This window comes from Arthrobacter zhaoguopingii, assembly GCF_009828595.1.
In the GTDB taxonomy this organism is placed as follows: Bacteria; Actinomycetota; Actinomycetes; order Actinomycetales; family Micrococcaceae; genus Arthrobacter_D; species Arthrobacter_D zhaoguopingii.
This window is the reverse complement of sequence record NZ_WPNY01000006.1, coordinates 168,852-224,503: the sequence shown is the minus strand read 5'-3', so window position 1 is coordinate 224,503 and position 55,652 is coordinate 168,852. Positions and strand designations below refer to the sequence as shown.

The window sequence follows — 55,652 nt, the reverse complement described above, 5'->3', positions numbered from 1 at the left end:
TCACCGCCGGAGACGGCAGAAAGCACTCGGCAGACTCACGCCGATCGAGTTTGAGACAATCAACAACATGGCGCTGGTCGCCTAGAAACTATCAACCCCACGAGTCAACCAAACCGTCGGCAGTCCCGAGTCCCTCTACGCGAGAGAGGCCGATCTTCAACAGATCCTCGCCGAGCACCCGAGTCTCATTCCCGGGGTCGGCGATGACGGGGTCGCATGCCGGGAGTTCCAATCCGGTGTAGGCTCCGCCGACCTGATCGTGGTTGATCAGGCGGGCGGTCTCACTATCGTCGAATGCAAACTCGCGTCGAACCGGCAGGTGCGGAGGGAGATCATCGGGCAGATGTTCGACTATGCATCCGCCTTTTGGCGGATGTCGATGGACGAATTCGAGGAACGCTGGTTCAAACGAACCGGTAAGAGCCTCACCGACAGCATGGTGTCGGTGGAACCAGGTTTCGCCACTGCGGTCGCGGCGAATCTTTCAGAGGGACGGTTCAATATCGTCTTGGCGGTCGACGCTATCAATACGGATCTGAAGCGGATCGTCGAGTACCTCAACGCGACTTCTGGGCCGGCAACCTCTGTTATTGCCGTTGAGTACAAGCGGATGATCAGCGAGCACACCGAGATCCTCTTGCCGACGACCTACGGCGAGGAGCTGGCCAGCGCGAAAGCAGCCGATTCTGAGCGGGCCCAGGGGCGTTGGACGGAGGTCGAGTGCCGGTCGTGGATTGCTGCGAACGATCCGGCAAATCTGGTGAAGTTCGACTTCCTGCTTGAGGAGGCCCGACGCCATGACATACCGTTCGTGGGCTCGGCTAAACGGGCGAAGAGCATCCCAGCCGGGTCGCTTCAGATCACATTGGATGACACCGGCAGGACGGGGGCAGTGTACCTCTACCATTACGCAGCGGGCTCGACCTCCATCGAACTGAGCCTCACACGTGTGCCGAAAGTGGCAGCGTCGGAGCCCAACGTCAAACGGTTCAATCACTTCCTGCAGCGCTTGTCGGGAATCGAAGAGTTTCGGACCGCGGCGGCGACCTTGAGGGAGTCTCAGTGGAAGCGTCGACCGAATGTTCCGCTTGCCGACATATCCGCCGATTCAGTGCAGGAGGTCGTCTCGGTCCTCGCCGAGCTGAGGTCCGCCTAGGAGATCGTTTGTGCGCGGAGTCCTGGGACTCAATCGCCCGGCGGCGAGGGCTATAGCGAGCGCTCGCCGGTTGGGGGTGATCGACTCATCGTTACTGGCTACGGCACCATCGGCTTCCACTGTTGTGCGCTCGACAACACCCGCGCAAGTTCTGGACCGCCGGCTTCCCTCAACAGAGCTGAGTCTCCAACGACGACGAGCAAGCTCCGTGCGCGTGAAAGCCCGACGTACAGCTGCTCGGGGGCCCGGTCCAGTTCCTTAAAGCCGTCCACGCACAGGATGATGACTGAGCGCTCAAGGCCCTTGAAACCGAGTACATGTCCGTAGAACTCGGATTCATCGGCATGGAAATTGCTCCAGTACTCTTGTGTGGCCTTCCGCTCAAAGTAATCCAGGTGGATCGGATGACGGTGATGCGTGGTGAGGAGAGCGATCTGGTTGTTGGCCCATCCTTCGTCAAGCAGCGCTTCTATACAGTCCCCAGCAACTTCTAAGGCATCCTCCGTCGAGCATTCAACACGGCGCACAGGCAAGCCGGCTTCGCCACGGGGGGTGAAGTGCTCACCGGCGAACGACTTGAAAGTTTCCGCGATACGGCGGGTATTGCGGAGATTCTCATCGATATGAATAGGGACCAGATCCGCAGCGGGGCCATGTATGAAGTCGTTGGTAACGCCGCCCCAGCGGCGGTAGACATCCTGGCGGTCGTCCATAAAGGCATAAATCTGCCCTTTGGACTGGTCCTTCAGACAAGCGGTCAAAGCCTCCCACCAGAGCGGCGCGAAATCTTGTGCCTCGTCGATGATGATCGCGTCGAACTTTTGCTCGAACGGCAGTTCCGCTGCCTTGTCCCTGAGATGTTGTGGCACTTCCTCATCAAAGTAGGCCTGCCCGTCCCCGTCCGGTACGCCCAGGGAACGTACATAGTCGTGAAACTCACCGGTGAAAGCGGGCTTGGCGTGGCGCCAGGAAGAAACGCGGTTCTGTAGGTGTTGCGCCAGGCCCTTGTTGTAGCAGAACAACCCCACCCGCTGACCTTCTCGGCACAACGAGCGTGCTTTTGCGAGGGCAAGCCAGGTCTTGCCGCTGCCGGCACCCCCGGTGAAACGAATGCGGGGAATGTCGCGGGTGGCAGACAACAGGACGGCCTGACGTACCGTCAGCTGGTCCTGCCGGTCTTCAAGCTCCTGCGGATTCGTTTCGGGGTTCAGAGGTGCTTCGAGCGTTCCTTCGAGCCGCCGGGCAATTCTCTCTAAGTAGGCGGGCGCCAAGGGCGTCGCTCCACTACCCTGAGTTTCGATGGCCCGGCGGATCTTATCGGCCGGTGACTTAAGGTCGCCTTGATCAAGAAAAAGAGGGCGCGGGCATCCGCTCATTACCCAACCTTGAGGAAGGGAGGTGTAGGGCAGGCAGGCCATGTAGGCGAACCGGCTCCTCAACGGTGTGCCTAACTCATCACTGATCCAGTTTCGGAAGGCGTGCATGGACCCCTGCGACTGGGCGAGTGGGCCTTCTTTGAGCCTATGGCGGCCGCTCGTGCCACCGGATTGATACCACTGCCCGTTCTCGACGGTGACGAGCCCACCTTTGACTTCAATGGCCGCAAGTCCAACTCCGGGCCACAGGACGAGGATGTCGATTTCGTGTTCGGCGTTTCCATCACGGATGTGAACCGAGTGGGCCAGGACGACGTCGTCGGGCAGGCTGGAGCGCAACACTTCCCACACCGCGCGCTCGGCCCACTGACTCTCACTGAACTCCGGCTCTTGCGGTATGCAGTACAAGTGGTTCCTCTCGTTCACGCTACGACCCAGCAACTAGAGGCTAGACGGTGACCACGGTTTTCCATCTGCTTTTAGAGCGCCGTGTTTCTTGGCCCTGCCGCGCCCCGAGGTCTTGGTTCTAATAAATTCCCGTCGCGGTTTTTAGATTGCTGTGAGCTGACCGAGTTTCAATGAGCTCGTGGTGGGTGGTGAAGTACTAGAGTTGACCAAGCATGAGTTGAAGCATAAAGAGAATGGGGACGCGTGAGTCACGCGATTGCAATGGTGCCGGATCCACATCTAATGGAATCCATGCGTGCCGTCGGTTACACCTTGGAAACGGCCGTCGCTGACATCATCGACAACTCGATTACGGCAGATGCTACTGAGGTAGATCTGATTTTTGCCGCCCAGCCCGAACCGCACGTTGCGCTGGTTGACAACGGCAGCGGGATGTCGGCCGCGGTAGCTCGCAACGCGATGCGCCTGGCCGGGCTGAATTCACGCGACCATCGCGCTGCGAATGACCTTGGACGGTTCGGTTTGGGTCTGAAGACGGCATCAATCTCCCAATGCAGAGACCTGGTTGTGGTCACTAAACAAGACGGAGTCTTGAGCGGCTACCGATGGGACCTCGACTATCTGATGGAGACGAAGAGTTGGAGTCTGCTTGAGCTCTCGGAGGACGAATGCCGAGCACTGCCGGGCTTCAGTGCGTTGGACAAGCACGAATCCGGCACGCTCGTTCTGTGGAGGAAACTCGATCAGCTTGAGGCAACGGTGGGTGACCTAGAAGCAGGCCTTAATGCACACATGGTAGGGGTGCGTAAGCACCTCGCCTTGGTCTTCCACAGGTTCCTAGCCGGCGAGCACGGTAAGAAGCTCGCGATAGCAATTAACTTCCGACCGATAGAGGGAGCAGATCCGCTCCTGCAGAACCATAAAGCAACTCTTCCCGGGCCCATTGAGAAGATCGACGTCGAAGGCGAAATGATCGAGCTTCGTCCGTACACCCTTCCCCACCTGAACAAACTGTCCACCGCCGACAGGGAACGGGCTCAAGTCGAGGGCTCGATGCGCGACAGCCAGGGCTTCTACATCTACCGCCAGAAACGGTTGGTGATCTGGGGAACATGGTTTCGCATTGCCCCCAAACAGGAACTCGGGAAACTCGCCCGCGTCAGAGTGGATGTGCCGAATTCTCTTGACCACTTGTGGGCACTCGACATCAAAAAGGCACAAGCGGTACCCCCACCGAGCATCCAGCGTCGACTGCGCCAAGTTGCAACAAACATCATTGCTCCGAGCCGGCGGGTGCACGAATACCGAGGGCGTCGGACGAATGACGGCAAGCAGGCGCGGCTGTGGAACGTCTACGACGACCGGAATTCCTTCAGATACGAAATCAACAGAGATCATCCGGCTGTCATTGCCTTGGCCACTCAACCAGTGGGTGGTGGAGAGTCTGTCGACGCGTTGCTGCGACTGCTTGAGAGAAGTTTCCCGGTAGACGATGTCTACAACCGTATGGGCCAAGACCAAACCCAGCTGGACAGCAAGACCCCTGACGATGAACTGGCGCTCCTCGCTTCATCATTGTGGGAATCGCTGCAAGGAACGCTTACGGCGGAAGTGTTTGTAGAATCGATGGCCAACTCCGAACCTTTTGACTCCAATCCCAAGTCACGGCGGATCCTGCAAGAGACGGTGAAAGAAAATGTCTGAGATGAAGTTCCTGCTTCCGTTGTCATCTGTCGAAGGTGCCGTCTTGGGCCTGCTAACGGACCCCAAGACCGGCGAGAGCCATGTTGGACTGACCGAGCCACAAGTTGAGGAGGCATTCGATCGGGTGCTCTCGATCATGGCTGTCGATGCAACCGAAGAACAGCTTGCCCAGCTCCGTCGGCGAGTAATGGACCGCGTCGGCGCGTACATCCCGACCGGCCCCGGTCAAGGACCGGTGGTGAAGAACCACATCCCATGGCTGCCTGGTGCGAAGGCGGACATCAGGTGGACGAGGTGGCGGGCCTACCGGACGATGCTCGCGCGCGCAGGTAGGTCCGGCCAGATGCTGGATCGATTGGATAAATTCACCGACGATATCCTCGATCTCGCGGGCGATCCCAAGGCGGCTGGGCCTTGGAATCGGCGCGGGCTGATCATCGGCGATGTGCAATCGGGAAAGACACAGAATTACCTCGGGCTGATCAACAAGGCTGCAGACGCGGGCTACCGGTTGGTCATCATCCTGTCCGGGAACACGGAGTACCTCCGGAGGCAGACACACGAACGGGTCGACGAGGGATTCATCGGTCGTGATACCGCGAGGATCGACACGCCTAAGGGTGCATCCCTGTCCAAGGACGTCCATATTGGGGTAGGGCAGATTGACCGAAGCGTCGCAAACACAATCAGCTTGACCACGGTCCTCATGGACTATCTCCAAGCGAGCAAGAAGGCATCAAACATGCCCTTGCCTAGTGATTCCTCGGCCCCAGTTGTGTTTGTTCTTAAGAAGAACAAGCATGTCCTCAACGCGGTTACAGGATGGGCGCGCAGTCAGGCGGAACGCGGCAGGAAAATCGATCTCCCATTGCTTCTCTTGGATGACGAGTCGGACTACGCATCCATCAACACAGCGGCGGAGGAGGATCCAACTGCGATCAACGCAGCCATCCGCACAATCCTAGGGAGCTTCAGCCGATCCTCCTATGTGGCAATCACGGCGACGCCGTTCGCAAATATCTTCATCGACCATGAGGCTTCGGGAGTCGTCGAGTCCGAAGGCGAGGCGTACGATGACCTCTTTCCTGAGGACTATATTTACCCCCTTGAGGCGCCATCGAACTACGTCGGAATAAGGGCGACGTTCGGACGGTCAGAATCTGACAGTGATGCCCTAATGGACGTATCCGACGCGCAGTCGTGGATCCCAATCAAGCACAAGAAGACGCAGTCCGTCTCCAGCTTGCCCGAAAGTCTCCGTAAGGCGGTGCGGGTCTTCCTACTCGCAAACGCCGTGATGGACCTTCGGGTGCAACCACCAAAACGGCGCTCCATGCTTGTCAACGTTTCCCGCTTCACTGCAGTCCAAGACAAGGTCGGGGAGCTCCTCGGGGAGGAGCTGTTCCGGTATAAGTCTGCTATCGAGCTCCACAGCTTGGCCTACGCGCAGGGAATCGGTAACGCGATTCTCGACGAGTTCAAACGAACCTTTGAGGACACCTACCCCGGTATCAGCGAGGACTGGGATGCAGTGCTCAATCAGCTGCACGCCGCTGCGTCCGACATGCGAGTTAAGGTTTACAACTCGTCAGTAAATAGCCAGGGGGAAGATGACGCCTACGAGGAGCAGATTCCAGTCCGACAGATTGCTGTTGGCGGAGACCTCCTAAGCCGCGGGCTCACTCTTGAAGGGCTGGTGGTGAGCTACTTCCACAGGAGTGTCGGTGCTGCCGACACTATGATGCAGATGGCCCGCTGGTTCGGATACCGAGACGGCTTCAAGGACCTATGTCGCCTTTGGATTAGCGACAAAACCGCGGCCGACTACAGGTTCGTAGCCGATGCCATCGAGGAACTCCGTGAGGACCTCGCGCAGATGCGGCGGAACGACATGACGCCGCGCGACTTCGGTCTAGCCGTTCAGCAGCACCCTGAGTCACTCTTAATCACCGCGCGCAACAAGTCTAAGCACACAATCGTCTCGGAAAAAGAGGTGAACCTTTTAGGGCGAAACCTCGAAACTCGCAGGCTTTCGACAAGTACCGAGGAACAGTTGAACAACCTCTCGGCCCTCGAGAAGCTGTTGAGCGCCGGTTTGCAATCTGCCTCGCCCATCGATCGGACAGCCCGAGGCTACAATCGCCTCAATCGTGTACCGAAAGATCTGGTCGCGGACTTTCTGGCCCAGTTCAAGGCAGCAGGTGATGACATCTTTTTCACCGGGTCGGGGTTGGAGAAGATGATCCGGGCAAGCCAAGGGACAAAGTTCTTGGAATGGGACATTGTCTTGATGAACGGCAAGCGCAGCGATAATTCCTCGGTGCTGAGAGACTCAAGTGGCCTACCCCTCGTCCTGGGGGACGGCACGGACGAGAACCGCGTAATCAAGGTGGAACGGCAGCTCGTGCTGCGGGCAACGCCGGGAAAGGGGGCCCGAAAATTCCCCCCGTCCCTGTGGGTGAGCGGGGCCCGCGCCCGCGTCGCGGGAAGTGACGATCTCCGCCGACTGATGGATGAAGAGTCTCAGCGGGCCGCCGTCGACGCCTACCTTCGGACGGCCTCCGGTTTCGTTCCAGAAAGTGCGTTCTACAGGTTCCTCCCGAGACCACAGCTCATGATCTACTGCCTTGATCCAAATCCCGAGGCACGTCCTGGCAAGGACAAGAGCAGCGGCATACGCATCGAGGGCTCTCCGACCGATCGGGACGCGGAGCTGGTGGAATCGCTCCGCGACTTGGAAGCGCTCCTTGCCCTGAAAATTGCATTGCCGTCGCCTTCCACCCCGGAGGAGAGACGCTCACGGAATGGGCGGGTCAAGTACGTGCTGAATAGGGTCGCTCAACAGTACTGGTTGGATGACTTCGAGGACTTGTACATCGAGGACGAAGACTAGGCATGGGTACCACTCCTTGGACTGTTGACCGATGGCTCAGCGAGGTGCGAGCAGGTCTCACTGGTCTGCGTGAGCTTGACCCCGAGATCCCTACGCGATTGGTTTACGGTGGCGACCTGCGCGGCCGGCTCAGCTTTGGCTTGATTTCACGCAGATCACCTGACCTGCCACCTTTGTCCTCGGCTGTGGAGGTCTCCCGAGTCAGGCGTGAACATGACCAGTCATGGCTCCTTCTCTTCACCTTGGACGATCAGGCGTTGGCGGACGTCTTCGCGCAACTGTGCGGCCAGATATATGCAAAGGTAAGTGGTGAGTCCACTGCAGATGCTGGACTGGCCCGCGCCTTAGCGTCCATCGAAGAATGGCGCTTACTCCTCAAGAGCGATCAACGGAAACTCAGCATAGAGAAGATTAGGGGACTTTATGCCGAGTTGACTTTTGCGTTCGACCTGCTGGCTCCTCGGGCGGGAGTCAAATCGGTAGTCGAGGCGTGGCAAGGACCATATGGCGGAGACCAAGATTTCGGATTCCCCCAAGGCCGATACGAGGTCAAGAGTAAACGCGCCACCTCCCGTGCAGTCGAGATCGCCTCCGAGTACCAACTGGCGGGTGATGACATCGTGCTGGCCATAGGCGAGGTAGTGGACAGCACGATTCCGTTTGAAGGGGCGCTGACGCTCGGTGCGAAGCTGCGAGCAATTAGATCCCTAGCAACGCTTGCCGGTGCGAGCTTAGAAGCTTTCGAAGACGCTCTGGGGGAACTTCGAATCGACCCCGATGATGCCTGTCACGACGATGTCTACCTGCTATGCAAGTCATTTGACTACTACTTGGTGACGGATTCGTTTCCCCGAATAACGAGCTCCGAGCTGCCTGGCGGAGTCACAAACGTGCGGTACAAGCTGGATATAGACGGACTCACACCCTACCGGATCGACGAAGAAGCAGCCTTTGCTGCGCTGCGTACTGTAAGGACTAACGATGGACGTTGAAGACTACCGATCGAATCTGCTGTCCGCGGTTGGATCAATTGCCGATGCTGAGGGTGAGTTCCTTGCCACTGCTTTCACGCAGCGCTGTACAGAGATCTTGACTGAGGCCGGTGAATTCGACGACGTTGTCACGCTGGATTTTGAAGGTGCGGGCACGAGGCGCCGCAAGCTGAAGGTCAACGGGTACGACCTTGAGAATGCCGACAACAGTGTCGCCCTCATCGTGACCGCGTTTTCGGGGTCCACGAGCATGGGCGTTCTCTCATCGACAGACGCCAAGAATTACCTGAAGGCGGTTCAAAACTTCTTGGCCGAGGCCCGGGACGGTTCGTTCTTCGAGGGCCGCGAAGAGAGTTCCGCGGCATTTCAACTCGCATATGACCTTCATAATCGAGCGTCGAACGTGTCCAGGTACCGCATTTACCTGCTGACAGATGACAAGCTCAGTGCGCGACTTCGGGAACTGCCTACGGAATCCGAAAGCGGCATTCCCGTTGACCTTCACCTCTGGGATATCGAGCGGTTCCATCAGCTGCAGGAGTCACAGACCGGCAGGGAACCTCTGCTGATCGATCTTCGCCCGTGGACCGGGGATGCTGGACTGCCGGCTCTTGAGGTTGAGGCGACAAGCGAGGTCAAGACTTATCTCGCGTCCGTGCCAGGCGCTCTCCTTGCCTCACTGTATGGCAAGTTTGGAAGTCGACTCCTAGAGAGTAATGTCCGGTCTTATCTCACCAACCGGGGCAAGGTCAACAAGGGCATCCGAGACACCGTCTTTTCCTCTCCCGAGAGATTCATGGCGTTCAACAATGGCATCACCGCAACGGCAACCTCCGTGCAGACGAAGCACGGTTCGTCTGCACTGGTGATGATTGAAGATCTGCAGATCGTCAACGGAGGCCAGACCACAGCGTCACTCTTTTTCGTGGACAAGGAGTCGAAAACCAAGGGCAGCCTTGAAAAGGTGCACGTTCCTATGAAACTCGTAGTCGTTGCGCCCGAGCTGGCCGGCGATCTTGTTCCCAACATCTCACGCTATGCGAACAGTCAGAACGCTGTGAGTGCGGCGGACTTCTTCTCCAACAGCCCGTTCCACGTGCGTATAGAAGAGCTTTCCCGCCGGATCTTGGCGCCCGCTGTTGCTGGAGCTACCTACGACACCAAGTGGTACTACGAGCGAACACGTGGGCAGTACGAGAACGAGAAGAACAAGCTGCCCGCTGCGTCAGCGGCGCGATTCGATAAGCAGTATCCCAAGCACCAGAAGTTCGACAAGCCGGCCTTGGCCAAGTATGTGATGTCCTGGGAGCAGCGCCCGCACATCGTGAGTGCAGGTGCTCAGAAAAACTTCGTAGCGTTCGCCGACATCGTCGCGAAAAAATGGGAAAAGGACGAAACCGCATTCAACGAAACCTACTTCAAGGAGTCTGTCGCTAAGGCGATCCTGTTCAACGCGATCCGCGCGCATGTGATCAAGACTTCTTGGTACCAGGAAGAGCGCGCCTACCTGGCAAATATCGTGGCCTACACCGTCGCCAAGCTCGCCAACCTTATTGATTCCCAGGGCCGCGGGCGGCTGCTCAACTTCGAGGAGATCTGGAGGCGGCAAGCCGTCCCCGACAGCATGCTGAATGTTGGGCTTGACCTCGCCCTAGTCGTCCAAAAAATTCTTACGAACGAGCAGCGGCCCGTCCGGAACGTGACGGAATGGGCGAAGAAGGCGGAGTGCTGGAACACCGTTGCGGCATACCCCTACGCTCTGCCGGTGGAATTTATTGCCAGCCTTGCTGATCCATCGGTGGTCGCGGAATCGAAGCGAAACGCGCGACAAACACAGAAGATCGACAATGGAATCAATCAGCAGGTGCGGCTGCTGGAAATCCCCAAGGAACATTGGACGGAACTTCGCGATTTTGCACTCAGCAACAGAGTAGGCGGCCCTACCGACCTCGGGATCCTTGACCTAGTGACAGGACGCCGGCCCGGTCTCCCTTCCGAGAGGCAGGCGGCGCGCCTATTTGCGCTAGTGAGCGCGGCGAACGCCAAAGGGTTCAAAACCTTCAGCCCTTAACACCGCTTAACATGGCCGCGACGATATCGCCGATCTGCTTCGCCAACAGGGGCGGCACGGCGTTTCCCACTTGGTGAAACTGCTGGGTGCGTGGCCCCTCGAAGAAGTAGTTGTCTGGGAAGGTCTGCAGGCGCGCAGCCTCACGCACCGTGAAGCTACGCGCCTGTTCCTTCTCCGGGTGAATGTAGTAATGACCGTCCTTCGAGATATGAGAGACGATTGTCGTCGACGGAGCGTCCCATACCTGAACGCGGAAACGGTCGGTGAAGGGTGTTCCAGCCTTTGTGACATTGCTGTGTTCGGGGTGGAGCGCGGATGGAAGATCTGTGTACTTGGGGCTCTTGCCGAGCCGCTCCGCTAGCGCGGTCATCACCCGGTAACGCACCAGGTCGGAGACCATATGCGGCCTTGGCTGGTGCTGCGCGGGCTTGTGGACGTTAGAATCTCGAATCCATGAGCTGTAGGCACGTGCAGCTCGTTGCCCTTGCTGCATCGAAACCACCGCCTGAGCCGGTTCAAGCTTCGCTACGTCTTCAAGGGCGGCGAGTTCAGCAGCGGCCCAGTCAATCTGTGCTTTTGGCGCGCGATTTGAGGTAGCGGCGGTCACGGCAGGGAGATCCGCGACAGCTTCCCTCACAGTTACTACCCCGTCCGCCCGCTGAAGGGTCCTCCTCGGCATCAACGAGGCGACATCTGAGCGGACCCCGAGCAGGATAACGCGGTGCCGTTTTTGGGGCACCCCGTACTCTTCGGCCCGGATGATGAAGTCCGATGGAGCGAGATCACTCGGAGACTTGTCTACGACAAGGGAGCGGATCTCATATCTGACACCGCTAGGCAGTGCACTCAAATCGGCCAAGATGGTTTGGAACATGCTGTCGTCTCCGTTCTTGGAGGACAGCAGGCCCTTAACGTTTTCCATCACGAAGATAGTTGGCTTAAATTCGCTGAGGATGTGAAGGTATTCCCGATAGAGGAAATGCTTGTGGTCCGACGCAAAAGTGGCATCTCCGGTGCGTCGAGATCGGCCGGCGAGCGAGTATGCCTGGCAGGGCGGTCCACCGATCAGAGCCCAGTGGCTGCCTTCCTCCTGCTGAGCAAGCTTTTGACGAATTATGTTGTCCACGTCGGGTCTGGCGTCCTCACCCAAGACCTTCCGATACACCTTGTCCTTGGAAAGGGAGTAAGCCTCTGCGAACGCGCCTTGGAAAATTTCAGACCAAGGCTTGCGCCCCAGGATGTAATCGAAATAACCCGATGTGTCCGCGCCGGTTCTCGTGAGGTGGCGGAAGGTCTCACGTAGGCGGAGAGTTTCGCAAGCGTACGCATCCATCTCGAACGAGGCAAGATTCTCAAACGCATACTCACCCTCTCCTGCAGTGACGCTGGAGAAGCCTTCGTTCAGGCCGCCGGGACCGGCGAATAGGTCAATAAGAGGAAACACTTCAGCCCTTCAAGTCGTGACACTCCAGGATACCAGGTAGTGCAAGGGCGGGCGGACCGCATGCAGCTATGTGGAGAAGACGTGGGTGGGCGAGGGAGGGGAAACTGCGGAGGCGAGGACCGGTCACGGTTTATAGTCGTCGTGCACAACCACCCGGGAGAGCTCCACCAACCCGTCCGCGCGCTTCCAATAGTGGAGTCGGCGCGCCGCCTCGGAGTTCTGCTCGATCGCGAGTCGCCAGCATACTTCCGAGCCGTTGTTGCGGGTGACAGCTGGGGCGCCACCGGCTGGATTATCGCGCAAGACGTGAGGAGAATGCGCGGCAAGAGCGTCGACCGAACCGGCTACAAGATCAACGACGGCACGGAGCGCCTTGCGTTTCTTGTCCTCACTCAAACTCTTCATTGAGCGGGTGAAGTGGGGACCCAAGGCGTACTCCCGAAGGGGATGAGCCCCCTTGTCAGCCGGTGAGATTCGAGAAGCCCATGTGAGGTAAATCTCGTGCCGGACTTGCTCCTCCTCATCAGCAAAAACCGGCGCATGGTGGGTGGCACCTGACTCTGTTCGCGCTCCCCGCAGCTTCTTCCGGAGGTCCGCCAGTCTCTCCGAGGCCGCTATCAGTGACTGTTGCTGGGCTTCAATTTTTCGTTCTGCCGCGTGAAGTTTGGACTCGAGCTCGGTCGATGAGAGTCGTTCCTTCGCCACCCGGACGGATTGGTTCGAGAGAGGTGTCTTGATGATCTCGGCGGTGTGTAAGCGATGTTTCAATTGTGCAATCTCGGATCGAGCCGAGTCGAGGGCGCGAAGAGTGTCCTGCAGTGCTTTTCGATTGGCGGCTCTATCGCCTATCCCTGCTGAGGGAGACTCCGGATCGGTGCCTGGGGCTTTGAATGCGGTGCCCTGCGCGGGCGACCAGTCCTCCGAGAGTTGAACCTCTAAATCTCTAGGGCGTGACTCGTGCAGCGGGAGATTTCGACCATACTCCAGCCATGGAGTGCCCCCTTCAACGAGGACCGGTGGCTTGGTCATGGGGTCAGTGTCGTCTACGTCCAACATCGATAGTCGAACGGCGCCGGCCGCATACGAAACTCTGACTGCCACCACTTCGCCAACGGTAAGCAAATCATCAAGAGTGTCCAGCTCATTTGAAGTGATGTCACTCAGCCCTAACGGGAAAGTAGCACCGGGAAACAGGCTCAGGTGACCGTCCGTAAGTGAGATCGACTCCACCAGCGCGAGAGTCGTGCACTCTGGCGGGTAGTGCGAAGGAACACTCAGGGATCCCACAAGGAGCATGCACCGGAGTTCCCCGGTCGCCGGATCGTAGCGGCCAGTGACTCGATGCCCCTTTGCGAACAACCAATCCAACGGAACATCCGGCAGGAGGGATTCATTTCTGATGGTGGCCCGCTCGCCGTTATCGAATTCGACGATAGCCCGGGAAGCGCCCGCTAGGAAGTTCAATACCGTTCCGGAGCGTGTGACGGCCGAGTTGGGTTCAACAGGCTGCGTAATCCAGTTGACGCCGTCGTTCATCTCAATAGCTTGGCGGAGTACTCGTTCAGTGACTGGTTGAAGGTCGGTGTCTGACCGGACCAGATGGAGCGGACTCAAGTGAGGATTCTCCACCCATCCAAGATCTGGGGGGTAAATCCTCACCGCGTCACCGAAAACTTCGGTGTCGCTCGGCATCAACTCCGCTAGTTCCCATGTAAGAGGTCCTGAAGTGAGAACAACGACGTCGGCTTCGTCCTTGAGTTCCAAGGCCAGGTGGTTCCCGTCCACCTTGCCAAGTGCACTCCTTGGCGATTGGGAGATGACCACGGTTGGCCGACGACGCGATGGACTAAGTAGAAAGTCCGCAAGCTCGTGCGCCGACAAATCCTGCAAAGGACCTACTGCGCTGCCTCGCGGAGGCGTCTTTGCCTGAGACGATGCTTTCCGATTTTTTCTAGCCGGCATTTCGAATCCCCCATGTAATTGTTGTTCTGTTGCCGACAATAGCGTCAGAGAAACACCATTGCCGGCTACCGCGAGACGTGTGCAGCGGGTCAGCGCCCGAAGCCCGTGTCGAAATCACCATACGGTCGAGTTCTGACAAAATTAGGAAAGCACGTGTGCCTCAGTTCAGCTTTCTGGCCGCTGTGAGTCAGCGCTCGGCGGGGCCGGAGCGAGGATTGCAGCAATGCGAGGGAAGGGCATAGCAGCTCAAGGGTTCTCGGCTCATTCAACGAATGGATGACACCAAGAGAAAAGCCGCGCCTCCCGCCTCGCTGGCGGAAGGCGCGGCTTCGTCATTCGAACTAGTGTCAGCGGCCGTACACCAACCCGTACCTCACGAGCATGCCGTTCGGCGGCGCGTCTGGCGCCGGCAGCACGTTCGTCGTTGCCAAGAGGCCCTTCTGGTCGACCTCGACGTCGGCCGGCAGCACGGCCTGGGTAAACAGCACGGCCTTCGTCGTCCCCGCGGGCACTACCGAGATGCGGTTGGCCATCAGCTCGGCGATGAAGAGGTTGCCCTTGTCGTCGAGCGCCAAGCCGGTTGGCGTGTGCAGGCCGACGATCACCGATGCCCCGTCACCGGTCGCAGGGTTGATCTTGAGGACCGACCCTGCCATCTCACCCTCGGGCACGCCCGGAAGCGACGAGACGTACAGGTAGCCGTCCTTCCCGACCTCGATGTCCGTCGGCACCGGTTCCGAGTTGTAGGTCTTTCCGATGGTGCAGGCCGGCAACCCGAACTCGGCGGCATCCGCCGCCGTGAGAACCGTCGGAACGGGTCCGATGAGCGAGATGAACCGAACCGCCCCGGTCGCTAGGTCGACGGCGAAGATCGCGTTCGCGCCCGCGTCCGCCACGAACAGTGTGTGACCGGTGGGATCCAGCGCCGTCGCGTACGGATGTGAATACACCTCACCGCCGTGCGGTCCCGCATACGGAGCGATCGGCGGCGGCAGCTGGTCCAGGCACGATTGCGGGGTGTTCTGCAGCCCGTACTCGGATTTCGCGTCGAAATTGTTGGCAGTCTCGAACGCGGCCAGATCGGCCAGCACGGTGACGGCGCCATTGCGGAGCACGCTCACGTTGGCAACCAGCGGCCTCGTTTCGCCCGGCCCGCCGACGCTTTCGGTGAAGTACGTGTCCGGCCCGTGTGTGGTGACGCCGCCGACTTCAATATTGGGGCGTTCGACCAGGTTCGTGACGACGCCATTGCCGTCGACGCTGCTCAGCAGCCCGGCGAAGTTCTGGGTGACGTAGGTCGACCCGCCCGGCCCGGCGGCAATGCGTAGGGGGCCGACCAAGGAATTTGCAAGCTCCGTCTGGTCGCCGGGCGAAACGGTCCCTCCTCCGTGATGCTGGACCTCGGCCGCGCCGGCAGCGACGCCGGTTCCGGTAAGGGCGACGGTTAGAAGTGTGGTGCTGAAAAGACGCGCAGTATTACCCTTCATGGGATCAATCCTCAGGTTTTGCGGGTGATCAAGACGCGGTAAAGCGGTCCCAGCAACCGAGCAGTGGGATTCCCACTGGCGCACTGCTACCCCGGTCGTCAGCCGGAAGGGCGGCGTCGCTTCATGCTATGACGGCCCTGATCGACTGTCCACGGTATTACTGCGGTGTGATTCGCGCTGCACGGCACGGTGTCCGGCTGCTAGGTCCGGCTGCTATCCCGGTTACAAAAATCTCTAGCGGCGACACGAACAATAGTGGGTGCGCCGCTCTACGGTGGGCGCATGGAACCGGCAAATGACACACCCAGCGCCCCGCGGGCCCGACGACGACGCCTGTGCCCGGTCTGCCGGTCCGAGGCGTGGCGCATCGCCTATGGGATGATTCTGCCCGACGAGCAGGCCACCATGCCCAATACCGTGTTTGCCGGCTGCTGCATTGAGTTGCGTGAGCGACGGAACCCGAAGACGGGGGAGCGTGAACTGGGAACACCTGCCTGGCAGTGCCGAAACTTCTCCTGCGGGCACGAGTGGTGGTAAGGCCTGCCAGCTGACAGGACATGGCCTTCGCGGGAATTTGGGTCTCGACCTCGGTGCAGCGGATGGCTTGTTGAGGACAGCTAGGTGGAGGCGTCCCCCTTGCCATTCTGCTAGTTGGCCGAGCGGTCTGTCCCTTGAAGGTTCAGCGGGTCGTTCGCGACGATCATGCGCTGCTCCTCGCTCGGCTGCTGTGGTGTGAGCCGCTGCCGTCGATTCGGTAGAGCTGTCGGGCTCGAGCATATTCGAATTCCGTCAACACCGGCTGTTTACGACCTTCGGCGGTCGCTTGGGACTCCCTCGGGCATGCTGCTGGAAAACCCGGCGTGATGGCGGGCACCTCGATCACGCGCGACGTCTTCCGCATCACTAACCGAGATTTAAACTCCTCCACGCCCCAGAAGTGAATACCGCTGCAGCGTGTGAACGACAGATTCCATTTAGCGTGGGACCATTCCCTGTGGCCACACCAACGAACCTGCGAGGCCGTCCTCCAGTACGATGATATCTAACGCGCGGGCTGAAGAGCCTCTCCACCATAATGCCCTAGTGCCGAACTCCACCCCGGGTCGTACTGCTATACCCAGGCTTGCGCCGGAACCTTCGTCATTTGCGCGCCCACTGGCGGCTGCGTCCATTCAGATGGCGCTACTGTAAGGCTCTGTCAGGAAAGACGGGAGCTTGCCCCAGCAGTTCTTGTAGTAGCCCTCCACATAGAGCAGACGTCGAAGCCCAAAACTTCGACGTTCGGCGACACAGGAATATCTATTGTCTTGTCGCACATCCTCGGGAGCGCCCAAGTCACTATAAAGGGGTTGGCGGAACCTGTCAGGGTCGCGGCTGCTGCGCTCTAAGAGGCGAATCGGCCACCGTAGAGCAGACCGGCCGCTGCCGACCGCGGCCGACAACGAATCGGCCGCTAGACGAATTCTCACGATCTCGTTCAACAAATGAGGCGTCGAATAGTTAGTACAGGCACCGAAGTGGGGATACCGAGCTACCCCCAATATTGAATGTAGGTCGGCGCTTGCTTGCCGAGCACAACGTAAGCAAAATCGAAACCGACGCCGGCGAATGCCGGCGCTGCTTCCTGGTTTTTCTCTAGAGCAACTTTGACTGCCGCCATCTTTTCATCCCTGTTGAAAGCAGCAGTCCAAACCGGGTGCTCGACAATCAACCGCATCGCATCAGCCAGTTCGGCGTCCTGGTTTTCATTCACCTCAGAAGACATCGGATCCTTCGGATTCGCGGCTAGGCTGACCCGAACCCACATCTGCCGAATCAGCGATGAAATGTACGCGAGCGAACTTTGATAGCACATTCGGCGGGCCCGTTCCAACTCCGTCGGGCCCAGCGTACCGTCGTCTGCACTCGGCTCGAAGGCCAGATCATTGAGTCGGTTTAACAAAGTGACTATGTTTGTTGCCTCGATGTCCCTCGCTCGTTGCGCCGCCTCACCCTTTAATGCGAGGGGATCCTTCGACAACAATCTCTCCAACACTTTTGACTTCAATTGCTGTTCAGTGAAGCCAAACGGCTGACCTGCACCTCCTGCTGACTTGACGTGCGACGTAATCCTTAGGTCCGGAGAAGTTAGGAGATTCTGGATAAGTGCCGATTGCAAAGCAGACTTGCCGCGCGCACGATCAGTCTGTGGTAGCCACTTGATGAAACCATCCTCAGATACCTCGTTTGCTCCGACGGCTACTTCGTACTCGGAGAATTTATTCTCCCATTCATCGGCCATCTTGCCCGCCAGTTCAAAAGGCGACAATGGCAGCTTTTTTATCTTAGCTTGTATTGAGTTAACTAGTTCGTTGGCTTTTGCTGCGTTCATATTCAGGTAAACCTTCGAGGCCACTTCCTCGCGGCCCATCATCCAACTTGCAATCGTTTTATGTTGTCCGTCAAAAAGCAACAATCTGATGGGCTGATCTAGACGGTATTCTTCGAGCCGGCAACTTGGTGGTTCGTGCAACACATTGCGCTGCATGTCGCTGTAAATGCTCCACGCGTGGTCAGTTCTCACAACGCGTGGCTGACAAGCATCATCATTAAAAATCGCATTGCGGGGAAGAGGCAGAAATACATATTCGTGCACGCCGGTCCCGTTCGATTCGCTGTATATAGGAACCGTCCGCTTGGTTCCGTCCGGCAGCTCGAACGATGCTGAGTCGCCGTTGCGGCTCAGTACAATCTCTTGGGGTGCAATGTCAAAGTGCTTCAGGAAGCCGTCGTACTTTAGTCGCCCCCCATTCTTCTTGCTGAAAGCGACAAGTTTAAGGTATGGCCGAATTGGAACCGTCTTTGCGTTGCGCTTTGCTTTGTTGCATGCCGAATGCGCGAGGTTGAGGTTGGCTAGGGTAGTCGCCCCACCTTCGGATTCGGGCACATCATGATCGGTGTGTATATCGTCAGAAGAACGGTTGAGGGGTTCTTCGCAGAGCCAACACACGCCGCCGGATTTGTCCCATAATGCCTTCTCAACGTTGCCCTGCTCTTCCACGGGCAGTTTCTTCACAAGCGTCTTTGAGATCTCTATGGGCATTCGTTGTCCTCACTGGGTGGCTGTGGAGCGGCAGGTGGTTCTCGTTGTCCTCGCCAGGTTCGAGCCCCAATCGCTTTCACACAATTTAGCGCCGAGGCTCGACTGTTGCGTATGTGAAGTTTACTCGGGCCCATCACGGGTGAAGGCGCAACACGGTACCTCATTGGGCCCTTTTAAACTTGGTGAGCACCACAGTCGGTCGCGCAGAAGTCCAAGCAGGAGAAAATGCGGACGCGGGAGTCAAGCGATCGCGATGTGGTGAAGTCCACGCCTCGCGGCCCTTTCTCTAGCTTGTGGGCTAGATCGCGGAGTGGGCATCAAATGCGTGGTGAACCGTTTCACATTGGCCGGTTAGCGGAGTGCAGCGCCAGCTCCACTCCGGAACTGTCATCCATGCGCCGTTTGGCGGATCCTTCCGCCCTTGGTTGTCTGAGTCGGCGGCCGCGCTTCAGAGTTCGGTCTCCCAATCCGTTGCTTAGGTTGCTGTGCCTCGACTGGCGCCTGCTCACGCCTGCTCCAGCGAAAATCGCCGCCAACGGGTGCTAGCTGTACCCGGCGGTTCGAAGCTTCCAGCCACCACGGTGCTGAAGGGCGTGCCGATCGTCTAGGGAGTGCGGGGCATGACCGTGCCTGACGTTGTTGGCCGACCCGCGAGAGTGATGTTTGCCGTCGTCTGATGATTAATTGTCGACCGGTCATAAGGCTGGGCGGGCCTTGGGCCTGAGCGATTGCCTATCCTCACTCAGCAGACTTGAGTGTGGGAGGCGCGGTGCACCAAGCGGCGGCTGGGTCGTTGTAATCGACCTCGCTCTTGCGGCCAAAAACTCGTCGAGCTATTCCGCGGAGTGGTGAGCGTTTTGATTGCCCTAGCGAGTAATGCCCGGCGCGAGGAATGCATCAGCGTGGGGAGCAGCTCCGGGGCGGGCGGGGGGGGGGGGGTACTGCACCGCGCTGGACGTAGCGCGTGCGTCCATCCCCTGATGAGTCGCTGCTGATGGATCCGGCGGAGCTTCCCATCCGGGTGTTCTAGGGGGTTGATGCGCGACGGCGGGGCCTGGCACCTTCGGATGCCGGCCCCGCCACCGTATGTCACGGCGTTGGCTTAGGTCAGGATGTCCTTGGTGCTGAAGCGCCCATACGCCAACGCCCCGAACACTGCGATGTAGCCAAGCTGCAGGAGCGCATTGTCGCCGAAGGACTGCCAGGCGATCGGATCCCGCAACAGGTCCCCGAACCCGAACCAGTAGTGGGTGAACAGCCACGGGTGCATCCACTCAAGCTGCGGCAGCGCACCGAGGATCTGCGAGACGGCGGCCAGGGCGGCTGTGGCAGCCATGGCGCCCACCGGAACGGAGGTGAGGGTGGAGATGAACAACCCGATCGCGCTCAAGCCGAGCAGGGACATCGTCACGTACAACGCCAGCAGCAGCAGGCGCACCGCATAACCGCCGAAGCCCACTGTCGTGCCGGAGAGCAGCGCCACCGGCCCAATGGGAAACAGCGCAGCCCCGATCAGCGCCCCCGTCGTCACCACCGTCAGCGTCGCGACAAGGCAGAACACCGCCGCACCCGCGTACTTCACCAGCAGCAGCCGCACCCGCCCGGCTGGAGCCACCAGCAGATACCGCAGCGTGCCCAGGTTCGCCTCACCGGCGATGGTGTCCCCGGCCACCACTCCAATGGTCAGCGGCAGGAACAATGGAATCGACACCGTCAGCGCCGTCAGGGACACGAAAAGCCCGTTCTGGGTGATGCTCGCCAGGAACGCCGGGCCGCGCCCGGGCTCGGGCCCCTCGGAGAGCCGCACCACCACGGCGATGAGGATCGGGATCGCCGCGAGCGCGGCCAGCATGGCCCAGGTCCGACGGCGGCGGAACAGGACAGAGACCTCGGAGCCAAGCAGCGCCCGGCCGGCGAAGGGTCGGGCCCTCACGACGCGGTTATTACCGTGTTGGGGAGAGGGAACCGCTTCAGCCGGCAACGTCGAACCCCTCTCCGGTCAATGCCACGAAGCGTTCCTCAAGCGAGGCTCCGCTCACGCTAAACCCTCGGACACGCACATCGGCCCGCACCAGTGCCGCGTTCACCGTCTCCGGCTGGAGGCCGTTGAGGGTAAGTTCGGCCGTCACGACGTCGTCCCGGCCGCCGGCCTCCGGGGTGAGGCCCAAGGATTCCAGTACCCGGCGGGCCGCGCCCGGATCGGGGGTGAGGACCCGGACGTGGGCGGTGCCCTGCGCCCGAAGTTCGTCGAGGGTGCCCTGGGCGACCAACCGTCCGGCGCTCATGACGGCGATCTGGTCGCACATCTGTTCCACCTCGGCCAGCAGGTGGCTCGAGACGAAGACGGTGGTGCCACCCTCGGCCAGCGAGCGGATGAGGCTCCGGACCTCCCGGGTGCCCTGCGGGTCAAGCCCGTTGCTGGGTTCGTCGAGGATGAGCAGGTCCCGCGGGGTGAGCAGGGCGTTGGCGATGCCGAGACGCTGCTTCATGCCGAGCGAATAGGCGTGGGCGCGCTTCCGGGCGGCATGGCCGAGGCCCACCCGTTCCAGGGCAGCGTCGACGCGCTTGTTCCGGGTGGCCCGGGAGGTGAGTAGGTCGGCGTCGTCGTACCGCTGAAGGTTCGCCCGGCCCGAAAGGAACGGGTAGATGGCCGGGCCCTCGACGAGGGCGCCGACGCGGGGCAGGACGTCCCGGGAGGACTCGGGCATGGCGCCACCGAGCAGCCGGATCTCCCCGCTTGACGCGGCGGCGAGGCCGAGCAGCATGCGAATGGTGGTCGTCTTGCCTGAGCCGTTGGGTCCGAGGAAGCCAAAGACCGACCCCCGCGGTACTTGGAGGTCGATCTCATCTACGGCGCGCTGGTGGCCGAAGGTCTTGGTCAGCCCGCGGGTCTCAATAGCCAGCTCGGTGGCGGCCGCGCTCACGGGCGCACCCCGAGGCGGGCCCGACGACGGTCGGTTGCCTGCCCCCGCGGCGCCCCCGGCGTCACTGCTGGGAGGCAGCGATCAGCTGGTCGGCACTGACAGCCCCGGCGAAGACGCGTCCGTCGTCGGCGATGAACACCGTGACCAGCGAGGTCTGCAGGACGCGCCCGCTGTCCACCTGAACGAAGGCCTGCTGCAACAGTGCCTGCGCCTCGGCGGCGTCCTCACTGTTCGGGGTGGCCGTGAAGACATCGGACGCAGAACCGGCCGGCAGAGCGACGATCGAGCTCCAGCCCTCGCCAAGGACCCTCGGCTCGGTGCCGGGATCCCGGTCGGGCATCTTGTGATCGCGGTGCTCCTTCACCGGCACCTCGGTGACGGTGGTGCCCGCCGGGGGAGTGAACTCGAACAGGGTCGCAACGGGAGCGCTGAAGTCGATGCTTGAGAAGGCGACCGAGAACGCGGGCTCGGACTGGCCTTGCGCGGCGACGGTGAAGCTCAGGGGAACACCGGTTTCGGAGTCCACTGCGAGGGACACGGCGCCGACGAGGGTGTCATCGGTGCTGGGTGTGAGCACAAGTTCATAGGCGGTGCGGCCCGCAACCCGGGCGTTGTCGCCCACGGTGATGTCGGTTGAGGGGTCGATAGTGGATAGGAACTTCTCGGCAATCTGACCCGGTGTGTAGGCCTCGGCCATCGGAGCCTCTGTGATTTCCGCCGGGCGGACCGCTTGGGCCGCTTCCTGCTCGCGGAAGTCGTAATACCAGACCTCGTCGCCGTTCAGGATGACGTTGCGCTCGCCGAGCCGGTCCTGCACCTGGACCCGCGCCTTGTCGGGGCCGTCGATGGAGACCTGGGCGGTGTGGTCGGCGGTGAGCAGTTCTAGGGCCGCGGCCGGGCCGTCGGTGCTTCCACCGCCAGGGCCCATGGACTGCAGCTCCGGCAGGCCGAGCTCTGAGGACTGCTCAAGGGTGCCCGAGAAGGCGCTGTCGGTGCTGTCGGCGACCAGCTCCAGGAGTTCCTGGGCGGTCTTCGCGGGCAGCTTGGGACTTGCCTGCGCGAGGTTGGGCCCGACGACGGTTGCCGCCACAATTACCGCCGGGACGATGCCGGCGGGAAGCCAACGCTGCCAGTTCTTTGCCATGATCGTGCCTTCCGGGTGATTCCCTTACCCCCATGCTCCGTTAACGGTACTCCTGCTAGCTGGGAAGACGCCGTGGATTTCGGGGTGGGATGTGGTTCACGCGGTCCGACTTGCTGGGTACTGGACGTGGGGGCGCGGGTGTACGGGGCGTCCGCCAAAAATGTGCTGGCCGCCGGGTTACCCTATTGAGACGTCAGCGCGGTAGTGCGAAGAGCTGGCAGCCTAGCCAGTTATTGAACCTACTTGGGGGACTTGCCATGCCCGACGCTCCAATTGAGCTCGTCGACGCCGATGATGCCACTGATGCTGACCGGAAGATTGTTGACGATGAGCGAGCCAACCTGCGGGAATTCATCAAAGGTTTGAGCCCGGATGACATCAAGTCGGGCGGCTGGTTCACCAAGCTATGTGCAAGGGCTTTGGGCTCCTACACCGATAAGGTTACCTGGCAGTACTTTCAGGAAAAGTATGAGGGCGTCCCTGCGGACGCCATTATTGACCAGCGGACCAAGATGGCGGCTCGGTATGCCGCGATCGAAGGTGGGCTCTCTGCCGGTGCCTACACCGCGACGATCGCCGCCACCCTTGGGACCCTTGGTGGTTCGTCGCCGGCAACTGTTCCGGCCGCGATCGCAACGGTCATGATCGACGTCGCGTTCATTACCCAGCTTCAGCTTCGCTTAGCCTACGACGTCGCGGTACTTTATCGGGTCCCGCTCGACTTGTCCGACCCCGAGGACCTGTGGAAGCTCATCCGTGTGGCTTTTACGATCAAGAGCGGGGAAGCCGTGCGTGAGGGTGCAGCCAAGGCCGTCCCCGCCCTCATGCGGCCGGTAATCAAGCGCTTTTACTCCGGGACAGTTCTGACCGCTGCAAAGGGGCTTCCCGTCGTCGGAAAGTACCTCCTGCAGCGAAACGTCATCAAGATCGGCATCCCACTCGTCGGTGTTCCGCTCGCGGTGGTGTTGAACCGCTACACGACATTGGTCGCGGGGCGACACGCTCAAGCAGTCTTCCGGAACGAGGCGCGGGTGATCGAACTCGCCAAGAATTTGAGCAAGCGGAGTCAGCACCCGCAGCTCATGCTGTGGGTCGCATGGCTCGTGATCATGGCCGACCGCAAGATCTCCGACGATGAGGCCCTGTTGATTCGGCACCTGGTAAGCCTGGTGCGGGATGAGCATCAAGTCGTCGACGAGCAGCTCAGTCACCTCGTCGACGTCGATCCCGCCGAAGTGTGGGGACGTGTAGACGCCGAGCCGGGGGACCTAAGTGACATTCTCGACGTGGCCAACCGGGTGGCTGCTGTGGATGGTGCCATCAACGCTCGTGAAGAAGCAATCATCTCTCAGATTCGAGAGAGGGTTGACCGGGGCTGAGCCCTGTTATGGGCGGGTAGGAGGTTTAGGGCTCTGCACCTTTTTGGCCTCGCCACCCTCGGGCGAGATTCGGGAGGGGGTCCTCGAATCTCTGCTGCGTCTGGTGAGCTCGGGCGACCACCACTGGGATGCACTCCTTCATTTCGCCTGCCAGCGTTCCATTGGGAGCGATCATTGTTTGGCCGCGAGCACGCGCAGTATTAGGGGCCGAACTGAAAGGTTCCCAGCGGCGAGCCACCCCGGACGCAATGTCCCCTTGAATGTTGATTATCTTCACCCAGCGCAAATCCTCGCACGGCGAGCAGGGTAGCCCCTGGAGACGGCTATGGCTCGCGCCTTAGAGGGATCGTCGAGATCATTGGTCCGGTCCAATTCCCCAAACCTATTGACCTGCAGTCTCCTCATAGGCGAGGATCGAGTAACTGGTACGAACCACTTACTTTCCTCACCTTTTCAGGTGGCCATTCTGTCAATGGGAGCACAGTCAATGAAGAAGTTCTCCACCACCGCCCTCGCGCTCTCCAGCGTCTTCGTCCTCGGCCTCACCGGCTGCGGACTCAACTCGGGGTCGGACAGTGCCGAAGCCAACGCAGCCGAAGGCGAAGTCAAGGGCGAAATCACGTTCTCCACGCTTCAGCTCAAGCCTACGTTCACCGACTATATCGAAGGTGTCATCGACGACTTCGAGGCCGAACACCCCGGCACCACGGTGAAGTGGATCGACATTCCCTTCGAAGGCGCCCAGGAGAAAATTTCGACCGATGCCCAGGCCGACTCCCTGCCCGACGTCGTCAACCTGAACCCCAACTTCGCCCAACCCCTCGAGGAACAGGGCGCCTTCGTCAACCTCGAGAAGGCAGTGCCCGACCTGAAGGACACCTACGTCGAAGGCGCCTGGGACGCGTTCAAGGTCCCCGGCGAAGAGGGCTCCTACGGCTTCCCCTGGTACCTCAGCTCCGAAGTGACCATGTACAACAAGGCGATGTTCGAAAAGGCAGGGCTGGACCCCGAGCAGCCGCCTGCCACCTACGAGGAACTGTTCAACGCCGCCCGCACCATCAAGGAAAAGGGCGGCGACATCCACGGCATGCACCCGGCCCTCGAAAACCGCTTCATCCCCGACCTCGCCCGCCTCGGCGTCCCGCTGATGAACGAGGACGGCACCGAATGGACCTTCAACACCCCGGAGGCCGAGGCCTACGTCCAGGAACTCGCCGACCTCTACAAGGACGGGGTCTTCCCGTCGGATTCGCTGACGCAGGACCACTCCAAGGAGACCGAGGCCTACCAAGCCGGCCAGATCGCCCTGTTCCCCTCCGGCGCCAACTTCCTCTCCATCATTGAGGAGAACGCCCCGGACATCGCCAAGGCCACCGACGTCGGACCCCAGATCACCGGCGACGGCGGCCCCACCAACGTCTCAGTCATGGGCCTCCTCGTTCCCGAGAGCAGCGACAACAAGGCCACCGCCCTTGAGTTCGCCGAATACATGACCAATGCCGAGAACCAGCTCGAGTTCTCCAAGATCGTCACCATCTTCCCCTCGGTGACAGAGGCCCTCGAGGACCCGTACTTCACCGACGACTCGGACGGAACCGTCGAGTCCAAGGCCCGCCGTATCGCCGCCGAGCAGCTCGAAAACGCCCGTAACCTGGTCCCCGTGCAGTTCGATGACCGCGTGAAGTCGGCCGTCATCGGCAAGATCCAGCTCGCCCTCAACGGTGAACTGACCGCCTCCGAGGCGCTCGACCAGGCCGTGGCCGAAGCCAACGCCATCACCGGCAAGTGATCACCTCGGCCGGGCGGCGTCCCGACAGATCCCGGGACGCCGTCCGGCCGACCGCATCAAGCGCAGCACCCGAGGGAGAGAGCAGGAAATGAAAGCCCAGTACCGCTGGCTGCCGTGGGTGTTCCTCGCCCCGGCGCTCGCCATCGCCCTCATCTTCCACATCGGACCGTTCCTCAACACCCTGGTCCTGTCCTTCACCGACGCCACCACCCTCGGCGGAGGGACGTTCACCGGGGTCGAGAACTACACCGCGCTCCTCAGCGATCCGCAGTTCTGGACGTCAGTGCGCAACACGCTGCTCTACGCGGTCGTCGTCGTGCCGCTGCTCATGCTGCTGCCGCTCCTGCTCGCCGTCCTCGTTGAAAAGAACCTGCCCGGCATCGGGTTCTTCCGCTCGGTGTTCTACTCGCCCGTCGTGGCCTCAATGGTCGTCGTCGGTCTGATCTGGACCTGGCTGCTGTCCTCCGACGGCGCCGTGAACCGGGTGCTCCAAGCGCTGCGCATCGTGCAGGAACCCCTGCCGTTCCTCACCGACACCTCGCTGCTCCTATTCAGCTGCATGCTCGTCACCGTGTGGAAGGGCCTCGGCTACTACATGGTCATCTACCTCGCCGCCCTCGGCAACGTGCCGCAGCACCTCCACGAGGCGGCCCAGGTCGACGGCGCAGGCGGTGCCCGCCGCTTCTGGTCCATCACCCTGCCCGGCGTGCGCTCCACCATGTTCCTCGTCGGACTCCTCGGCGCCATCGCCTCAATGAAGGTCTTCGCCGAAATCTTCGTCATCAGCAGCGGAACCGCCGGCCCCGGCGGGCAGGCCCGCACCCTCGTCTACACCATCCGCGAGGTCGGCCTCGGCCTCAGCGGCGAGATCGGCTACGCCTCCGCCATGAGCCTGGCCCTGTTCGTCCTCACCATCGGATTCTCGATTCTTTATCTGCGCTCGCAGAGAATGGAGCAGGCGCGATGAGCGCTGTCGCCACTAGGACGCCCCAGGCCCGGACGACGCCGTCCCGCCCGGACCGACCCCGCCGCCGGAGCAGGGCGAGCGTCCGCCGGAAGGCCGTCAACTACGCCGTCCGGTACCTGCTGCTCGCCTTCGTGTTCGTGCTGCTCGCCGGCCCGTTCATCTGGCAGTTCGGCACCTCCCTGAAGGGCCCGGCCGAGTCGATCTTCACCGCGAACCCCTTCCCGGTCTCGCCCACGGCGGAGAACTACGTAGCGGTCGCCGAGACCATCCCGGTCTTCCGCTACATCGGCAACTCGCTGATCGTGGCGACGTCGTCGGCCGTCCTCAACTGCATTTTCGCCTCCCTGGCCGGGTACGTGCTGGCACGGATCCGCTTCCGCGGCCGCACCCTCGTCGACGTCCTGTTCCTGGCCACCATCATCATCCCCTTCGAGGTGATCATGGTGTCGGTGTTCCTGACCTCGCGCTCCCTCGGCCTAGTCGACAGCCTGATGGGCGTGATCCTTCCCGCTGCCGCCACCGGCCTGTCGATCCTGATCATGCGCACCGCCTTCAGCTCGCTTCCCCGGGAGATCGAGGAGGCCGCCATGATCGACGGCGCCTCCGACTGGCAGCGGTTCCTGCGGGTCGCGCTTCCGTCGGTCAAGGGCTCGCTGATGGTCGTCGCCATCTTCGCGTTCGTCTTCGCCTGGGATGACTTCCTCTGGCCCCTCGTTATTTTGAAGGACCCGTCCAACTACACCCTTACTGTGGGTATTCAGTATCTTTCCGGTACCTTCACCAGCAACCAGCGCGTGGTGGCCGCCGGAACCATGATCGCCGGCCTTCCGCTGCTGCTCCTGTTCTTCGCGCTGCAGCGGTGGTTCTTCCGCGGCGTTGGAGAAGGGGGAATCAAGGGATGAGCGCTCCAAAGTACGAGATCCTGCGCACCGAACTCGAGCAGCTGATCACCGGTGGGCTCGACGCGCACGCCCCGCTACCCAGCGAGCGCGAGCTCATGGCGCAGTACGGGCTCTCCCGCATGACCGTGCGCGAGGCGCTGACCCGGCTCGCCGAGGACGGCCTCGTGTACCGGGTGCAGGGGGCGGGCACCTTCGTGTCGGACCTGACGAAGATCACCAAGTCCCTCACCCTCACCTCCTTCAGCGAGGACATCCGTGCCCGCGGCATGGTGCCCGGGTCACGGGCCAGCACGGTGACGTGGACCGAGGCCGACGCCGAGACCGCCAGCGTCCTGAATATCTCCCCCGGTGCCCGCATCGTCCACATGGAGCGGGTCCGTACAGCAGACGGGCTGCCGATGTGCCTTGAGAACGTGTGGATCTCGGCCGAGCTGGTGCCCGAGGACTTCGAACTCCACGAGAATTCCTCCCTCTACGACTACCTCGAGGGCATCGGCCGCGGCCCGGTCGCCGCCTCCCAGACCATCCAGGCCACGGTGCTCACCACCGACCAGGCGCACCTGCTGGAGGTCCCGCCCTACTCGCCGGCGCTCGCCGTCTCCCGGGTGACTGCGGACGCTCAGGGCCGCGTCGTCGAGCAGGCCAAGAGCCTGTACCGCGCCGACCGCTACGACTTCCATGTCACCGTGGAGAAGGCGCGCGGACGGTGACGGACGGCACCGCACTCGGCATCGACATCGGGGGCACCAAGACCCTCGCGGCACTTGTAGGAAGCGACGGCGGCGCCGGACCGGTCGATGAGATCCCGACGCGCGCCTCCTCCGGGGCGTCCCGCGTGCTCGCCGACGCGCTCGGCCTCGCCCTCACCACCGCCGGCAACCGCCGGATCGACACCGTCGGCATCGGCGCGGCCGGCGTCATCGATCACCGCACCGGCCGCGTCCTCTCCGCGACGGACGCCCTGCCCGGATGGAAGGGGACCGATCTGTGGTCGGCCTTCCGGGAAGCGTTCCCGGGCGCGTCGGTCCGGGTGGTCAACGACGTCCAGGCCTTCACGCTCGCAGAGGCCCGGCACGGCGCGGCACGCGGCGCCGGCACCGTGCTCGGCGTGACCGTCGGCACCGGGATCGGCGGTGCCCTCGTGGTGCACGAGCAGCTCCACTGGGGAGCGCACGATGCCGCGGGACACTTCGGCCATGTGCTGGTCCCCGGCGCCGAGGGGCGGCGCTGCCCCTGCGGGAAGGCGGGGCATCTCGAGGCGGTCGCCTCCGGCACCGCCATGACTGACCTCTTTCGGGAGGCCGGCGGCACCGCCGGATCCCTCCGCGACGTCGACCGCGCTGCAGCCGCCGGCGACTCAGCGGCCCGCGCTGTACTCCACCGCGGTGCGGAGGCGCTCGGCGTGGCTTTGGGCTCATTTGCCAACGTCTTCGATCCCGACCTAGTGGTGATCGGCGGGGGCGTGGCCGGACTGGGGCAGTGGTGGCTCGACCGCGTGCGCACCGCCGCCCGCGCCACCACCATCCCGGCCGTCGGAGACCTGCGCATCGAGGCGTCAACGGTGGGGGCCGCGGCCGTCGCGGTCGGGGCGGTCAGCGCCGCCCGCAGCCTGGCGGATCCGGTTCCGGCCCGCCCCCCCGGAAGCCGGGGTGCTCTCATGAGCATCGCTCTGATCCCCCTCGATGAGCGGCCGGTCTGCACCCAGCTCCCGGCATCCGTTGCCCGCATCGCCGGCCTGGACTGCGCCCTGCCCCCGGCGAAGGCCCTGCCCTCCATCCGGCAGCCAGGCGATCCCGGCGTCCTCGCCGGTTGGCTGCAGGAACGCGTGGGCACCTCGGGACACCTCGTCGTCTCACTAGAGGGCCTCGGGTTCGGTGGCCTGATCCCGTCGCGGATCGGAGACGAATCGGCGTCGGACGTCCTGGGGCGCTGGTCGGCGCTCGACCACCCCGGGGCGACGGTCTTCGGGTTCACCCTCGTCCCGCGCACCCCGGATTCTCTCGACGCCATGGAGGAACCCTCCTATTGGAACCCGTACGGCCCGGCGCTGCACCGGCTCTCGGGCGCCCTCGCAACGGGGAAGGGCGTCGAAGAGGCCCGATCGGCGCTGCCGGAGGAGGTCCGCCGGGACTGGCTGGGACGCAGGATGCGCCAGCACACCCTGGCGCTCGCCGCCCTCGAACTCACCGGCCGCAGCGTCATCGACCACCTCGTCGTCGGCATCGACGACGCCTCGCAGCGGTCCCTCTCGGCCACCGACCAGGAAGCCCTCGAGGGCTGGGTGGAGCGGCTCGAGCTGGGCGGCCGGGCACTCGTCCAGCCCGGCGCCGACGAGATCGGCGCCGTCCTGGTGGCCCGCGCCTGCCTCGACGTCCTCGGCACCAGCACACCGCGCATCGGCGTGCTGTGCGCTGACCCGGGGACGCTTGAGCGGGTGGCGCCCTACGAATCGACGACGGTGCGTGAAACCATCCGGCGGCAGATTGAATCCGCGGGCGCCGTGGCCGACTTCGATGGCGGTAATGGCGCTAATACCGGGGGATGGGACGCCGTGCTGGTGGTTCACGCCCCGGAGGCGCCCCGCACCCCGCACGCCGACTGGGCCGTATCGCCGCAGGAGAGCAACGACACCGCGGCAGCCGCGGCCACCGCGCAGCTCGTGCTCGGCGCCGCCGCCACCGGTGCGCCCGTCGTCGGGCTCGCGGACGTCCACCGCCCCAACGGCGCCGACCCGGCCCTCATCGCCGCCCTTGACGAGCGCGGCGCGTGGAGGCAGCTCAGCAGCTTCGCCGCCTGGAACACCGCGGGCAACACCGTCGGCACCGTCGCGGCGCAGCTTGTGGCGACCTGTGCCGGACGCGCGGCCGGGACGTACAACCCCGACGAAGCCCGCCTCGCCCTCGCCCGGAGGGTTGTGGAGGACTACGGCTGGATGTCCGTCGAACGGGCCCGGGTGCGGGCCGAGCTCGGCTCGAATCCCGAGCTCCACGACTCCGTCGAGCCCGCAGACACCCGCAACCCCGTCCTGCGCTCAGCGGAGGACCGTCTGAACGCCGTGCTGGAGCGGCCCGGGTTCGAAGGAATCCACCTGTCCGGCCTGACCCTGCCCTGGCACCGGACCTTCGAGATCGACTTCACGCTGGGCGCGAACCGATGACGCGCACCCGCCTCGCCGCCGACGTCGCCGTCATCGGCGGGGGACTCGGCGGGATCGCCGCCGCGCTCGCCGCGGCCGACGCCGGCAGCTCGGTAATCCTCACCGCCGCAGAGCCGATGATCGGCGGGCAGGTGACCTCGCAGCTCACCGCGCCGCTCGATGAACACCCGCTGGTCGAATCCGCAGGCGTCACCGCCACCTACCGCCGCTTCCGGGACCTCGTCCGCGCGGCCTGCGGCGGCGCCGCCAACCCCGGCCAGGGCTGGGTCAGCAGGCTCTGCTTCGAACCGCTCGTCGGCCTGGACGTCCTTGAGGGAATGCTCGAGCAGCACCTCGCGGCCGGGCGGATCAGGCTCTTCACCGGGCACACCCCGGTGCGGGCGGTGCTGGGCGCCGGTTCCGATCCTCGGATCGAGGCCGTGGAGTTGCAGGGCACCGGCGGGTCGCTATTGGAGATCTCCGCGGGGGCCTTCATTGACGCGACCGAGACCGGCGATCTGCTGCCGCTCACCGGCACCGCCTGGGTGATCGGCTCGGAGGGCACGGACGCCTTCGGCGAACCGGACGCCGTTCCCGGCCCGGCCGACCCGCGTGCGGAGCAGTCCTTCACCTGGGTCGCCGCGGTGGTCCGGGAACCCCACCCCCTTCCGGTCGGCCCGGAACCGGAGGATTACGCCCGGCTGCGCGATTCCCAGCCGTTCTCCCTCGAGCTCGACGGCTGGGACGGCACAACGCACCGCTACCGGTTCTTCCGCGACGGCCCCGACGGGAAGCCGCCCTTCTGGGAGTACCGCAGGATCCGCACTGCTGCCTCCGGGAAACCCGAGGCCGCAGTGATCAACTGGGCCGGCAATGACTATCGCGCCAGCGGTCTGGTGGCCGACCCCGAGCGCGCCATGCGGGAGGCCCGGAAGCTCACCCTGGCGTTCGTTCACTGGCTCCGCACGGAGGTGCCGCGCGACCCCGAGGACGGGCCCGGCCCGCTCGGCACCGGCCGAGGCTACCCGGAACTGCGCCTCACCCCCGAGCTGAGCGGTACCCCGGACGGGCTCGCGGCTGCCCCCTATGTGCGCGAATCGCGGCGGCTGGCCAACCCCGAGCCGGTCACCTTTCATGATCTGGCACCGGGCGCGGACGGGCTGGCCCGCCCGGTGCCCGACTCCGTCGGCATTGCCTGGTACCACGCCGACCTGCACCCCCGGGTGGGCCATCCCCGCTCGGTGTTCAGCGAGACCGCGCCGTTCTCGATTCCCGCCCGCGCCCTGGTTCCCGCCGACGGGGTGGGGCCGGCCAACCTCATCATGGGCGCCAAGAACCTCGCCGCGACGCAGGTGGCCGCTGCGGCCTACCGGCTGCAGCCCGGCGAATGGGCGATTGGGGAGGCCGCCGGGGTGATCGCGGCGGCTGCTGTCGCGGCGGCCGGTTCCGCCCCAAGGCACCGCGTCGACCCGCCAGCCGCCACCGAAGCGGCAGCCGGTCCCGGAACGGGAGCCCCCACCGGAAGGCCAGCCAGCGCGCGCGGGATCATTCGGGACCCCGGCCGGCTCCACGCGGTGCAGGACGCCCTCACCGCCCGGGGCGCACCCATCGCCTGGCCCGAGGGCGCAGTCGTCCACCCAACCGCCCTCCCACCGGCCGTTCCACCCGCCGTCCCACCCCTCGTTCCCAGCAGTACGGAGATCCCCAGTGCCTGAGCAGTTCCCCGCGGCAGCACCCCAGCCGGCAGGAATCCTCGACCGCCTCCGCGGCCACCTCATCGTGTCCTGCCAGGCCTACCCGGGCGAACCCCTGCGCGGCCCCGTCCACATGCGGGCCATGGCCCTGAGCGTGCTCGCCGGTGGAGCCGCCGCCGTCCGCCTCGAGGGGCCCGACGACGTCCGCGCCGTGCGTGCCGCAACCGACGCCCCAATCATCGGGCTGTGGAAGATCGGTGACACCGGCGTCTACATCACACCGACCCTCTCCGCGGCGGTCGAGGTGGCGCGCGCCGGCGCCGACATCGTCGCCCTCGACGGCACGGACCGGCACCGCCCGGACGGGCTCACCCTCGCCGAGACCATCCGCCGGCTCAAGGAGGCCGCGCCGGTGCTCGTCCTCGCCGACGTCTCCACCGTCGAGGAAGGCCTCGCCGCCGAGGCCGCCGGAGCCGACCTGGTCTCCACCACCCTCGCCGGTTACACCCCGCACAGCCGTCCCGGACCCGGGCCGGACCTCGCCCTGGTCGCCGAACTCGCCGCCGTCCTCACCGTGCCCCTCCTCGCCGAAGGCCGCATCGCCACCCCCGACGACGCCGCCGCCGCCCTCGAGCTGGGCGCCGCCGCCGTCGTCGTCGGCTCCGCCATCACCCACCCGCAGTCAATCACCGCCCGTTTCGCCCGTCGCACCTCCGCCGTCGCCGCCACCACCGAGGAAGGCACCCGTGTCTGAACCCCAAGAGACCTGCCATGTGATCTCCCACGTCCACTGGGACCGGGAGTGGTACCGCACCTTCGAGGGATACCGGGGACGGCTCGTTGAGCTGGTGGAGCGGGTGTGCGGTGCGCTGGATAAGAACGAATACGCTTCCTTCCACCTCGACGGGCAGACCGTCATCCTCGCTGACGTTCTGGAGATCCGCCCGGACCTCGAGGAGCGCCTGGCAGCGCACATCCGCTCGGGTCTGCTGACTGTCGGGCCGTGGCACGTGCTCGCCGACAACCAGCTCGTCTCCGCCGAGAACCTCGTCCGGAACCTCCTGCGCGCCCGCCGGTGGGGCGCCCGGATGGGAAGGCTCTCGCCGGTGGGCTACTCGCCCGACGCCTTCGGGCACCCGGCGGACCTGCCGCGGCTGCTCAACGGCTTCGGCATCGACACCGCCCTCGTCTGGCGCGGGGCGCCGCCGGAGCACGCCCGGTTCCGCTGGATCTCCCCGGACGGCAGCGAGGTCTTCACTGTCAACCAGGGCTATCACCAGACCGAAACCCTCTGGGACGCCGACAGCAGCGACACCCAGCTGAAGCAGTTCGTCGACACCGAACGGAACCGGATGCCGGAGGGGCCGCTCCTGCTCCTGAACGGCGGGGACCACCTCGTACCGCGCCCCCCGGCCGAACGGCAGGAGGCCGCCGCCGGGGCTGGCGTGGCCCTGGCGGAGACAACCCTCGAGGACTTCTTCGCGGAGGCGCGCGCCGCGGCCGTCGACCTGCCCGAGGTCTCCGGCGAACTCCGCACCCTTGGCAACCGGCTCACCTTCCTGCTGCCCGGCACCCTCTCCGCGCGCACCTACGTTAAGCTGGCGAACCACCGGGTCCAGACGCTGCTTGAGCGTTTCGTCGAACCGCAGCTGGCCCGGCACCGGCTGGCCGCGTCCCCCGCGGCGGCCGGAGCCGCGACCCGAGCCCGTGCAACGCCGGACTCCCACGCGGAGCTGCTCGACGACGCCTGGGTCCTCGTGATCAAGAACGCGCCCCACGACTCGATCTGCGGCTGCAGCACCGACGAGGTGCACCGCCAGACCACCGTGCGTGCCCAGCGCGCCACCGACACCGGGGACCTGCTGCTGCGCCGGCTCCTCCTGGCGGAAGGCCTCGACACCCGCCAGCACGGTGACCCGGCGCGCGAGAGCGCGGACGTCGTCGTGCTCTCCGGCCACGGGACGCCGGTGCGCGGACCCGCCACCGTCGAGCTGGTGACCGAGGCAGGGCGCGTGGTGACGGGCCTGCGGGACGCCGCGGGCCGGGAGATCCCCTTCGAGGTCGAGTCCACCCGGCGCGGGAAGGTCTTCGAGGCCGACCTCGACCTGCTCCCCGACAGCCGGGACACCGACACCCACACCCTCGCCTTCACCGCCGGGAACGTCCCCGCGTTCGGCTGGACGACGTTCAACGCCGAACTCGGCGAGGCCACCACCGGACCGGAGGTGCAGAAGAACCGCGTCGTCGACAGTGGGCGCTTCCGCCTCGAGGTGCTCGACGACGCCTCCCTGCGCGTGCAGGACACGACGACCGGCGTCGTGCACGAGGGCGTCGGCCGCCTCGTCTCCTCCGGCGACCGCGGGGACACCTACAACTTCGACCCGATCCCCGGCGATGTGCCCACCGTGCCGCGGGTGGTCGACGTCGAGGTCACCCGTACCGAACTGCGCACGCGTCTGCGGATCGCCGCCGTCCTGACCCTTCCCGAAGGGATCGGGGAGGACCGGGACAGCCGCAGCGCCTCCACCGTCGACTCGCCGCTGGACATCACCGTCACCCACTGGTCGGAGACCGACCGCCTCGAGTGGGCCATCACCCTGGACAACCGGGCACGCGATCACCGGCTGCGCTTCGAGACCCCGGTCGACGCCGGCGCGAACGCGTGGACCGCGGACCAGCACTGGTCGACGATCGAGCGCCCGATCGGCCCCGAACTCGGACCGCTGCCGACCGAGGCCGCCCTCGAGGCCGCCCACCCGGTGGCCCCCGTGACCTCCTGGGCGTGTGTCGGGCGCGGCGCGGACGCCGTCGCCCTGCTGGTCCGCGGGCTGCCCGAGGTCCAGGCCTTCCGGAGCGGCGGGTCTGCGGTCCTCGCGGTGACCCTGCTGCGCGCCGTCGGCTGGCTCTCCCGCTTTGACCTGCGCACCCGCACCACCGGCGCCGGACCCATGCTGGCGGTGCCCGAGGCCCAGTGCCTGGGGCCGCTCACGGTGAACGTCGCCGTCGTGCTGGGGGAGGGCGTCCAGCCTGAGAACCCCGCTTTCCTGACTGCGGCGGCGCTCCACGCCGCCCCGCTGGCGGCCTTCGCCCTCCGCCCCGGGGTCCAGGCACCGGCGGGCCGGGCGGCGGCGCGCACGGCGCCGGAGGTGACCGGCGCCCTCGTCTCGGCCTGGAAACCGGCCGAGGGAGCCGGCGGCTCAGTGCTCCGGATCTCGAACCCCAGCCCGCTCCCGGCCTCCGCCGCCGTCGCCGTACCCGAGGGCGTCACCACGGTGCACCGGGCACGGATCGACGAAACCCCCGAGGAAGAACTGCCCCGGGAGGACAAGCTCCACCTTGAGCTGCCGCCCTACGGGCTGGTGACGCTCCTCCTGAGCTGACCGTCCCACGCGAGAAGCCGCGGCACGCAGCCGCGGCTTTTCGGCGTGCCCGCAAAGTTTGCCAATAGGTACGGACCACTTAATCCGAAAAGCGCAAGACCCCCGCAATTAAAGGCATCAATACTTTCAGACGGTCTTGACTTGTACGTACCACCACAACAGGATGGGATCGACCAAGGAGGTCCAATGCGAAGAAGCATCACCCACCAACGCCGGTGGCCGCTCGTTACAACCCTCGCCGCAGCCCTGCTCGTTCCGCTGGCTTCGGCTCCCGGCAGCGCCCTGGCCGCCCCGGGCGACGCGCCGGCCGGACCGCGTGCCGTCGCCGCCGACGGCACCGTGCAGGCGCTCGACGCCATCAACCCCTCAAGCCGCACCGCCGGCATGTTCGCCCTCTACACCCCGGAGTTCGGGCCCTCGACCAAGACCAACCAGTTCGGCGGCGAGGCGGTCCTGCAGGAGACCGCCACCGCGGGCACCTACAAGGTGCTCGACGTCTGCACCGTCTTCACCAGCTGCGCGAACAAGGGCGACAATGCCATCCCGCGCGACGGCGCCGTCCTCTCCGCCTCACCCGGCGGCACGCCCGACGTGCGCACCTTCCTCCGCGACCACATCCACGTCGGTGAGCTCGTCATCCTCGACGACCTCACCGTGCGCTCCGTGAGCACCACCATCGACGCGACCGACCCCACCGCGGCGAGCCATCCCGGCGGCGTGGACCCCGCCTCTGGTAACTGCTACCCCGGCTGCCGCGGCGCCGAACAGCTGATCGTCTACACCGCTGCCTCCGGCCGTCCCACCACGAAGACCAACGACTACGGCTATGAGGTGACGGTGGTCGACGGCCGCGTCGTCTCCCGCGGCGGCAACAACCGCGAAATCCCCGCCGACGGAATGGTCATCTCCGGCCACGGCGGACGCGGCGCCTGGCTCTCAAGCAACGCCGTCCCCGGCGCGAAGGTCGCCATCGAGGGCTCAACCCTGACGGTCACCATCGATGAGAGCACTTACATGTACGGCGCCGAGCAGGCCCTGACGCGCGCGGGCGACTCCCTCACGGCCGCCGGTCAGAGCTGCCTCACCATCGACAACGAGGGCTCGGCCGCCGCTGCCGCCGAGGCCCGCTCGCTGCTCGAGCAGGCCGCCACGGCCTCCGAGGCGGGCGACGTCGACGCGGCGGTGGCGCTGGCTGAACGGGCCCGCGAGCAGGCCGAACTGGCCTGGTACCGCACCGCCGAATCCCGCCCGGTGGAAGGCCGCGGCATGTGGGTCCGCCCGACGGAAACTACGCCGGCTCAGATCGCGAAGACCCTCGACCAGATCGACGCCGCCGGCGTCAACATGGTCTTCCTTGAGACTGTCTTCCAGGGCTACACCATCTACCCCAGCGCCGTCGCCAAGGACAACGGCATCACGGCGCAGCGCCCGGAGATGGCCGGATTCGACCCGCTCCAGGTCTGGATCGACGAGGCGCACGCCCGGGACATCGAACTCCACCCGTGGGTTCACACCTTCTTCGTCGGCGCGCAGTCAGTGAATGAGAACGGCGGCGCCGGCCCCATCCTCGAGGCGCACCCGGAGTGGGCCGCCGTCGAGCGCGAGGACGTCGGCAAGGCCGGCCCCCAGCCCTCCTCGCAGGAGGAAGGCTACTTCTTCGTTGATCCCGCCATGCCGGAGCCCCGGGCTTACATGTTGTCGATCTACGAGGAGATCCTGACCAAGTACGACGTCGAGGGCCTCCACCTCGACTACATCCGCTACCCGGTCTCGCAGCCGTGGCAGACGGCCTCCTTCTCCTACAGCGACTTCTCCCGCGACGCCTTCGCCGCGGAGTTCGGCAAGGATCCGTACACCCTGACCCCGGCCGATCCGCTGTGGAAGTCGTGGGACGCCTGGCGCGAGGAGAACGTCACGTCGTTCGTCTCCGAGGTCCGGGAACTGCAGCAGAAGCTGGCACCCGAGACGCAGCTGTCCGCGGCGGTCTTCCCCGACCCGGCCGACGGCCTGGCGAAGAAGTTCCAGAACTGGGCCGACTGGGTGGATAAGGGCTACGTCGACGTCCTCACCGGAATGTCCTTCGGCACCTCCGCCGCATCCGTTGCGCGGGACACCGAGCTGATGCGGAAGTCCGTCGGCGACGAGAACCTCCTCTACACCGCCACCTACGGTCCGTTCCGCGGCTCGTCGCCGGATGTGCTGGTGGACCAGACCCAGGCCGTCCGCGACGCACACTCCGACGGCGCGGCGCTTTTCGCCTACAACCAGCTCTCCGCCCCGCAGGCGACGGCGCTGGAAGAGGGAGTGTTCCGGGTCGAGGCAACCACTCCGCACAGTGACCTGATCGCGGCCTCCCGCGAGGCGGGCCGCTGGACCGCGGAGAACGTCGAGAAGGCGACCGGCGCCTGCATCCCGGAGAAGACGGCCACCAAGGTGCAGCGCGAACTGGACCGGGCCGACCGCTTCCTCGAGAAGGGAAAGCCGGCGGAGGCCGTCAAGGTCTACGCCAAGACGGCGTCGCTGATCAGCGGATCCGCCGAGGTACAGCCGGAGTTTGCGGCCCGGATGCTGCGCGACCTCGCTATGTACCAGCGGTGGAGCGGACAGGCCGCCGCGAAATAAGGGGTAACACCCTCTGCAGCACCCCGCCGGTCACGAGTTGACGGCGGAAACCGTAGGAGCGTCCCAGCCAGGGGCGCTCCTGCGGTCGTTCCAGGGCGGTTCACAGCAAGCCCAGCTCCGATCCGCCGCCCGCCGCCGGCGCATGGGCGGTCCCTGGCCCTCCTATCCTGTCCCTTCCGCCGTGCAGGGTCTACCGGAAAACAGCTTTGGAGATCCGGGCGCGGAAAAATTCGCCGTCGTCGCTTCTCCCTGAGGTTCCCTTCCACCAGCCGGCTCGAGGAATTGAAGGAAGAGTGACGCCATCGAACTCTGTCTCCGCTTCGATCGATACGCCGAACGGGTGCCGCCCCGGGGGAGCACCTCCCGGGGTGCCCCACCGCAGCATCGACACCTCGGTCAGCGCCCCGGCCGGATCGACCCGGAGCGTGACGTCCTCGGCTTCGCCGTCGATCACCCTGGTCATCACCGCCGTGTCGGGCGAAAGGCCGGCGCTCCACGCGGCGCTGCGGAACGCGGTCGGGACGAGGACTCCCTCGCTCGCCAGGCGGCCCGCCGCGCTGCGGCTCACGTCGGCGCCGCCCGCCGTCACCACCGGAAGGACTCCGAGCAGCCGCCACCGCATCTGGCCGGCGCCTTTGCTGAAGCGATCGTAGCCTCGAACGGGAAGACCTCCCACGCGTGCTTCCGCGGCCCAGATGAAGCCTTTCTGCGGAGCGAGGATCTGGCGCGCCTGGAAGGGCCGCCAGGAGGGGCCGAGTTTGATCTGCCCGGACATGGTGAGCTCCACCGAGGACCATAACGGGGTGCCCGGCCGGAGCGAGTGCGCGAGCCACCTCTGCGCCGCGGCCGGCAGTCCCGCCGTCAGCCCCGGCTCGTACAGCGGAGGGGACGGCTCTCCCGTGCGGAGCCAGGCCCATTCATCCCGGAGCGCCGCCGGCCTCAAGACCCTCGTCATCCTGTCCCCCTTCCACGGCAGGCTGCGTCGACCCGGCTACTACGGTGCCACCGGCCCGACACCCCGCACAGGGGCAAAGGACCTCCGCTGCGACTCTGCGGGATAGGCTCGTCTGGGCTTCGCGTGGGGTCCCGTACGCAACCAGTTCAAGGGGACGAGTGCACAGCCTGAACTTCACTGCCATCGATTTCGAGACGGCCAACAGCAAACGCGGATCGGTGTGCGCCGTCGGGCTCACCAAGGTGCGGGCCGGAGCCGTCACGGAATCGGAGAGCTGGCTCATCCGGCCGCCGGCGGGAATCGACCACTTCGATGCGCGGAACATCTCGGTTCATGGGGTTCGGCCGCAGGACGTACTCGGCGCGGACTCCTGGGAAACCTCCCTGCAGCGGATCCTCAACTTCGCGGCAGGAGACACCCTTGTCGCACACAACGCCTCGTTCGACCGTTCGGTGTTCCAGAACGCCTGCCTCGAATCCAACCTTGAGGTGCCCGAGGTCGAGTTCCGCTGCTCGCTCGAGCTGGCGCGGCGTCAACTGGACCTCGAGGTGAACCGGCTGCCCCAGGTCGCCGAGGCCCTCGGGTTGAGCAGCTTCCGCCACCACGACGCCGGCAGCGACGCCGAGACGTGCGCGAACGCCGTCCTGGCCATCTCCCGCAGGGACGGGCTCTCCACCCTCGAGCTGCTGTGGCCCGCCAAGGCCCCGAAACCCTCCGGCTCGCACCGCTACCGGAGCGAGCCTGCGCCCGCGGATCTCCCGCAGCCCAATCCGCTGGCGGACCCCTCCCACCCGCTGTTCGGCCAGGTCGTCGTCTTCACCGGGGAGCTCCTCACCCTCGAACGGCCGGAGGCCATGGTGCAGATCGCGCGCCGCGGCGCGGCCAACGCCAGGAATATCACCAAGAAGACAACGATGCTCGTCATCGGGCGGCAGGATCCGCACAGCTTACGCGTGGACATCGGCACGGACAGCGGAAAGGAACGCAAGGCGCTGCAGTACATCGAGGCGGGCCAGGCAATCCAGGCCGTCAGCGAGCATCAGCTGCTGGAGTGGCTGGCACCTGCAGCCGGTGCCGTCGGGAATCCCGTGGAGAGGGCGGGCCGTGCAGCGACCCCGGCCCTCGAGGCGATCCCGGCTCTCGAGGCGCCCGCAGCGCGCCCGGCGGCGATCGAGGCACCTGCGGCAGGCGCCAATGGTGCGCCGTTGGAGCTTGTGGCAGCAGGCATCCTGAAGCTGCTGGGAAGCTTCCGCCGCTCGCGGTAGGCGGCCGTGGGGGTTCCGGAGACGTCTGGGTTCCGGAGACGCCGGTGCCCGCGGGAGCTGCCGGCCCTCGAGGGCCGGCGGGAAGCCCTTAGTGCCGCCGGTCGTAGCGCCGCACCGCTTTCTCCCGTGCGTCGAGCAGCAGGGACCGCGCCTGCTCGGCCGTCGCCTCACCGGGGTTGAGGATGGACACCCACGCCTGCGAACCGTAGACCGGATGAGGCAGGATGCGGTCCACCCCGGTGAAGTCGAATTCGGAAAGATGCTCGGCGTGCTGATCGGCCGGGTGGCCCACCAGGTCCTCGTACATCGACGATCCCACGAAGATGTTGAGCCGAAAGATGCCCGGCCGGTTCAGATCGGAGGCGGTGTCGAAACCCGGGTAGTCGCTGACCACGATCGTCGCGAAGGGGTAGCGCCGGTACGTTGGAGCGCTGTCGTCGGGATCGTAGAAGATGAAGGTGTCGCCCCAGGCGGCCTCCGGCGCGCCGGACTCCTCCGTTGCGGTGTCCACCACGACGCCGGGGAGGTCCGAGACGAAGGCGATGATGTCGTTCTCATCCACTCGTGAATGCTTTCAGAGCCACGCGCCTCAGTAAAGGGTCCCGGTGGGCGGGGGCGGCCCACCGCTGGGCTATGATTTTCCCCATGCAACCGGGTCTCATCTACCTCATTGGTCCATCTGGACACCCCAACTTCGGCGACGAATTCATCACCGCGGCGTGGCTCCGGTACCTCGCCGTTGCCCGCCCGGACGCCCAGGTCTGGCTCGACTGCCCGCAGCCCGGTACGGCCTCGGTCCTCTTCGACGGACTGCACCCGAATCTCCGCATCACCAACACCCTGTGGCGGCTCGTTCACGAAAACGCCGAACGCCCCGTCGAGGAAACCGCCGAGATCGTCACCTCACGCGTTACCCACCTCGGCTCGCCCACCTACGACCTCGGCCTGCTCAAGCTGCGCGAGGCTGAATCCCTCCACCTCCTCGGCGGCGGGTACATCAATGACAACTGGGCGCACCATACCGGCCTGATCCACTCCATGCGCGCCGTCCGGACCCTGACGGGTGCGCGGCTGTACGCGACCGGACAGGGCCTGATGCCGGCGCTCGACCAGGGCATGCCCGCTCCCGAACTGTTCAACGACTTCGACGTCGTCAGCGCCCGTGACGACGCCGGAGCCGAAGCCTACGGGGTGCCCCGCGGGCTCGACGACGCCTTCCTCGGCGTCACCGAGGAGATCGCCCGCTCCGAGTTCTCGGACGCGCTGTATGTGTGCATCCAGAGCGACACTGTCGACGCCGAGCGCTTCGACGTCGCCGTCGACGTCGCACGCGAAGCCGTGGAGGCCGCGCTTGGGCAGCGCCGGAAGGTTTACTACGTCGAGGCGGTGCCCGGCGGGGACCGGGCGGCGTATGAGCGGCTCGCCGACCTGATCCCGGAAGAGCACTTCCTGCCCTTCGTGTACCTCTGGGAGCACGGACTGCCCCTGTCGGCGCACCAGACCTGGGTGACCAGTCGTTTCCACTTCCATCTTCTCGCTGCCGCCTCCGGAGGCAAGGGCATCGCGGTCGGCATGAAGAAGGGCTACTACGACGTCAAGCATGAGTCGGTTGCCGCCCTCGGCAGCGGCTGGGCGCTCGCGCTCGGTGACGACACGCCGTCCATGCCCTCCGAACGCGGGCAGCTGTCGGCGAACCTGCCGGCACTGGTTGCCGCCAAGCGGGCTGAAGCCGAACGGCTCTACCCGGCCGCCACCCCGGCGGCTCCAGTCCCCGCTGCTGCCGCCCGTTTCCTCGGGGGTTCGATCGGCGGGGTCCTGAAAAACAAGCTTGCCCGCTGAAAGACTGAATCCACTCCGTGCCTTCCTCCCTGCCTGAGCTCCTTCAGCTTGCCCAGCCGCTCCTCTTCCTGCTCATAGCGTTCTTCCTTCCCGGCACGCTCGCCCTGCTTCCCCTCCGGGTCGGCTGGCCGGCCGCGGTGGCGCTCGGGCCCGCCGTCACGCTCCTGCTGCTGGGCGTCGGAACCTTCGTCCTCGATGCCCTCGGAATCGGCTGGACGGCGGTTTCGGTCTCCCTGATGCTGCTCCTGCCCGTCGGAGCGGTATGGCTGGCGGGCCGGGGGATCCGGCTCGAGCGGCCTCTCCTGCCCCGGCCGAACGGGGCGGGGACCGAGAATCCATCGCCTGCGACGGCGACGGCGACCGTCAGGATCGCCGTCGGCGCCGGGCTCGCCGCCGCTGCGGCCCTGATCTCTGTGGCGGTGCTGCGCGGGATGGGCAGTTTGTCGACGGCGTCCCAGGGGTGGGATGCGGTGTTTCACGGCAACGCGGTGCGCTGGATCCAGGAATCGGGCCGGGCCACCCCATGGAGCATCAACCCCATCTATGGTGACGGCCCTGCGACGTTCTATCCATCCGGCTGGCACAGCGTTATCGCGCTCTATCCGGGGAACCTCGTGGAGGCCGCCAACGCGTCGGCGTTGGTTATCGGCGGACTGATCTGGCCGATCGGGCTGGCGTTCCTCGCGTCGGTGGTGTTTCCGCGCCATCCCGCGGTCTGGGCGCTCACCCCGGTGCTGGCCGCCTCGTTCGTCAGCTTCCCGTTCGGTCAGCTGCTGCGCAGTGGGCAGTGGCCCAATGGGCTTTCAACCGCCCTCACTCCGGTGGCACTGGCCATGATCCTGCTCCTCCTGAGGCGTCTGAGCCCCGGGCTGAACCCCCGCCCTGTCCGGCCGTTGAAGGATGTCCTCCTTGTCCTGATCCTCACCGGCGCGGTGGCCGGGGGAAGCGTTGTCGCCCACCCCACCGCCGTCTTCGCCCTAGTGGCGGGTGGTCTTCCCTTCCTGCTCGCCTGGGGGGTGCCTCTGTGCGTCCGGGCGTTCCGGCACCGGTGGCGGGCCGCCCTCCTTGGCACGGTCGGCGCCGCCGTCCTGGTGGGGGCGGCGCTCCTGGTGCTGAAGGACTCGCGGTTGCTGGCCGGGGTGATGAACTTTCCCCGGGGTGTGCGCGCCACCCCTCCCGATTCGCTCGCGTTGGCCTTCTTCGACCTGCCGCGCTTTCCGGTGGTCGTGGCTCCCACACCGGAGAACTTCAACCTTCTGGTCGGCCTTCTCGTGATCCTGGGCGCCATCGCGGCCCTGGTGCTGCGGACCGGGTGGCCGCTGGTGGTGTCGTGGCTGATCTTCGTGGGGCTCTACGTGCTGGCGGCGGGCCCGGAAAGCCCCCTGCGGTTCCTCACCGGGGTCTGGTACAAGGACACTCAGCGGATCGCGCCGTTAATCGCCCTGACAGCCAGCATTCTTGCCGCTTTCGGTCTGGCCGTGCTCGTCCGGGCCGCCGCCGGCCTCGTGACGCGTGTCCTGCGGGCAAGGATCGCCGCGCCTGACCGTTTCCGGTCGGCGCTGGCCGCCGGACTGGCCGTCGTGGCCGTGGTGGCGGTCTACCAGGGCTCCGGACACTTCCGCTCTGCGGACCGCGTCGCCGTAGCGGCCCACAACTACATCACCGCGGCGGAGCCGGGCATCTGGCTGCTCTCCTCGGGTGAGCAGGACTTCATCGAACGGGCCGGAGCGCTGCTCCCGGAGGACGCCGTCGTCATCGGTGACCCCTTCAATGGAGAAACCTACTTCTACACCCTCACCGGACGGCACGTGGTGTACTCGAGGCTCGGCTCGCCGGCGCCGACCGAGGCGAAGACCGTGCTGCGCATCGGATTCGACCGCCTGCACGACGACCCGGCGGTCTGCGCGGCCATCGAGGAGGTGGGAGCCACGCACTTCTACCAGGACCAGCCCGCGAGCGTCGACAGGGAGGTCTGGAAGGGCTTCTACGGCGTCGAGACCGCCAAGGGGTTTGAGCCGGTGCTCGTCGAGGGCGGCCGGGGCCTCTACGAAATCACCGTCTGCCGCTGAGCCGTTCAGCCGTCGGCCCAGCCGTTAAGGAACCGCTTAGGCGGTTGCCGCGCCCCCGCCGGTCCCGGAATACTTAAGGGACCGACGCGACCGAGACGCTTTCTGGGTGCGTGAAAGGCGGCGACGAAATGAACAGCAGGGCAGCCCGCGAGTACGAGCGCCGCATGCAGCGTGCCGCCGAGTACCGGGCGGCGCGGGAATCCGGTGATCCGCAGGGGTACCTCGCCCAACTGCGCAAGGAGGAGGCCGAAGCGGCCCAGCGCCGCCCGGTGTCCGACGATGAGGCTCTGGCCAAGCGGGCCCGGCACAAGGACGACGCCGCCCGGGCCGACTACCTCGTGCGCGAGGCGATGGCCCGCGGGGACTGGGACAACCTCAAGTACGCCGGAAAGCCGATCCCCGGACTGGGGGAGGGACACGACCCCGACTGGTGGGTCAAGGGCCTGATCGAGCGGGAAAACCTCACCGGACTGGGGCCGAAGGCCATCCTGTTGCGGACCGAGGACGAAGGCCTGGATAGCCGTCTCGACCACGTCTACACCGAGAAGCAGGTCCGGGACATCGTCGAAGACTTCAACCAGCGGGTCATCGAGGCGCGGCGCCAGCTCCTGGGCGGGCCGCCTGTCATCACCAAGGTGCGCGACGTCGAGGGCGAGGTGGAGCGGTGGCGCCAGCGGCGTACCGCAAAGGCGGCGCAGACCGCCAGGGACGAGGAGGCCACCGCAGAGGAGGCGGAGCGGCGCTCATGGTGGCAGCGGATGTGGAAGGGCACGGGCTGAGCGCGGGGTGCCTCGACCGATGGCGGCCTAGACGGTGCTCAGGAAGTCCTGAAGAATCTGCTGGCCCGTCCTCACGCCGTGCACCGAAACCCGCTCGTTGATCCCGTGCACACCGTCCGAGGTCCTGCCCTCCGGGTCGGCTCCCTGCGGTGAGAAGCCGTAGCAGGCAATGCCCAACGGGGTGAACGCCTTCGCATCGGTTCCACCGCCCATGCACCGCGGCACCACCACGGCGGCCGGGTCGTGCCGCTGCAGGGCCGCCCGCATGGCCTCGAACCAGGGCGAGTCGATCGGCGCCTGCACCGGCGGCTGGTGCGAAATGAACACCCGGGAGACCCGCGGACCCAGCAGGCCGTCAAGCACCGCCAGGGTTTCCTCCTCGGTGCCCGGCAGGCACCGCACGTCCAGTTCGGCATGGGCGATACCCGGAATGACATTGACCTTGTAGCCGGCATTGAGCACCGTGGGCGTCGACGAGCACCGGATGGTGGTCCGCGCGACGCCGCCGAGGTCGCCCATCCGCGCCACCGCCTCCTCGACGCCTTCCTCGGTGGTCAAATCTACCGAATGCCCAAGCGCTGCGTTCGTCTGCTCGAGGTACGCCCTCACGGTCGGCGTCAGCACGAGCGGCCAGGCATGCTCGGTGATCCGGTGCAGCGCCTCCAGCAGGTGGATGACGGCATTGTCGGCGTTCGGCCGCGAACCATGGCCGGACGTGCCCGTCGTCGTGATCCGCATGTGCATGGTGCCGCGCTCGGCGGCCGCCACGGGGTACAACCGCACCTCCTCCCCGGTGTCCGACGTGAGGAAGGTCGGTGCCCCGCCGGATTCCCCGATGGCTGCCTGGACCCCCTCGAACAGTTCCGGGTGTTCGGCCACGAGCCACAGGGCGCCGTAGTCGCCCTTGTCCTCCTCATCGGCGACGAAGGCGACGACGACGTCGCGCTGCGGGCCGGTGCCCTCCTCGGCCCAGGTCAGGAGGGTCGCCAGGGTCATGGCCACCATGTCCTTCATGTCGCTGGCGCCCCGGCCCCAGATGTACCCGTCGCGGATCTCTCCGGCGAACGGATCAACGCTCCACTGCTCCGGCTCGGCCGGAACGACGTCGAGATGGCCGTGGACGAGCAGTCCCGGCAGGGAACGGTCGGCGCCGGGCACGCGCACGACCACGGAGGCCCGCTCCGGGGTTGCCCCGAGGATCTGCGGCACGTAGCCGGCGTCGGTGAGGAGCCGGGCAATGAACTCGGCGGCACCGCGCTCACCTTCGCTCTTGCCCTCGCCGTAGTTGCTCGTGTCGAAGCGGATGAGTGCTGCGCACAACTCGGCCGTATCGATGCTGCCCATCTGTTCCTCCGGTGCTGGGGTGCCAAGGCGTAGAAATCCGCCTCGCCTTTCGACTGTACCGTGTGATCCAACACACCTTGGTAAGTGGTTTGCATCACATCAGCCTCCTGTGTAGCTTACTTACATCGGCCGCACAGCGTGGTGACGGCCGATACCCCAGACGGGTTCTTCTCTCACCGGAATCGGGTCCGCGGCGCTCTGCCCCGGCCACCCTGACCTGCTGGCAGGCTCAAGCGAAAGAGAAACGATGGCATCCAGGTCTCCTCTCCCCACCGACGGGCCGCTGCGCCCCTTCCCCCGAGGCGCCGGGCTCCGCCGCACCGCAGGAGCAGGGCTCCTCGCCGCGGCACTCGCCCTCACGCCCGGCGCACTGGCCCTTCCCGCGGCCACCGCCGGTGAAAAGGCGGAAGACACAACGCTGAAGCTCGCCCTCACCGGCGACATCGACTCCCTCAACCCCTTCACCGCCATCCTGGCGGCCAGCACCAACATCCTGCTGCTGCAGTACGAAGGCCTCGTCACCTACGGCCCGGAAAACAACGAGATCGTGCCGGCCCTGGCCGAGTCCTGGGAGACCTCCGAGGACGGCACCACCTGGACCTACACCATCGGCGAGGACCGCAAGTGGTCCGACGGGGAGCCCGTGACCGCCCAGGACGCCGCGTGGACCTTCAACGCGATCGCCGAGAACGACACCCTCAAGGCGGCCAACGGCACGCTCCTTGAGAACATCGACTCCGTCGAGGCCCCGGACGACCAGACCCTCGTCATCACACTCAACGAGGCGCAGGCACCGAACCCCGGCGCCGACCTCGCGATCGTGCCCGAGCACATCTGGTCCAAGGTCGAGGACCCCTCCACCTTCGAAAACTCCGAGAACGCCGTCGGCAGCGGCCCGTTCACCGTCGAAAGCTACAGCCCGAGCTCAGGCGTGCGCATGAAGGCCAACCCCAACTACTGGCGGGGCAAGGCCAAGGTCGACGCCGTCACCTACGTGCCCTACCGCAACAGCGACGCCGCCGTGCAGGCACTGCTCAACGGCGAACTCGACATCGTCGGTGACCTCACCCCGGCGCAGTACAAGGCCCTCGAATCCGAGGAGAACATCACCGTCAACTCCGGCGCCGGACGGCGCTACCAGGCGCTGAACATCAACTCGGGCACGATCAACTCCGAGGGCAAGCTGATGGGCGACGGCAACCCCGCCCTGCAGGACATCGAACTGCGCAAGGCCATCGCCCACGCCATCGACAGCAAGACCCTGCTGGAGAAGGTCCTCGAAGGCCTCGGCGAACAGGCCACCGGCGAGATCCCCGCCGTGTACCCGCTGTACCACTGGGACACCGACGAGGAACTGCCCTACAGCTACGACCCCGAGGAAGCCAACCGGATCCTCGACGAGGCCGGTTACAAGACGGGCCCGGACGGCATCCGCCTGGACAAGGAGGGCAACCCGCTGAAGTTCCGCCTCGCCGGCAGCAACAGCAAGCCCACCCACGCCCAGATGGCCGACTACGTGGTGCCGTGGCTGAAGGAGATCGGCATCGAAGCCACCACCGAGATCAAGGCCTCCGGCCAGCTGAACGACGACTCGATCCTCGGCAACTACGACATGTACTTCACCGGATGGGGCATCGGGCCCGACCCCGACTTCCAGCTCTCCATCAACCAGTGCTCCTCGCGCCCGAACGCCGACGGCACCGGCGCCACCAACGAATCCAACTGGTGCTCCGAGGAGTTCGACGCCATCTACAAGGAACAGCACACCGAGCTCGACCAGGAACGCCGCAGCGAACTCGTGGTCGAGGCCCAGAAGCTGATCTACGACGCCGCCGTGAACCACGTCCTGTTCTACGCCGACTCCCTCGAGGCCTACCGGTCCGACAAGTTCGAACCGTTCACCACCCAGCCCAAGGAGGGCGGGGTCATCCTGGCCCAGAACGGCCCTTGGGCGTCTACAGCGCGACGCCGGCCGGCGAGCTCGAAGCGGCCGGGGCGACCAGCGAGGCCAACCCCGCAGCGGTCATCGTCCCCGTCGTCGGAGTGCTCGTCGTCGGTGGGCTCGCGGCGTTCTTCCTGGCCAAGCGCCGCCGCGCCACCGCGGACGACCGGCAGTAACCGATGTCCAACGCGCTGAGTGCCGGCGACCTCGTCCCGGGGGAGCCGGCACTGGATGAACCACCCCGGGCGTCGTCATGGCTGCGCTACGCCGCCCTGAAGGCCGGCGGCGCCGTGGTCTCCCTGATCATGGTCGTGCTGCTCGGGTTCTTCGCCTTCCGCATCCTGCCCGGCGACCCCGTCCGCTCCCTGGCGGAAGGGCGCCGGGTCAGCGCCGAACAGATGGAACTGCTGCGTGAGCAACTCGGGTTCAACGACCCGCTGCTCACGCAGTTCCTGCGCTACCTCGCCGACCTCGCGCAGGGCCGGCTCGGCTACTCCTACACCTACAGCGAGCCGGTCCTGAACCTGATCCTTGACCGGCTCGGCCCGACCCTCCTGCTCACCGGCACCGCAGCGCTCATCTCGGTGGTCCTGGGACTGTGGCTGGGGCAGCGGGCGGCCTGGCGCCGCGGCAGCCTCTTCGACAAGACCCAGACCGGCCTGGCGCTGGTGTTCTGGTCGGTGCCCACCTTCTGGCTCGGCCTGATCCTGCTGCTGGTCTTCGGCGGCGGCCTCCACTGGTTCCCCACCGGCGGGCTGGTCACGGCCGGCACCACCGCCACCGGGTTCCCGCTGCTCTGGGACATCGCCCGGCACATGGTCCTGCCGGTGGTCACCATGGTCGCCGTGGTCTACGCCCAGTACCTGATGGTCATGCGCGCCTCCCTGCTCGAGGAGATGACCTCGGACTACCTCCAGACCGCCCGCGCCAAGGGCCTGCGGGAGGATCTGGTGCGCCGCCGCCACGCGGTGCCCAACGCGCTGCTGCCCACCGTGACCCTGATCTTCCTCACCCTCGGCGGGCTCGTCGGGGGAGCGGTGACCGTCGAAACGGTGTTTTCCTGGCCGGGCCTCGGGCTGCTGACCTTCCAGGCCCTCTCCGCGCCGGACTTCCCGCTGCTGCAGGGCACCTTCGTCGTCTTCTCCTCGATTGTGATCGTCATGAACTTCCTCGCCGACCTGCTCTACCGCTTCCTCGACCCCAGGCTGCGTGCAGCATGAGCACATCAACCGGCTCCGCGGGCACCCGCCGTGTCAACGTCGCGGCGGCGCGGCGCCGCCAGGGGCTGGCCGACGGCTGGAAGGAGTTCGCCAGCAACCGGGCCGGCCTGGCCGGGCTGATCATCCTGCTGGCAGTCATCGCGCTGGCCGCCGTCATCCCGCTGTTCGCCCCCGCGAGCGTCCTCGACGTCACCCAGGTCACCGCCGGACGCAACGAACCGCCAAGCCTCGCGAACCCGCTGGGCACCGACCCCGCCGGGCGGTCGGTGCTCGCCCTGCTGATCTGGGGCGCCCGGATCTCCCTGGTGGTCGGCTTCGCCGCCACCCTGGTCTCCATGGGCATCGGCACGGTGATGGGCATGGCCGCCGGCCACTTCACGGGCGCCACCCAGGCGGTCCTGATGCGGCTGATCGACTTCTTCCTCGTGGTGCCCGGACTGGTGCTGGCCATCGTGCTCTCAAGCATCATCGGGCCCGGCGTCGCCACCATCGTCGTCGCCATCGGCGTGACGTCCTGGGCCGGCACCGCCCGGCTGGTCCGCTCCCAGACCCTCACCGTCGAGGCCCGCCCCTACATCGAACGGGCCTGGGCGCTGGGCGCCTCGGACGCGCACGTCATCGGCCGGCACGTCCTTCCCGCCGTCATGCCGCTCGTGCTGGCCAACACCACGCTCACCGTCGGCTCCGCCATCATCGCCGAGTCGACGCTGGCCTTCCTCGGCCTCGGCGATCCCAGCAGCGTTTCCTGGGGCGGCATGCTCAAGTCCGCCCTCGACACCGGCGCCGCCACCGGCGGCTACTGGTGGTACGTGCTGCCGCCGGGCCTCGCCATCGTTCTCGTGGTGCTGTCCTTCACCCTCGTCGGGCGCGCCCTCGAATCCGTCATCAACCCCACACTGCGAGGACGCTAATGGCCCGCCTGCAACTGAAGGACCTGCGCATCACCTACACGACGCAGACCGAGGGTGGGCGCGGCACCGTGACCGCCGTCGACGGCGTCAACCTCACCGTCGAGCCCGGCGCCACCGTCGGCATCGCGGGGGAGTCAGGCTGCGGCAAGTCGACCCTCGCCGTGTCGGTGCTGCGCCTGCTGCCCGCCAACGCCACCATCGAGGGCTCGATCCTCCTGGGCGAGGACGACATCTCCACGCTCAGCTGGGGCCGGCTCCGCTCGGTGCGCTGGACCGAGGCCGCCATCGTCTTCCAGGGCGCCATGCACTCCCTGAACCCGGTGCGGAAGGTCCGCGACCAGATCGCCGAGGCCCTGCAGATCCACGCCACCGGCGACGGCGCAAAGTATCGGAACGAAGCGGCGCGCACCGCCCGCGTCAACGAACTCCTCGAACAGGTCGGGCTGCCGGTAGCCAAGGGGCTGTCCTACCCGCACGAACTCTCGGGCGGGCAGAAGCAGCGCATCATGATGGCCATGGCCCTGGCGTGCGAACCGGAGGTGCTGATCGCCGATGAGCCGACGACGGCCCTCGACGTCGTGGTGCAGGCGCAGGTCCTCGACCTGCTCACCTCCCTGGTCCGCGACCGCGGCCTGTCACTGATCATGATCAGCCACGACCTCTCCGTGCTCGCCGCCACCTGTGAACGCATCGTGGTGATGCAGGCCGGCCGGATCGTCGAGGACGGCCCGTCCGCGGAGGTGATGCGCAATCCGCAGCACCCGCACACCGCCGCCCTGGCCTCGGCGTTCCCCATCATCGGCGACCCTGCCTCCCGGCTCCGGCTGCCCACCTACGCCGCGCCGAACGCGCCCACGGCGCACGACGCCGACCGGCACAACGACGGCGCCCGGTCCGACGGCGCCTCAGCCCGCACGGGCTCCGGCCGCCGTGCCGCCGCGCCGATGGCGGATCCCTCCGCTCCCAGGGCGGGTTCCCCGGTGCCGGTTCTGCCAGTTCCTGCAGCCGGAGCGGTAACCGGTCCAACGCCGGTGCTTGAGGCCCGCAACCTCTCGGTGCGGTTCGGCCGCAGTGCCACCAACGCCGTCGACTCGGTGAACCTCACCTGCAACGCCGGGGAGATCGTCGCTCTGGTGGGCCAGTCCGGCTCCGGCAAGACCACCCTGGCCCGGACCCTGCTCGGGCTGCAGAAGCCCACGGCCGGCGAGGTGCTCTTCCGCGGCGAACCGCTGGTGCACCGGCGCAAAGCGCTCAAGGCGTACCGCCGGGCGGTCCAGTTCGTGCTGCAGGATCCCACCGCCGCCCTCAACCCGAAGCATTCGGTGTACGAGGCGGTGGCGGAGGGCCCGCGCCTCCATCACCTCGACGGCGACGAACGCGAGCTCGTCGCCGCGGCGCTGGCCAAGGCCGAACTGAACCCGCCGCAGAAGTACTTCACCGCCATCCCGCAGGAGCTCTCCGGCGGCCAGCGGCAGCGCGTCGTCATCGCCGGGGCCCTCGCCCTCGACCCGGAGTTCCTCGTCGCCGACGAACCCGTCGCGAGCCTTGACGCGTCGGTGCGCGCCGGGGTCCTGGCCCTGTTCCTGCGGCTTCGATGCGAACTCGGCCTCGGCGCCCTGGTGATCACCCACGACCTCGGGCTGGCGTGGAACATCGCCGACCGGGTGGTGGTGATGTACGAAGGGCGGATCGTCGAGGAAGGGCGCGTCGAGGACGTGCTGCTCAACCCGCAGCACGAGTACACCCGCAAGCTCCTGAGCGTCGTTCCGACCAGCACGGGCACCCCCGGGCTGTCGGTGCAGCCCGAGGCCGCCCGGTGACCGGCGGTCCGGCCGCCCCGCAGGGGCCGCGGCCCGAACTGCGTCCGCTGCAGGCGGGGGACCGGGTGGGACTGGTCTCGCCGTCGGGCCCCGCGGACGCCGGGAAGATCGACAGGGCGATCCGGCTGCTCGAGGAGTGGGGGCTCGAACCGGTGCTCGGCCGGCACGCCCGCGACGTGCACCCGCGCGCGCCCTACCTCGCCGGCTCCGACGCCGACCGCGCCGCCGACCTCCAGGACCTGGTCTGCGACGACAGCATCGCCGCGGTGGTCTGCCTGCGCGGCGGCTACGGCGCCGTCCGGCTCCTGGACCTGCTCGACGCCGGGAAGCTCCGCTCCGCCCGGCCCAAAGCGCTGATCGGGTCCTCCGACATCACCGCCCTGCACGAGTACTGGGCCGACCACCTCGGCCTGGCCACCTGGTTCACCCCGATGCCGGCCACGGATGCCCTGCTGGAGGATCCCGCCGCCCGCGACGGGATGCGCGAGGCCCTGTTCACCCCGTACACGGGCCGGACCATGACCGGTTCCGCGGCCCACACCCTCGTTCCGGGCACAGCCACAGGGACCCTCACCGGCGGCAACCTCAGCCTGCTCGCCATGACCCTGGGCGCCCGCGGCCGGTCCGCACCTTCGAACGAGGGCCGCATCGGGCTGCTCGAAGATGTCAGCGAGGACATCTACAAGCTCGACGGGCTCCTGACCTCCCTCCTGCGTGCGGGCTGGTTCGACGGACTGGCGGGGCTCGCGCTGGGCTCGTGGAGCCAGTGCGGTGAACCGCACGAAGTGAGGGCGCTCGTTGAGGAACTCCTTGTTCCCCTCGGCATCCCGCTCGTCGAGGAACTCGGCTTCGGGCACGGCCCGGCCGCCCTCAGCGTTCCCCTCGGTGTGCCCGCCACCCTCACCGCCGACGAAAGCCCACGCCTTGTCCTCTCCTGAGACCCCCTTCCCCTCCCAGCCGCAGGCCAAAGACTCCCTCGATGAGGAGCTCCAACGGATCCTCACCGAGGAGGTCGGCGCCGGTGCGGCGCCGTCGGCGGTCGCCGCCGTCGACGTCGGGGGCCGCACCAGCGGTCCGATCGCCGTCGGCAGCGCCGTCGCGTTCGGTGACGGCGGCGCCGCCCTCGCACCCGCGGACCGCGTGCCGGCGCGGCCGGAGACCGTCTACGACCTCGCCTCGGTGACCAAGATCGTCAGCACCGTGGCAGCACTGGCCCTCGTGGCAGACGGGGTGCTCGACCTCGACGAGCCGGTCGGCCGCCACCTGCCGACCTTCCGGTACGGCGACCGCGCTTCGATCACCCTGCGCCATCTGCTCACCCATACCTCTGGGCTGCCCGGCACCTGGGAGGGATGGCGCACGCTCCCGGCCGGAACCGACCGGGCCGGCCGGCTCGAAGACCTGCTCTCGCGCCCCCTGGCCACCGCGCCGGGCACTGAGTTCACCTACTCCTGCGTCGGATTCAACACCGCGATGGCCCTCGCAGAAACCGCCTCCGGGCGGGAATGGGCGGAGCTCGTGGAGGAGAAGGTGCTCGCCCCGCTGCGGCACCTCGATCCCCGGACGGCCGCGCTGACCTACCGGCCCCGGCCCGAAGATACCGCGGCGACCGAGTACCAGCCGGATACCGGCAGGGGAATGGTGCGGGGAGAGGTTCACGACGAAAGCGCCTGGTTCCTCGGCGGGGCCGTGGCCAACGCGGGCCTCTTCGGGACCGCCGAAGCGGTGCTGGGGCTCGGGAACGTGCTCCGCGACCGGCCGGAAGCGCTGCTTCCGCCGGAGCTGGCCGACGGGCTGTGGACCGACCAGATGCCCCGCATGCTGGGCGCGCAGCGCGCCGCCGACCCCGAGATCGGCTGGCACGCCCTCGGCCTGCGCATCGGGCAGCCCGACTGGATGGGCACCGCCGGCGGACGGGCCCGCGGGCACAACGGCTTCACCGGCACGTCGCTGATAATGGACCGGACCCGCGCCGTGACGGTGGTGCTGCTGACCAACCGCGTGCATCCGCACCGGCTCCACAACGCCATGGGCCCGTTCCGCGTCCGCGTCGCCGACGCGGCCTACTCCCGCGCCGCCCGGGAAGTGACGGCATGAGCATCGTCTCGGATTACAGCGACGGCGTCCCCTCCATCTCCTACTGCCTGACCACCTTCGACGGGGAGGTCATCGCCGAAAGCGGTGCCGACACCCCCGTCTACGCTGCGAGCACAATCAAGCTGGCGGTGCTCATCGCCGCCCTGCGTGCCGTGGACGACGGGAAGCTGCGGCTCAGCCAGCAGCTTTCCTCACGGCTGACCTTTCGCTCCTCCGCGCCAGGCGGCGGCACCTTCAGCTTCGAGACCGACCCCGACGAAACCGACGACGGCATGCCTCCCGCCGGCCGGCCCGTCTCGCTGCGCGAGGTGCTGCGCCGGATGATCGTCGTCTCGTCCAACGAAGCGACCAATATGGTCGTTGAACTGGTCGGCCTCGACGCCGTCCGGGCAGCGCTCGCGGTATGCGGGGCGTCGTCGTCGAAGATGGAGCGGCTGTTCGGTGACCTCGAGGGGCTGGCGGCGGGGCTGACGCAGCAGACGACCGCCCGGGACCTGACGGCCATCATGAGTGCCATCGTCACGGGCCGAGCCGCGGGCCGGTCGAGCACGCGGTTCATGGTCGAACTGCTGCGGGCGCAGGAGTACAGCCTGATCGGGCCGGCGCTTCCCGCAGAGGCGCGGTGGGGTTCGAAGTCCGGGTGGGTCACCGGAATCCGCCACGATGTCGCCTTCGTGCAGCCCTACGGCGGGACGGACCCGATGGGCGGCTTCATCCTCGCCGTCTGCACCCGCGCGTACGGCGAGGCTGAGGCGACGACAGCGATCGGCGCGCTGTCCCGGCTGGCCTGGGACCTGTCCCGCACGCGCCCCGGAGGACTCCACTACGTGCTTGAGGGCCCCGTCGAGGAGTGGGCGACCGGCTGAGGTGGATGGTCATGCGCCACGTGGAGTCGCTGG

The 55,652-nt window shown here is 65.7% G+C and carries 39 protein-coding genes (1 of these 39 only partly in view); 27 read left to right on the top strand and 12 right to left on the bottom strand.

Features of this window, described 5'->3' with window-relative positions:
• The first annotated feature begins 259 nt into the window (after positions 1–259).
• The gene (locus tag GVV86_RS10415) at positions 260–1,156 is read left to right on the top strand and encodes a hypothetical protein (RefSeq protein WP_159802747.1); all 897 of its coding nucleotides are present in this window, start codon (positions 260–262) and stop codon (positions 1,154–1,156) included.
• Between the two features lie 98 nt (positions 1,157–1,254).
• On the opposite strand, the gene GVV86_RS10410 is transcribed toward GVV86_RS10415, so the two are convergent.
• On the bottom strand, positions 1,255–2,958 hold the full coding sequence (locus GVV86_RS10410; protein WP_246669948.1) for an NERD domain-containing protein: 1,704 nt from the start codon (positions 2,956–2,958) through the stop codon (positions 1,255–1,257).
• Between the two features lie 264 nt (positions 2,959–3,222).
• Between GVV86_RS10410 and GVV86_RS10405 the strand changes: the two genes are divergently transcribed.
• From GVV86_RS10405 to GVV86_RS10390, 4 genes are read left to right on the top strand one after another with little or no spacing between them, the layout of a single operon-like run.
• Positions 3,223–4,644, top strand: coding sequence for an ATP-binding protein (locus tag GVV86_RS10405; RefSeq protein WP_159802746.1), 1,422 nt, complete (start codon positions 3,223–3,225; stop codon positions 4,642–4,644).
• Positions 4,637–7,537 (top strand): Z1 domain-containing protein, encoded by a 2,901-nt coding sequence (locus GVV86_RS10400; protein ID WP_159802745.1) that lies wholly within the window; start codon positions 4,637–4,639, stop codon positions 7,535–7,537. Before GVV86_RS10405 ends, GVV86_RS10400 begins: the two co-directional genes overlap by 8 nt.
• A 2-nt stretch (positions 7,538–7,539) precedes the next feature.
• Positions 7,540–8,529 carry a PD-(D/E)XK motif protein gene (locus GVV86_RS10395; protein WP_159802744.1) on the top strand — a complete coding sequence of 330 codons (990 nt, stop codon included), beginning with the start codon at positions 7,540–7,542 and terminating at the stop codon, positions 8,527–8,529.
• Positions 8,519–10,600, top strand: coding sequence for an AIPR family protein (locus GVV86_RS10390; RefSeq protein WP_159802743.1), 2,082 nt, complete (start codon positions 8,519–8,521; stop codon positions 10,598–10,600). Before GVV86_RS10395 ends, GVV86_RS10390 begins: the two co-directional genes overlap by 11 nt.
• On the opposite strand, the gene GVV86_RS10385 is transcribed toward GVV86_RS10390, so the two are convergent.
• The 3 genes from GVV86_RS10385 to GVV86_RS10375 form a co-directional block, all read right to left on the bottom strand.
• Complete coding sequence (locus tag GVV86_RS10385) at positions 10,590–12,044, bottom strand: DNA cytosine methyltransferase (protein ID WP_159802742.1); 1,455 nt, start codon at positions 12,042–12,044, stop codon at positions 10,590–10,592. The two genes, GVV86_RS10390 and GVV86_RS10385, sit on opposite strands and share 11 nt — an antisense overlap.
• 123 nt (positions 12,045–12,167) lie before the next feature.
• A complete protein-coding gene (locus GVV86_RS10380) occupies positions 12,168–13,580 on the bottom strand; it encodes a hypothetical protein (protein WP_159802741.1) in 1,413 nt (470 codons plus the stop codon).
• 773 nt (positions 13,581–14,353) lie between these two features.
• Entirely contained in the window at positions 14,354–15,493 is a 1,140-nt protein-coding gene (locus GVV86_RS10375; protein WP_159802740.1) for a ScyD/ScyE family protein, read from the bottom strand.
• Between the two features lie 282 nt (positions 15,494–15,775).
• On the opposite strand from GVV86_RS10375, the gene GVV86_RS10370 reads away from it, so the two are divergent.
• Positions 15,776–16,030 (top strand): hypothetical protein, encoded by a 255-nt coding sequence (locus tag GVV86_RS10370; protein ID WP_159802739.1) that lies wholly within the window; start codon positions 15,776–15,778, stop codon positions 16,028–16,030.
• A gap of 994 nt (positions 16,031–17,024) precedes the next feature.
• Here the strand turns inward: GVV86_RS10370 and GVV86_RS10365 are convergent.
• The 4 genes from GVV86_RS10365 to GVV86_RS10350 all read right to left on the bottom strand — a co-directional run bounded on the left by GVV86_RS10365 (position 17,025) and on the right by GVV86_RS10350 (position 22,643).
• Positions 17,025–18,575 carry an HNH endonuclease gene (locus GVV86_RS10365; RefSeq protein WP_159802738.1) on the bottom strand — a complete coding sequence of 517 codons (1,551 nt, stop codon included), beginning with the start codon at positions 18,573–18,575 and terminating at the stop codon, positions 17,025–17,027.
• A 1,102-nt stretch (positions 18,576–19,677) separates the two neighbouring features.
• Positions 19,678–20,508 (bottom strand): ABC transporter permease, encoded by an 831-nt coding sequence (locus tag GVV86_RS10360; protein WP_281406957.1) that lies wholly within the window; start codon positions 20,506–20,508, stop codon positions 19,678–19,680.
• 37 nt (positions 20,509–20,545) lie between these two features.
• On the bottom strand, positions 20,546–21,499 hold the full coding sequence (locus GVV86_RS10355) for an ABC transporter ATP-binding protein (RefSeq protein ID WP_246669947.1): 954 nt from the start codon (positions 21,497–21,499) through the stop codon (positions 20,546–20,548).
• A 61-nt stretch (positions 21,500–21,560) separates the two neighbouring features.
• A complete protein-coding gene (locus tag GVV86_RS10350) occupies positions 21,561–22,643 on the bottom strand; it encodes a LolA family protein (RefSeq protein WP_159802736.1) in 1,083 nt (360 codons plus the stop codon).
• 257 nt (positions 22,644–22,900) lie between these two features.
• Here GVV86_RS10350 and GVV86_RS10345 point away from each other — a divergent pair, with 257 nt between their 5' ends.
• The 10 genes from GVV86_RS10345 to GVV86_RS10300 all read left to right on the top strand — a co-directional run bounded on the left by GVV86_RS10345 (position 22,901) and on the right by GVV86_RS10300 (position 38,512).
• Positions 22,901–24,022 carry a tellurite resistance TerB family protein gene (locus GVV86_RS10345; RefSeq protein WP_159802735.1) on the top strand — a complete coding sequence of 374 codons (1,122 nt, stop codon included), beginning with the start codon at positions 22,901–22,903 and terminating at the stop codon, positions 24,020–24,022.
• Positions 24,023–24,494: 472 nt separating this feature from the next.
• A complete protein-coding gene (locus tag GVV86_RS10340) occupies positions 24,495–25,811 on the top strand; it encodes an ABC transporter substrate-binding protein (RefSeq protein ID WP_159802734.1) in 1,317 nt (438 codons plus the stop codon).
• An 88-nt stretch (positions 25,812–25,899) separates the two neighbouring features.
• Complete coding sequence (locus GVV86_RS10335) at positions 25,900–26,778, top strand: carbohydrate ABC transporter permease (RefSeq protein ID WP_159802733.1); 879 nt, start codon at positions 25,900–25,902, stop codon at positions 26,776–26,778.
• Positions 26,775–27,680: a carbohydrate ABC transporter permease gene (locus tag GVV86_RS10330; protein ID WP_159802732.1), complete on the top strand. Its 906-nt coding sequence runs from the start codon at positions 26,775–26,777 to the stop codon at positions 27,678–27,680. Before GVV86_RS10335 ends, GVV86_RS10330 begins: the two co-directional genes overlap by 4 nt.
• Positions 27,677–28,390 carry a GntR family transcriptional regulator gene (locus tag GVV86_RS10325; RefSeq protein WP_159802731.1) on the top strand — a complete coding sequence of 238 codons (714 nt, stop codon included), beginning with the start codon at positions 27,677–27,679 and terminating at the stop codon, positions 28,388–28,390. Before GVV86_RS10330 ends, GVV86_RS10325 begins: the two co-directional genes overlap by 4 nt.
• Positions 28,387–30,837: a DUF4127 family protein gene (locus GVV86_RS10320; RefSeq protein ID WP_159802730.1), complete on the top strand. Its 2,451-nt coding sequence runs from the start codon at positions 28,387–28,389 to the stop codon at positions 30,835–30,837. The genes GVV86_RS10325 and GVV86_RS10320 overlap by 4 nt, the downstream gene beginning before the upstream one ends.
• The gene (locus GVV86_RS10315) at positions 30,834–32,531 is read left to right on the top strand and encodes an FAD-dependent oxidoreductase (RefSeq protein ID WP_159802729.1); all 1,698 of its coding nucleotides are present in this window, start codon (positions 30,834–30,836) and stop codon (positions 32,529–32,531) included. Before GVV86_RS10320 ends, GVV86_RS10315 begins: the two co-directional genes overlap by 4 nt.
• Positions 32,524–33,264 carry an N-acetylmannosamine-6-phosphate 2-epimerase gene (locus GVV86_RS10310; RefSeq protein ID WP_159802728.1) on the top strand — a complete coding sequence of 247 codons (741 nt, stop codon included), beginning with the start codon at positions 32,524–32,526 and terminating at the stop codon, positions 33,262–33,264. Before GVV86_RS10315 ends, GVV86_RS10310 begins: the two co-directional genes overlap by 8 nt.
• Positions 33,257–35,890 (top strand): glycoside hydrolase family 38 N-terminal domain-containing protein, encoded by a 2,634-nt coding sequence (locus GVV86_RS10305; protein WP_159802727.1) that lies wholly within the window; start codon positions 33,257–33,259, stop codon positions 35,888–35,890. The genes GVV86_RS10310 and GVV86_RS10305 overlap by 8 nt, the downstream gene beginning before the upstream one ends.
• 186 nt (positions 35,891–36,076) lie before the next feature.
• Positions 36,077–38,512 carry a glycoside hydrolase family 10-like protein gene (locus GVV86_RS10300; protein WP_159802726.1) on the top strand — a complete coding sequence of 812 codons (2,436 nt, stop codon included), beginning with the start codon at positions 36,077–36,079 and terminating at the stop codon, positions 38,510–38,512.
• Positions 38,513–38,702: 190 nt separating this feature from the next.
• Here the strand turns inward: GVV86_RS10300 and GVV86_RS10295 are convergent, their stop codons facing one another.
• On the bottom strand, positions 38,703–39,467 hold the full coding sequence (locus tag GVV86_RS10295; protein ID WP_201291423.1) for a DUF6544 family protein: 765 nt from the start codon (positions 39,465–39,467) through the stop codon (positions 38,703–38,705).
• 158 nt (positions 39,468–39,625) lie between these two features.
• Here GVV86_RS10295 and GVV86_RS10290 point away from each other — a divergent pair, with 158 nt between their 5' ends.
• Positions 39,626–40,732, top strand: a complete 1,107-nt coding sequence (locus GVV86_RS10290; RefSeq protein WP_159802725.1) for an exonuclease domain-containing protein — start codon at positions 39,626–39,628, stop codon at positions 40,730–40,732.
• Between the two features lie 88 nt (positions 40,733–40,820).
• Here GVV86_RS10290 and GVV86_RS10285 read toward each other — a convergent pair whose 3' ends face one another.
• Positions 40,821–41,294 (bottom strand): DUF6194 family protein, encoded by a 474-nt coding sequence (locus GVV86_RS10285; RefSeq protein WP_159802724.1) that lies wholly within the window; start codon positions 41,292–41,294, stop codon positions 40,821–40,823.
• Between the two features lie 83 nt (positions 41,295–41,377).
• Between GVV86_RS10285 and GVV86_RS10280 the strand changes: the two genes are divergently transcribed.
• The 3 genes from GVV86_RS10280 to GVV86_RS10270 all read left to right on the top strand — a co-directional run bounded on the left by GVV86_RS10280 (position 41,378) and on the right by GVV86_RS10270 (position 45,419).
• Complete coding sequence (locus GVV86_RS10280; protein WP_159802723.1) at positions 41,378–42,571, top strand: polysaccharide pyruvyl transferase family protein; 1,194 nt, start codon at positions 41,378–41,380, stop codon at positions 42,569–42,571.
• A gap of 17 nt (positions 42,572–42,588) precedes the next feature.
• Entirely contained in the window at positions 42,589–44,640 is a 2,052-nt protein-coding gene (locus GVV86_RS10275; protein WP_159802722.1) for a DUF6541 family protein, read from the top strand.
• 128 nt (positions 44,641–44,768) lie between these two features.
• Complete coding sequence (locus GVV86_RS10270; RefSeq protein WP_159615389.1) at positions 44,769–45,419, top strand: DnaJ family domain-containing protein; 651 nt, start codon at positions 44,769–44,771, stop codon at positions 45,417–45,419.
• 27 nt (positions 45,420–45,446) lie between these two features.
• On the opposite strand, the gene GVV86_RS10265 is transcribed toward GVV86_RS10270, so the two are convergent.
• On the bottom strand, positions 45,447–46,763 hold the full coding sequence (locus tag GVV86_RS10265; protein ID WP_159802721.1) for a M20/M25/M40 family metallo-hydrolase: 1,317 nt from the start codon (positions 46,761–46,763) through the stop codon (positions 45,447–45,449).
• 247 nt (positions 46,764–47,010) lie between these two features.
• Here GVV86_RS10265 and GVV86_RS10260 point away from each other — a divergent pair, with 247 nt between their 5' ends.
• Genes GVV86_RS10260 through GVV86_RS10230 form a run of 7 tightly spaced genes read left to right on the top strand, consistent with a single transcriptional unit; the run spans position 47,011 to position 55,619 of the window.
• On the top strand, positions 47,011–48,900 hold the full coding sequence (locus GVV86_RS10260) for an ABC transporter substrate-binding protein (RefSeq protein ID WP_159802720.1): 1,890 nt from the start codon (positions 47,011–47,013) through the stop codon (positions 48,898–48,900).
• Positions 48,885–49,925: an ABC transporter permease gene (locus tag GVV86_RS10255; RefSeq protein ID WP_159615395.1), complete on the top strand. Its 1,041-nt coding sequence runs from the start codon at positions 48,885–48,887 to the stop codon at positions 49,923–49,925. The genes GVV86_RS10260 and GVV86_RS10255 overlap by 16 nt, the downstream gene beginning before the upstream one ends.
• A complete protein-coding gene (locus GVV86_RS10250; RefSeq protein ID WP_159802719.1) occupies positions 49,922–50,836 on the top strand; it encodes an ABC transporter permease in 915 nt (304 codons plus the stop codon). The genes GVV86_RS10255 and GVV86_RS10250 overlap by 4 nt, the downstream gene beginning before the upstream one ends.
• Positions 50,836–52,656: a dipeptide ABC transporter ATP-binding protein gene (locus GVV86_RS18675; protein WP_159615399.1), complete on the top strand. Its 1,821-nt coding sequence runs from the start codon at positions 50,836–50,838 to the stop codon at positions 52,654–52,656. Before GVV86_RS10250 ends, GVV86_RS18675 begins: the two co-directional genes overlap by 1 nt.
• The gene (locus GVV86_RS10240; protein WP_159802718.1) at positions 52,653–53,594 is read left to right on the top strand and encodes a S66 peptidase family protein; all 942 of its coding nucleotides are present in this window, start codon (positions 52,653–52,655) and stop codon (positions 53,592–53,594) included. The genes GVV86_RS18675 and GVV86_RS10240 overlap by 4 nt, the downstream gene beginning before the upstream one ends.
• Positions 53,581–54,753, top strand: a complete 1,173-nt coding sequence (locus GVV86_RS10235) for a serine hydrolase domain-containing protein (RefSeq protein WP_159802717.1) — start codon at positions 53,581–53,583, stop codon at positions 54,751–54,753. Before GVV86_RS10240 ends, GVV86_RS10235 begins: the two co-directional genes overlap by 14 nt.
• On the top strand, positions 54,750–55,619 hold the full coding sequence (locus GVV86_RS10230) for a serine hydrolase (protein ID WP_159802716.1): 870 nt from the start codon (positions 54,750–54,752) through the stop codon (positions 55,617–55,619). The genes GVV86_RS10235 and GVV86_RS10230 overlap by 4 nt, the downstream gene beginning before the upstream one ends.
• 9 nt (positions 55,620–55,628) lie before the next feature.
• Here GVV86_RS10230 and GVV86_RS10225 read toward each other — a convergent pair whose 3' ends face one another.
• Positions 55,629–55,652 carry the 3' portion of an NADP-dependent oxidoreductase gene (locus GVV86_RS10225; protein ID WP_159802715.1) on the bottom strand. It continues 984 nt past the right edge of the window, so 24 of the gene's 1,008 nt are visible here — the last part of the coding sequence; the start codon falls outside the window, past its right edge — the gene reads right to left on this strand; it ends in the stop codon at positions 55,629–55,631.

Coding starts and splice junctions, on each gene's coding strand:
- GVV86_RS10405 (WP_159802746.1), top strand. CDS start 3,223: ATGGAATCCATGCGTGCCGTCGGTTACACCTTGGAAACGGCCGTCGCT.
- GVV86_RS10400 (WP_159802745.1), top strand. CDS start 4,637: ATGTCTGAGATGAAGTTCCTGCTTCCGTTGTCATCTGTCGAAGGTGCC.
- GVV86_RS10395 (WP_159802744.1), top strand. CDS start 7,540: ATGGGTACCACTCCTTGGACTGTTGACCGATGGCTCAGCGAGGTGCGA.
- GVV86_RS10390 (WP_159802743.1), top strand. CDS start 8,519: ATGGACGTTGAAGACTACCGATCGAATCTGCTGTCCGCGGTTGGATCA.
- GVV86_RS10380 (WP_159802741.1), bottom strand. CDS start 13,580: ATGAACGACGGCGTCAACTGGATTACGCAGCCTGTTGAACCCAACTCG.
- GVV86_RS10375 (WP_159802740.1), bottom strand. CDS start 15,493: ATGAAGGGTAATACTGCGCGTCTTTTCAGCACCACACTTCTAACCGTC.
- GVV86_RS10370 (WP_159802739.1), top strand. CDS start 15,776: ATGGAACCGGCAAATGACACACCCAGCGCCCCGCGGGCCCGACGACGA.
- GVV86_RS10365 (WP_159802738.1), bottom strand. CDS start 18,575: ATGCCCATAGAGATCTCAAAGACGCTTGTGAAGAAACTGCCCGTGGAA.
- GVV86_RS10350 (WP_159802736.1), bottom strand. CDS start 22,643: ATGGCAAAGAACTGGCAGCGTTGGCTTCCCGCCGGCATCGTCCCGGCG.
- GVV86_RS10345 (WP_159802735.1), top strand. CDS start 22,901: ATGCCCGACGCTCCAATTGAGCTCGTCGACGCCGATGATGCCACTGAT.
- GVV86_RS10340 (WP_159802734.1), top strand. CDS start 24,495: ATGGGAGCACAGTCAATGAAGAAGTTCTCCACCACCGCCCTCGCGCTC.
- GVV86_RS10335 (WP_159802733.1), top strand. CDS start 25,900: ATGAAAGCCCAGTACCGCTGGCTGCCGTGGGTGTTCCTCGCCCCGGCG.
- GVV86_RS10330 (WP_159802732.1), top strand. CDS start 26,775: ATGAGCGCTGTCGCCACTAGGACGCCCCAGGCCCGGACGACGCCGTCC.
- GVV86_RS10325 (WP_159802731.1), top strand. CDS start 27,677: ATGAGCGCTCCAAAGTACGAGATCCTGCGCACCGAACTCGAGCAGCTG.
- GVV86_RS10315 (WP_159802729.1), top strand. CDS start 30,834: ATGACGCGCACCCGCCTCGCCGCCGACGTCGCCGTCATCGGCGGGGGA.
- GVV86_RS10300 (WP_159802726.1), top strand. CDS start 36,077: ATGCGAAGAAGCATCACCCACCAACGCCGGTGGCCGCTCGTTACAACC.
- GVV86_RS10295 (WP_201291423.1), bottom strand. CDS start 39,467: ATGACGAGGGTCTTGAGGCCGGCGGCGCTCCGGGATGAATGGGCCTGG.
- GVV86_RS10280 (WP_159802723.1), top strand. CDS start 41,378: ATGCAACCGGGTCTCATCTACCTCATTGGTCCATCTGGACACCCCAAC.
- GVV86_RS10270 (WP_159615389.1), top strand. CDS start 44,769: ATGAACAGCAGGGCAGCCCGCGAGTACGAGCGCCGCATGCAGCGTGCC.
- GVV86_RS10265 (WP_159802721.1), bottom strand. CDS start 46,763: ATGGGCAGCATCGATACGGCCGAGTTGTGCGCAGCACTCATCCGCTTC.
- GVV86_RS10260 (WP_159802720.1), top strand. CDS start 47,011: ATGGCATCCAGGTCTCCTCTCCCCACCGACGGGCCGCTGCGCCCCTTC.
- GVV86_RS10255 (WP_159615395.1), top strand. CDS start 48,885: ATGTCCAACGCGCTGAGTGCCGGCGACCTCGTCCCGGGGGAGCCGGCA.
- GVV86_RS10250 (WP_159802719.1), top strand. CDS start 49,922: ATGAGCACATCAACCGGCTCCGCGGGCACCCGCCGTGTCAACGTCGCG.
- GVV86_RS18675 (WP_159615399.1), top strand. CDS start 50,836: ATGGCCCGCCTGCAACTGAAGGACCTGCGCATCACCTACACGACGCAG.
- GVV86_RS10230 (WP_159802716.1), top strand. CDS start 54,750: ATGAGCATCGTCTCGGATTACAGCGACGGCGTCCCCTCCATCTCCTAC.